This window comes from Methylobacterium sp. WSM2598 (assembly GCF_000379105.1).
Lineage (GTDB): Bacteria > Pseudomonadota > Alphaproteobacteria > Rhizobiales > Beijerinckiaceae > Methylobacterium.
The window spans coordinates 6,378,955-6,431,518 of record NZ_KB900609.1 but is presented as its reverse complement, the minus strand read 5'-3'; the positions used below and the strand labels follow the sequence as shown (position 1 = coordinate 6,431,518).

Here is a 52,564-nt window from a genome sequence, read left to right as displayed (position 1 = left end):
GGCTACCGAGTGGCCGGCTTCATCTCGGAACGCTGGCCGACATCAAATCGGAACGCTGGCCGGCTTCGCCTCGGAACCGGTGGCCGACTTCAATCGGAATCCGCACGCCAAGCTATGCCAACCGCCAGCACCCGGGCGAGAAGCGCGTTACGCTGCCGGTCGACATGGATGCTGTGACCGAAGCGGCGGACGTCTACCTCGCCGACCCGACCACGCGCACGCACCAGATCGGCCTCTTCAGCCTGGATCTGGCGGTCACCGTTGCAGCCGATGACAATGCCTGCCGCTTATTGGCAGACCCGCAGATCGATCGAGAGGAGAGGCGAAGGATCGTTCGCACGGTCTTGCTGCGGGCCCTCCTGCAGCGGCGCCCGCTCTACCCGTAGCGGGCGCATGCCATCGCCGTCGGGGAAGACGAACGCGACGGTAAGCGCGCCAATCAGGCGCCTTAAACTTTGGTTAAAACACAGATACGCCGCGGCTGTGCTTAGTGCAGCAGAAGCATGATTATAGCAAGGCTTACGCTTGCCGTGCTGAGAAGGCCGATACTTGCTACCGTTTCTGCGATCATCGCCGCCTCCCTATGCTTGTTGAGACTGGCCATACCGGGCATCAGGTGATTTGGCAACTCGGAGAGGCGGCCTAATTCATGCTCAGGTCACACACATCTCTAGCTAGTAATCAGCTTGCACACGGTCCAATCAACGGCCTTAAGTGCCTCGGATTGTTAACTGCCAATGACACGCGACCGGATGCCGAGGGAACTGGCCGGGCAGTACGCTGCCGCCCGGCTGAGCGACGCCGAGTACGAGAGATTGGACCGGGAGATCCGCGCGAACGTGCCGGTGCAGAGCCGGCGCTTCTGGGCCAAGCGGGTGAGGCCAAACCTCGGGAGACGTGCCGCCTCCCACCACCGCAGGATCGCCTATAGCGGCCCGCTGCCGCCCACGCTCGCCGCCCGCTACACGCCCCACCAGCTCGCCGTCCTTGGCGTCATGGGGGACGCGCTGCGGTCCGAGATGTCGGTAGCCGAGATTGCCGCTAGAGCAGGTGTCTGCATCCGAACGGCCCAGTCTGCGTTGAGACTCGCGGAGAGGGACGGCCTGCTCACCATCACAGAGCGGCCGAGGAAGGGCGCCAAGTCGATGACCAACGTGATCGACGTGACAAGTCGCGAGTGGCATCAGTGGTTGAGCCATTCCCGGCGGCGGAGAGGAATAGGGTGCAAGCCGCTGCACCCCTCAGATATGCAGAGTTCTCCTAATACGCCGGAACGGGTCGGAGACGTCGTTCGGCTCTCGGTGAAGCGGGCGGCGGCACCCTCGGTGCGCATCCCAGCGATGGTGTTGCCCGCCCCGGAGGAGCCCAAGGGAGGGCTAAAGGCCGCCCTGGCGCGCTTTCAGCGGGCCTTCGTCAGGAACAGCGACGATGTCTGAGTTCTCTCGGATCAAAGAGACTGTCGATCGCGTCCTGGTTTCGAGTCAGTCAGACGAGGTGACGCGCATGCTCGCGACAGCTTTGCGCCAGATGGCGGACATCGTAGAGCACCAAAGCTGGCGTATCGCGACACTGGAAGAAGCGAACCGCGAGACGGAACGTCGTCTCTCTCCGCGGGATGATGGAGAGCCGCCCGTCCCGTGAAAGAGGGTACCGGCCGCGCCTCTCACCATGTCGATGACCGCCGGCTCTCGGTGTTGTTGCGGTCACTGCCGAGTGGGCCGTGCCAAGTTATCGTCCAGACCTGGCAGACGGGCGAGACTACTTGGACGCGACCGGCGCGCAACTCGTTGGAAGCGGAGAGAAAAGCCCGCCGCAGCAGGGCCGGGCGGGCTGAAGTACAGCTCAAGACGCTCACACCAAAGCACGATGTTCCCGGCAACGAAACTATCATCATGCTGCGCTGTGCTGGATTGTGTGGTTTCAGACAATTTGAACGGTGCGATTACAGCCAAGCAAGTCCATATTTCGACGTAAGTTAATGGATTGCCCGCTGCACGTTCCTAAGGTCAGGGCCGTCTGCACATTGCGCAGGTTGAGCGCCGTCATGTCGAAGAAGCCGGCCGTTCGCATAAGCGTCATTCTGGTGCGCGTTATGGGGCCTCCGGACAGTGTTCCGAAGGTCTCGCGCGGACCTCGAGCGGGCCGACCGCGCCCGGCCGCCGCACTCCGATACAGGCGGTGCACCACGGCCTCAGCGCACCGCGCAATGACGCCCCTCCCAATCTGCGGCAGACTACGCAGGCAGAGATGGGAGGACGGCGGTGCGCGCTCTCTTCGACATCGTCGCCGTATCGCTCGCTGTCACCCTCCTGGCCGGGCAGGTGTGGCATCACCAGCGCCCAAGGGCCCGGGTCGGCCCGCCGGCGCAGCAGACGGCGCCTCAGCTCGCCACGGTCCGGTGACGCCCGCTTCGTCGGCGACGAACACGATGCCCGCGTCGCGTCCTCGGCCGCGTTCTCCTGGCGAAGGTACGTTCTTGGCCGCGCATGCCGGTTCGCCGGGGCGCCGTGCCCGGCCTCGCGGTGCGGCTTGACCCGCCGTTCCGAACGCCAGACAAGGTTCATTATCTTGCGTTCGCCCCGGAGCCGCGCATGACCGACCTCGCCCCGGTTCTCAAAGCCTTCAAGCGCTTCGCGGCGGACGCGGCCGATGACGGGGAGCGGGTCAGGGCGTCGCCGCTGAGCGACCCGACCCTGCGCGTGGAGCGGATCTCGCAGGAGGGCGAGCACGTGCTCCTGTCCGGCGTCGACGAGGAGGGGCAGGACGTCCTGCTGGTCATGCCGGCGGCCCAGCTCGCGCTGCGCATGGTGGCGGAGCCGGGCGACCCGGGGCGGGGGTCCTTCGGGTTCATCGAGAAGGATGAGCCGTGAGCACTGCCCTCGTCCCGCGGCCCTCCGCTCCCGTCGCGGACGGGCCCACCCCGCAGGCCGACAGCGACGCCCACCTGATCCGCCTCTGGCTCGCCCGCTCCGCCAGCCCGAACACCCGCCGGACCTACGCGCGCCAGGCGGCCCGCTTCCGCGCCCAGGTCGGCAAGCCCCTCGGGTCCGTGCGCGTCGGCGACCTGCAGGACTACCTCGCGGGCCTGCCGGGCTCCTCGGCGACGGTCGCGCTCGCGGCCTCGGTGCTCAAGAGCCTGCTCACCTTCGCGCACGAGCTCGGCTACCTGCCCTTCAACGTCGGCGCCGTCCTCAAGGCCCCGCCGGTCAAGACCACGCTCGCCGAGCGCATCCTCGACGAGGCGGCCGTGCACCGAATGCTCGCCCTCGAACCCGCGCCCCGCAACCGCGCGCTCCTCACCCTGCTCTACGGCGGCGGCCTGCGCATCTCCGAGATCGCCGGCCTGCGCGGGCGCGATCTCGCCCCGCGCGACGAGGCCGGGCAGGTCACGGTCTACGGCAAGGGCGGCAAGACCCGCGTCGTGCTGCTCTCGACCGGCACGTGGCGCCTGCTCGCCGATCTACGTGGCGCGGCCGGCCCGGACGACCCAGTGTTCCGCTCGCGCAAGGGCGGCGGCCCGCTCGACGCCAGCGCGGTGCACCGGGTGGTCAAGGCGGCCGCTGTCCGCGCCGGCCTCTCGGCCGAAGTGTCCGCGCACTGGCTCCGGCACGCCCACGCCAGTCACGCGCTCGATCGCGGCGCCCCCGTCCACCTCGTCCAGGCCACCCTCGGCCATGCCTCGGTGGCCACTACCGGGCGCTACCTGCACGCCCGTCCATCAGACAGCTCGGCTCGGTATCTCAGCGTCTAGACTTCCAGGGCTCCAGGAAGCTCCTCGGCAGTCAGCTTACGGGTGAAGCTCTGAACTGTGGACAGGCGCAGACTGGCGGCTCCGTACACTTCAAGACGGGCGCGAAATACGACGTAAAAGTTCCACTGCGTGAGATCGAACGCGTCCCACCGCGCCGGGTCTCTCTCCGTCTGGACGCAGAACACGTACAGGTCGGCGTTGTAGGTGCGCTCTGGCGAAGTCCGCCGCTGGGTCTCATCAATCCAGCGGTGCCCCTTCAGACCGCTGAACTGGATGATGGAGGGTGGTGCGTCAGCCGTGTGCCACACCTGGAGGTAAGCGCTCGCCTTCACCTCAACGGTGCGACCGTCCGGCAAGAGGATGTCCCAATCGTCCCAGGATCCGCGCGGCTCCGGCTGAAGCCCGAGGATTTGAGCGACCATCCATTCCGCGAAAACGCTCTTTGCCTTGGAACGGATCGCGACCCGTTCGTCGGGCGAGTTTCGATCCGCGCCCACCTGATACTGATCGCAGTCGCCTGCCACGAGCGTCATCCTCGATCGAGGACCACAGGGAGGGGCGGTAGTGCCGCTGCTGGCTTGCCAGGACAGGCTGCTACGGTACATTCGCCTTTGCGACCTATGACGTGCCGCCATATCGGCACTGAGGTCGGCAGGCCCCGGTTCTCTGCCGAAAGAAGCCCCGGGTTCCCCTGTTCGCGGCGCGGCAACGCTCTCGGCAGTCCACGATCTTCGTGCGTCTCCTGTTGAGAGGTTGTCGACATGCGAACCCAATCCGTTCTGAAACACTCGTCCTACACACCCGCTCGCGGCGGCCACGCGCCGGGCGACATCCGCGATGCTTTCCTTGAGGCCATCGAGGCTTTCGAGGCGTGGGAGGACGATGAGCCTGAGCCCACCGTTGAGGTGCGCGAGCGCCAGATGACCATTCGCGAGGTCTGCGGCCTGCTCTGGAACTGCTCGGATACCATGCCGGGTCTGGAGCGGCGCCAACTGGAGGCGCTGGTACCGTATTCCTACCGGGGCCGCGATCCGGCCGGGTCCTGTGGCAGCTACGCCCGTGCCGCACGAACCCTGAGGTGGATGGTGAACCGCGTCAACTCGCCCGAGGCTCAGGCGGCGTAATCAACATCGCGAAGGGGTGATTGTTTAATACCATCCCCTTCGTCCTCTCACACTGTGAGAGCTCGGCGCGCCCGTCCACCTCGTCCAGGCGACGCCCGGGCACGCTCTAGCACTACTCTGCCAGATTGAGGCCTCCCATCTCTTGTCTGCTGAGGCGGGCGGGAGAACCGCGATGGATGAGTTTGGGTCGAAGGCGTGGCTGGACCACTTGGAGGCATGGCTGGCTCCCTTTCTGGCCGCCTTGCCCCGCGCCGAACAGCGACGCTGGGCGCCGCTCTACCTGCGAGGTCTGCTCCTGCCCGGCGAGCGCAAGAGCGTGGAACCGATGGCAGCGCGCGTTGCGCCCGGCAACCTGCAGCAACTGCATCACTTCGTATCCGCCTCGCCCTGGTCGCATGCACGGCTCGAGCGCGTGCTGGCCGAGCAGGCCGACCGGCTCGTGGGTGGCCCACAGGCCGTGCTGGTGGTCGACGACACCGCGCTGGCCAAGCAGGGGCGCCACTCCGTCGGCGTGCAGCGTCAGTACTCCGGTCAGCTCGGCAAGAAGGCGAACTGCCAAGCGCTGGTGTCGCTGACGCTGGCCCGGGGCGAGGTTCCGGTCCCGGGGCCGAACACCCCGACCTGTTGAAAGAAATGGCGATGCGGCCACGGGCACCACGACCAGACTCGCTGCAGAGCGTCACGGTTCTCGAGATCCTCGAAGCCCTTGATTCCCAGCACGGCGACGCCGGCGTTCCGTTCAAGGATTTGGAGGCTGCTGCGCGTTCTCGATTGCCGTTCCGTGCTCTGGCGGACGCGCTGAACGCCCTGGTCACAGGCGGGGCGGTGGCGCGAGTATGTGAGAAGCCGGCGCGCGTCCGAATCACACCGGTCGGCCGCGCCCAGCTCGATGAATATAGATCGTAGGAGTCAGGCCCTCAGAGGCGGGCAGTCGATCAGGCCCGGATGCCGGTGTGAGGTGGACGGTGAGTTGAGATGGCTGCGCTACCAAGGAGGACGTTCGGACGATGGCTGCAGCCCCGTTCCTCCTAAGGCAGTCCGAGACGGTTCAGAACCAGCCAGCCGCCGCCGCCAACAACACTGCGAACCCTGAAAGACACTCATCGCAGACGCAACGTATAATGAGCTCTTTCGTAGAAGAATAATGCCATCTTCAGAGCACATGCGCAAAGTAGTAATCCACAAAGCTGGAGGCTACGAGCGGCTTGGGATCGAAACTCATCCTGTGCCTGATCCTGGCGATGGACAGGTCTTAGTCCGGACCCACGCAGTGGGAGTGAATTATGCGGACATATGTGTCCGCTGGGGGATTTATGAGTCCGCCCGCCAACTCGTTGGCTGGCCGATCACGCCGGGCTTCGAGTACTCAGGCTACGTGGAAGCAACCGGCCGCAATGTTGAGCACCTGAAGATTGGAGATCCGGTATTTGGTGTTACGTTATTTGGTGGATATTCTACGCATGTTTGCGCGAGCGCAGATCTTGTTTGGCGCAAACCTGACGCTCTGGGCTTCGAAGCAGCCGCGGGCTTTCTGGCCGTGCACCTCACGGCATATCATGGCCTGTTGCAAAATGTGGTCATTCGGCCCGGCATGAGGGTTCTCGCACACTCGGCAGGCGGCGGCGTAGGCTCAGCATTGGTGCAGCTATGCAAGTTGCACGACCTCCACGTGACAGGTGTGGTCGGAGCGACGCATAAAGTCGGATACGTGTACCAGCTTGGCGGAGACGCCGTAATCGATAAGTCCAGTCAGCCGCTCTGGGACGAGGCTGAGCGCCTGTGTCCGCAGGGCTACGACATGATTTTTGATGCGAACGGCCCCGAGACGCTCGCACAGAGCTACGCGCATCTGAGGCCAACTGGGAAGTTGATGGTCTATGGGTTTCACGCGCTATTGCCCAAACAGGGCGGGCGCATCAAATACTTCAAGGCTGCGGCTGGCATGTTAATGATGCCGCGCTTCAATCCGTTCCATATGACTGCAGATAACAAAAGCGTGGTGGCTTTCAATCTATCTTTTCTGTTCAGCCGTACTGATCTACTTCGCCCGGCCGTGAACGACCTTGTTGGGTGGTTGGAAGAAGGCAAAATTCAATCTTTAAAAACACAGTCTTTCGCCTTTGAGGACGTAGCCCGGGCGCATTTAGCTCTAGAGTCGAGCAAGACTACAGGAAAACTGGTATTAAGAACGGCACCATTGCTATGAATAAATGTCGATGTTTCTGCATGGTCAAACATAGAGGCTGGCCTGTCGGCACTCCCGTGATACCGCCGGCGGGCGCTCGCCTCCGTGTCGACCCTGGTCGGGGCTCTCGTCCTAGCCCGGGCCGTGGACGACGAGCGGCTCGCCGGAGACTTGCTGGAGGCGGCGCGAGCCAGCTTACGGCCGCGGTGGCGAAGACAATCGGAGGATCACAGCGATGCCGGACATCCCCTACGCCAGCGCCCTGATCGTCGGGGCCGGAGCGGGCATCAGCGCCTCGCTCGCCCGGAAGCTCGCGGGCGCCGGGCTGAGGGTCGCGCTCGCGGCCCGCAGCACGGACAAGCTCGCCGCCCTCGCGGCGGAGACAGGCGCCCTGACGGTCGCGGCCGACGCCGCCGACCCGGACGCGATCCGTCGCCTGTTCGAGACGGTCGATGCACAACTCGGAGCGCCGGAGGTCGTGATCTACAACGCGAGTGGGCGCCTGCGTGGATCGCTGGCCGATGTCGACCCGGAGGGCGTCCGCAAGGCCGTCGAGGTCACGGCCTTCGGGGCGTTCCTGACCGTGCAACAGGCCGCCCGCCGCATGCTTCCGGGGAGCCGGGGCGCGATCCTGCTGACCGGCGCGACCGCGGGGCTGAAGGGCTACGCCGGCTCGGCCGCCTTCGCGATGGGCAAGTTCGCTCTGCGCGGCCTCGCCCAGAGCGCGGCCCGGGAACTCGGGCCGAAGGGCATCCACGTCGCGCACGTCGTGGTGGACGGCGGCGTGCGCAGCGCCGCCCGTCCGGACCCGGCCGAGCGACCGGATTCCACCCTGTCGCCCGACGGCGTGGCGCAGGCCTACCTCGACCTGCTGCGCCAGCCCGGCGACGCCTGGACCTTCGAACTCGACCTCAGACCCTGGGTCGAAACCTTCTGACAGAAGCCCGCATGTCCCTCTCCCTGTACGACGCCTCCGTGCCGGTCTTCACGCGCGGGCTGACCGTCTCGACCCTGCTCGACAAGGCCGAGGCGCACGCGGCCGGGAGCGGCGCCGCGCTCTCGACCTCCGTCGAGGCGCGGTTAGCCCCTGACATGCTGACGCTGGCCGGACAGGTGCAGCGGGCCTCCGACACCGCCAAGTTCGGGGCGGCCCGGCTCACCGGCACGCAGGCGCCGTCCTTCGCCGACGACGAGACCACGTTCGACCAACTCCGGGAGCGCTGTGCGAAGACGATCGCTTATCTGGGCACGGTTGCACCCGAAACCTTCGCCGGCAGCGAGACTCGGATCGTGACCTTCGGGGGCTGGGCGAACGCATCGACGCTGCGGGGCGACCGCTACCTGTTCCAGTTCGCGCTGCCGACCTTCTTCGACGTCACGACGGCCTACGACATTTTGCAGCATGAAGGCGTGCCGGTCGGCAAGTGCGACTACCTCGGGCGGTACGAGGGAGCCGACGCATGAGCACCGCCGGCATCGTCGTCCACCAATCCCGTGCGCAAGACGACCGGCGCGCGATAGCGGCCGATTCGAGGGTAGGGCCGTTCACAAGCTCCTTCACCAACCCGCTATTGCCGGATCCGATGTTTAGCGGCCCTCAACGCGGTAGCAGTGTGAGGGCGATCCTGATCGTGGCGCGACTGCCTCACTAGCGTCTGCTGTTCACCTCTAAGCAGACCTACGAGGTGCACCAGCTCAATGTCGGCAAGGGGTCACTTTAATCCGTTCGATCGTTGTTCCACCAGTCGCTCAGATCTATCGACGGCGTCGGCCTGCTGGTGGACATCAGTAGTTCAGCCGCATGTCCGTGCACCGGGTCCTCAGCCCGAAAACGGCCTGACCGCGTCCGCCAAGGGCCCGAGCATCGCACGCGTGGGCCGCACGGTATGGCTATCCTTTTTCAACTTGCCAAGTTGGCGACTCTACTGAACACCGAACCCGTGTACCTTAGCGAACAGCGCCTGTTCGGTGGGTGACATCCCCTCCATAGCAGCAGCCCACGGGGCACTCCGCCTTCTCGCCCAAGCGCATGATCTCTTTCATGCCGATATCGTCGATCATCTGCGCGAAGAGAGCCGAGGCGGAGGTGTCGCAGGCAGCGAAGGCGTCGTCGATCGCCATCATGGGGTCCTCGATGATGCTGCCGGCCGGCGGCACCACGGTCTCAGCGCAGGGGCACGAGCCAGGCACCATGGTGACCTGTTCCAGTGCCAGCCGCTCGGCTTCGCCACGGTCGAGGCCGCCCTCAAACTCCAAGATTCCGGCCCGCTCATCGTAGGCGGCGAGCCAGTCCTCAACGCCGAGCTGCGGGCCGGAACGGATGCGGTCCGCACCCTCCATAGCTCCCTCGCAACTTGTGCGTGACCGCGTGACTGCGTGACCCGCGCGAGTAAGCTCCTGATTGGGGTCATCTTTGCCGGTCACGCAGTTCTGCGCGTCGGTCACGAGGAGCGCGGGACCGCGTGACGGCTTCTCCCGCTCGGTCACGCGGGTCACGCAGTCGGCACCGCCCGCGTGACCGGCTAAGTCGTTGTTTCCGTTCGTGGTCACGCAGGTCACGCGCGTCACGCACGATTTCGGGCTGAGCCAGCTCGAAATCAGCGCGTCCAGCGCCGCGATGTTGGCCGACATCAGGCCGCCTCCGTGTCCAGCACGGCGCTCGCCCGGACCGCGTAGGTGCCGATCGGCTGGCCGTGGAACTTCACGAAGTGGCGGTGCGTCCGGTCCCTGCCGGCGAATAGGACGCCGCGCTCGAACAGCATCTTCACGATGCTCTTGGGATCGGCGGTGCCCGCCAGCGTCTCGGCCCAGCCCGTCGCCGTGAAGGCGTAAATCACGTCCCCATCACGCGACTGCCGGTATCCCAGCAGCTCGCGAATCGGGGCGGCCCCGCCGTCATGCTGGTCGAGGTTGCGGAAGCGCGCTTCGCCGTGCCGCTCGATCGCGCTGCGGATCGCCTCCAGCGCCGCGACCAGCTCGCCGGGACCGTCACCGCCCCGGGTTGCCCGCCAGGCATCGAAGCAGGTCTTGATCGCGCCGTCGACCTCGCCCTCGGCCCAGGGGAGATTGAGGACGGCGCGCGCCATCTCCCCCGCGACCGCGATCAGGGCGAACCGGTGCGCGGCGCGGGTGGCCTGACCGTCAGCCTCCGGCAGCCCGACCAGCAGGTTCCTGCTCACCTCGGCGATGCGCCGCCGCGCCGCGGCGGCGTACCGGTCGGGGTCGTTGGCGAGCCCCGACACGAAGCCCACGCCGGCCGTGCCGTACACCTTGAGCGCCGCCGACTTGATCATGTTGGAGAACGGGGCCGGCTCCATGCCCTTCGTGTCATCAAAGATGCCGAGGCCGCGACCCGCGTCGGCGGTGACATCGACGAGGCGCACGAGCTGTCCGGCCCGGGCGCGCTTGCCGCCCTCCGTGATCTTGTCGGCCAACCCGACCTCTCCGGCGGAGAGTAGCATGACCCGCCACTCGTGCCGCGCCCGTAGCTCCGCATCGCGAGTCGCCCGCGCCTTGCCCAGGCCGTTGACCAGGAGGTAGGCCGTCGAGCCCGCCTCGCGGGCTTCCAGCTCGCCAAGCTCGTCGAGGATCAGCACCGTGCCGGAGTGCGCCTTCGCCACGCCCTCCAGGCCGTTGCCGGTGGCCCGCCAGGTCTGCGTGAAGCCCGCGCGGGCGCCCCCGCCCCACACGCTGCCGGCGGCGACGAGGAGCGTTGACTTGCCGACCGAGGACGCACCCTTGAGGTTGACCCCGCCACCCTCGTCCTCCAGCAAGTCGGCGACCGGACCGGCGAAGGCGACCGCCAGCGCCAGGAGCAGGCGGGAGTTGCCGGCGGCCGGCGCCGCGACGGCGTCCACCCACTGCTCCAGGGTGCCCGCGGAGGCGTACCGGGCAGCGTCGAGCCGTCCCTCGAAGACCGCCTCCTCGCCGGGCGCGGAGCCGATCGTTCTCTCGGGGAGCACGAAGGCTCCCCTGTACCAGCCCGACCGGCGGATGAGCCGAACGCGTGCGGTGCACTCCAGCTCGTAGAGCGCACGCTTTAGGAGGCGCAGAGCCTTGGTGCCGATCGTGACGGGCAGACCGGCGGCGGCCAGCGGGCGCAGCCAGTCGACACCATCACCGACGAGGTCGGCGTAGGACACGAACCCGCGGTGCGGGCGGTCATCCCTGTCCTTCCACTCGATCGTGACGGCCCAGCCCGAGCCGGCGGGGTCGCGGGCCAGTCCCGGCACACGGAACGGTCCGGAGACGCGCATCGCTTCCTCGTCGCCCTCGGGCTCGTACCACAGGCCATCGGCCCGCATCCGAAAACCCTTCGGCCACCTGATGCCGCCGTGCCGCTCCTGATTGGCCCGGACCTCGGACGGCTCCTCAACGCCGGCTTCGTCGAGGCGCTGCATCTCGGTAGCGAACAGTGCTTCAGACATTCGCGCCCTCCGCCGTCCGGGGGCCACGCCGCTCGGTTTCCCGTGTGGCGACGCGAGCCTTGTGTTCCCTGAGGTCGGCCAGGAGGCTGACGGCGGCGCGCACGTCGGCCACGAGGCAGCGGATCGCGTATCCGAGGCCGACATCGTCGCAGATCTCGGCGTAGGTGGTCGCCAGATCGGCGTGGATGGCGGCGCCCGCCACCGTCTCGCCGATGCAGGCGCGCAGCATCTCGGTCGAGCCGTGTGAGATGCCGCTGCTGGAGTGGACGGGCTCGGTCATGCGGCCCCCCGGATGCAGGCCGTGAAGCCGGAGTTCCGATGCCTGACACCGACCGCGACGTCGTAGCGGGTGATGCCGAACAGGCCGGGCTCTGCCCTGGAGTTGAAGTACCGGCCCTCGATCCACATCCCGAGTGTCGAGGCGTCGATGGTGTCGACGGGCGCATCGGCCGGGAGCGCGATCCACCTCTTGTCCGCGTACGCCTTGGTCTCGACTCCGAGCCAGGCGGAACTGGGCAGGGGAGTGGACCGGCAGCGCCAGGTTCTCGGTGAGCTGCGACCGGCGGCCAAGCGCTCCAGGTGCGCGACGTGCTCGACCGTCGACTCGGGGTGCTGCCCGACGATCTCCGGCCAGGCCAGGAAGTCGTCGGCGCGCAGGCCGAAGCGGACGGCCCGGGTCCGCCCGGCACGGAGCGCGTCGCGCGATGCCGAGGCGGTAGCGTCACCCGCGGCTGCCGTGGTCGCCCACAGGAAGTCCTGACGGGGGAGCCCGGGGATCTGGTTGCTCCCAGGGCGGAGTTGTCCGGACCTCAGGATCCAGGCGAGGCGCGCCGTGTCGGTGTGGTGGTAGAGAGCGCTGCTCATCGCCGCGCCTCCTTGGGACCGAGACGAGCGAGGTCGGCGATAACCGCGGCTACTTCGGCGGACGTGCCGAAGCGCCGGGCAATCTGGTTGAGGACGGCGCTCATTGCGCTATAATCCGTGTTGTTGACGGGAATGGTTTTCGAAGCCTGCCGGGTGTGCAGACCCGTGCGGGCTTCACTCTTCTCAGTGTTCAAGCTGCGCGCGCCTCCGGGAGCGAGTTGACGAAGTTCCTCAGTGACTCGTCGGTGAAGAGCAGGCGAGCACCGACCTTCACAGCCTTGATCTGACCGCGCGCCAGCAACTCGAACAGTTTGGTTTTGCCGATGCCGAGAGCCGCGCAGGCTTCCGGGGTGGTGTAGCTGATCTTCGGGTTCTGCCTCAGCTTCCGAGAGAGCGTCATCTGCATTGCCTTACTCCGCTTCAATTCGCCCGGGTTGATGCGAACGGCCGGAATAAAGCCTCTGATCCGCCAGCTTGCTAGCTATCCAACCGACACTCTGTGAGAGTGTCGGTCAGACTGTCAGAGTCTTTTTGGAAACTCACGGATGGGCGGTCCTTCGCAGGGGGATGGCGCCCATGGCGAAGAGTACATGGCCTCGGAGACGTCGAGGCGTTGCTCGTAATCGCGCACGAGGCGGCGCAGCGTGTCATGCAGCCGAAGCTGCGCTCCACGGCTCGGCGGCGGGGCGGGACCTGGATGCCGGCGGCCTTGTCCATGAGCTGGAGCTGGTCGTAGGCGCCGTCGGCGAAGAGGTGCCTCACCCACGGCCAGTGCTTGCGGATGGCGTCCAGTATGATTTGCTTGCCGGCCGAGTCTGAGATGTCCGCCCGGGTCAGGTTCACCATCAGGAGCCGTCCGGCCGTGTCGACGGCGATGGGGCGCTTGCGGCGCATCACCTTTTTAACGCCGTAGTAGCCTCGCACGGCCCCAGGCGCCGGCGCCTTGACCGACTGGCTGTCCACGACGGTCGCGGAAGGGCTCGCCTCGCGGCCTGTCCGCTCCCGATCGCACATCAGGGCGAGGTCGTGGATGGTTTGGAACAGGAAGCGCCGCATCAGACCCCGGAACCACCCGTAGACCGTCTGCCACGGACCGAACTCAGTTGGCAGCATCTCCCACCCGCAGCCCGAGCGCACGAGGTAGCGCAACCGTTCACGACCTCGCGCAAGTCGACGCGACGCGGCCGCCCGCGCCGGCTCGGGCTGGGCATCAGGGGCGCGATCCCCGCCCATTCCTCGTTCGACAGGTCAGATGAGTACCGCTTGGTCTTCCTGGCGATCTCGGCCATCTGGCCACGGCTCTGCTCGGTCCACATTCTGAGCTTGAATTGCGCCTTTCGCCCCACCGAAACTCGCCACCTCAGTTTCCAAAAGGGCCCTCAGTCATTTTTGTGTTGAGCAGGGCCCATGATTTTTGCCTTCCATCTCTCGATGGTTCGCGGAGAGGGATCGCGATCTATTTTTATTTTTCTTTTCTTGCATAACTCGATATATGCGTTCTTGATATCGTATATAGAAGCACCAGTCGGAGCTAAATCTAGTATTACTTCCTCGGCCGCCTTAAATTTTTTTGCATTGCTCTTCTTCTTCTCTTCTCTGGCTAATTTAGCTTTCTCTGCAGATATGTAACGTCGAGTACTGTCGTAAAGAAAACAAGTGCTACCTATGTGGAAAGATGCAAAGATTATCTCTTAAGGCATTTAAGAAGATCATTCACCTGCGGCCTTGGCGTGCGTTCGGAGTCACCATCGGACTCTGCATATTCGCGAAGATGCAAAGCAAGAAACGTGCCCTTTCTCCAAATCGTATCTCCATATGACATTATCTTCATTTTTTCGTCGTCAGTAAGGTGACTTGCCGATTCTGAGCTTGAAGCAATATTGTATAATTCGCTTAAGATTGAATATATACGCTCACGAGGATCATTCGACATCGCAATCTTTCCGTTCCACATCAGACGGGCCTATGAATGCTATTTGCACCACTCCGCCCATTCATCCATCAGCTCGCGCCGCTTCTCGAAAAGGTCGCCGCGCCGGTACGCCGCCTCAACTTTGTTCTCCAGCGTGTGCGCCAGCACCGCCTCGGCCACTTCCCTTGGAAAGTTGGTGCGCTCGGCCGCCCAGTCCCGGAATGTGGAGCGGAAGCCGTGCACGGTCAGGTCCTCGCGCTTGATGCGCTTCAGCAACTCCAGCATGGCCATGTTGCTCAGCGGCTTGCCGCGCCGACTGCCAGGAAAGACGTAGTCGCCGCCAGCGGCCCGCAACGGCTCAAGCACGGCGAGAGCGGCATCGGAAAGCGGTGCGCGGTGCTCCCGTCCTGCTTTCATGCGCTCGGCCGGAATGGTCCAGATCCGCTCGTTGAGGTTGATCTCGATCCATCGCGCGCCGATCACCTCACCGGTCCGGCAGGCGGTCAGGATCACGAACTCCAGAGCGCGGGGAGCGACACCGCCGAGCCCTCGAACCTGCGATAGAAATGGGCCGATCTCGTCGTAGGGTAGGGCAGGGAAGTGCTGTACCTTCTGTACCTTGGAGCGCTTTGGAAGTAGATTCTGGAGATGGCCCCGCCAGCGGGCCGGGTTCTCGCCCTCCCTGTGGTTCCGCGTCTTAGCCCAATCGAGAACGGACTCGATGCGCCCGCGCACCCGGCTTGCCGTCTCCGTCTTCGTCGTCCAGATCGGCTCCAGGACGCGCATGACGAGCGCTGTATCGACAGCAGCCACCGGCAGCTCGCCGAAGACCGGGTAGGCATAGTTGGCGAGCGTCGCTGTCCACTGCGCAGCGTGCTTCGGGTTCCGCCAGCCGGCCGCGTGTGCCCGGATGTACGCCTCGGCACACTCCTTGAAAGTGATCGACTTCGCGCTGTCGAGCGCCGTATCACGCCTCTTCTCGCGCCGGGCCTCGATCGGATCGATCCCCTCATTCACGAGCTTGCGACACGCGACGGCCCGCTCCCGAGCCTCCGCCAAGCTGTAGATGGCACTCGAACCAAGCCCCATCTCGCGGGCTCGCCCGTGGAGGGTGAAGCGGAAAATCCATGATTTGCCGCCGGGGGTTATCTGCAACCAGAGCCCGTTGCCGTCCCCGTACATACCAGGGGACTTGAGCTTCGCGACACCCATCGCGGTGAGTTTGCTCCGCCCAACCACGCGTCCTACGTCCCTACCCACGTTTCGATCGCGGATTGTAGCACATCCAGGTGAACCCGTGCGAACTACGCCCGCTCGGATTTCAGTTTGTTTGACGTGAGATGCGATCTGATACGAACTGTGGTGGACTGGTCTTGATAGGACACCTCTCCGCCAATAGTCATTCACAGTCCTGCCCGCAGGGCATAGACCACACCAAATCCCTTGCGGATCAGCGGCATGGCGGCGCATGCCGTGCACCCACATGCACCGCGCAGCACCACGATGGTAGGGTCCGGTGGGGCGAGAGATCAACCGGCTCTCGGCGCGGCGAGTCCAGACGCTGACCGAGCCAGGCCGCCACACCGATGGCGGCGGCCTCTCCCTCGTCGTGGACGAGGGCGGCGGCAAGCGCTGGGTCTACCTCGACCGCACCGTGTCGTCAGAGAGTACATCTCCGATTACTGGCAGGCTACGAACCCGCTCATCGCCTTGGCGGAATCCGCAAGGTCTGCGGGATCAAGCTTGGCTCCTGTCGTCGTGCCCGGTTGGATTGCGATCTGGTTCGACTCTAGGAACGTCGCGAGCATCGTGCTCTTGATCGCGAAGTTGATATTCTGTGGGAAATCGCCAGAGGCAAGCGCCACCTTGAGCACGTTCAGCTTCGCCGCAACGACCCCCACAGCGTTGCCATAACTGTCTAGGAGTGGGCCACCAGAGTTACCCTGCTGAACAGGAGTAGAGATTTGGTAGTATCGGCTATCATCACCTAAGCCAGATAGGGCGGTTATGTTTCCCAGTGTGAAATTTCCAGAGCTCGCCAGGATGTCCGCATGAGGATACCCAAAAGCAGCGACAGACTCTCCTAGCCTAGTGCCCGTTCTAATCGGCGCAAACCTGCCTCCCTTGGCATCTTCGATTGCGAGGAGAGCAAGATCATTGCTGCTGTCTGTCGCAGCAACTCGCGCATTGTGCGGAGATTTGCTATCGTTCAGTTTCACCACGACGAACTTGCAATCCTTGATCACATGGGCATTCGTGATGAAGTTGCCATTGGTGTCTACGAAAAAGCCTGAACCCGTCGAGATGCCGTTCTCCTCAGCCTTCGGTGCCGCGGGAGGTGCAGGTGCGGGAGGCGCGGTAGCGACGGGAGGCAACGCCGAGGGAACGGGCGCATTCTCGCGTGCCACGGGCTGTGCGGGAACCGGAACCTGCAAGGGAGGTGTCGTGGCGACTCGTGCGGCCGCCTGCGACGCCCCTGGCGGCTCGACCATAGGACGCCCGTTCATCACGGAGCCAAGCGAAGCTGACATCAAGATTGCGATGCGTTCACCGCCGACATTACCCTTTGCATTGTCCCAGAACAGTGAAAAGCCGAGGACCCCATCTCCGTCTTGGTGGTAGCGAAGATATTCGTCTTTACCGCTTGAGGAAGTGGCTGATATAACGAACCATTCGTCTTTAATGACGCTGTAATTGATTGCGTACCGATTGCGCCGTTTGCGTTCTAACGTGTCTGAATAAACGAGAGCGACGTTGATCGATGGGAAGTAGTTGTATCTGACGATTAGGCGGGCAAGTGAGTCTTCAAACGCAAGGCCACTCTTATTTGTGAGCGGGCGCAAAGACAAGCCCTGAGGCACCCAGATGGGGCGGCCTCGCGACGGATGCTCAAGCAACTTGAAGTCCCACATTGTCATCATCGGTGCCGCGGTTGCGAACAGCCGGTCGTGAGTGGACTTGTTGAGGACTCCGTCCGGCCAGATACCGTTCTGTTCTTGAAACCGCTTGATCGCCTCAAAAGTGCGCAGACCGAGGTTTTCCGTTGGAACGGACGTTTGATGGCCGGTGGCTATTAACAGAACCTGGGCAATAACACGGGATCGAAGGTTGTGCTCTTCGTTGAATACGAATTCTGCCCTGGTGAACTCTGGAGTTCGTACCTGGGCGGTTGCAGCTTGAGCGGCCAACCCGGCAACAAGAGCAAACGCGATGCGACGCATGAAGGGCTGCCCCGAGACACTTGAACGAATGGTTACGGTCAATTCGCAAGCTGTCAAATGAGAAAGCGCCTATCCGGAGGCTTCGTCAATGGCTGTTCACAGTCCAAGGTCATTAGCCGTACTCTCTCGCTGGCATCATGTGGCACGCTGTGCGACCAGGCCCATCAGCATCCTTGTCTCTCTCCGACAGGCAGGAAGCGGTGTTCATCGCGAATGTTACGACAGTGCATCCCTTCGCATGCTCAAGTTTAGCCCCGGCATCAAGGGACTCGCGAAACCCTGCAGCCTCCGGGCGGTGGCAACAGAGGGATGCCTCTGGTTCGTCGAGCGGAACGTCCGCGATGCTGCCGGCTGGCACCAGGGCACCATCAGGTACCACCGCACGAAGGCTCTCACACGCCGCGTGTCGGGTTCGAGGCGCCCGAAGACGGGGCTGGCGGAGAGCAGGCGCCCGAACTGGACCGGATCGGCGATCGCGGTTGCTCCGCTTGGAGCCGCGGACCGCGAACGGACCATGAGGCCGGACGGCGGTCGAAGAACACCCGCGTCGCCGCGACCCCGCCATCCGCCCGAACCGGGCGGCGCGCTGCCGGAGCGGGAGCCGGCTGCCCCGGGGACGGCCGCGGCGGCTGGCGTCCGACCCTGAAGGCCGCGGCGCGCATCAGATCAGATCGGATCGGGAGGCCGAGATCCGCGAGGTCGCGGTCGTTGAACAGGGCGAGTTCGCGCCGCGTGCGACTGCAATCGAGCCATCGCCTGAAGACTGAGAACGCTCCAGCCACGTGATCCTCCTCGGCTGAGGGGATCGACATGCCTCGGATGCCCGCCCGCGTCTGTGACGGCGATCACGGACGCGGGCGGGCGATCGGCCGGATGAAGGGGCGGGCCGCGAGGTACCGGGCCGGGACCGGGCCTCGGAGCACGGCCGATCACGCTCCCGTCGCCGGAGATCTCCCATGTCGCACGCTGCCCGCATGATCTACGCCCTGGTCTGCTACGCCATCTTCCTCGTGTCCTTCCTCTACGCGGTCGGGTTCCTCGGAGGGGGCTTCGTTCCGAAGACCGTCGACGATGGGCCGGTCGTCGCGCCGTGGCTCGCGGTGGTCGTGGACGTCGCCCTGCTCACCGCCTTCGCGCTCCAGCACAGCGTGATGGCACGCCCGCGCTTCAAGGTGTGGTGGACGCGCATCGTCCCGAAGCCCGTCGAGCGCAGCACCTTCGTCCTCCTGGCGAGCCTCGCCCTGCTCTTGCTGTTCTGGCAGTGGCGTCCGCTCCCGGCGACCGCATGGTCGGTCTCGGATCCGGTCGCGGCGTCCGTCCTCAAGGGACTCTTCTGGCTCGGCTGGTTCGTCGTCCTCGCCAGCACCTTCATGATCAGCCACCTCGACCTCTTCGGGCTCAAGCAGGCCATCCAGGGCTGGCGCCCGACCGCGCCGGGTGAGGCCGCGTTCGCGACGCCCTTCCTCTACAGGCACGTCCGGCACCCGATCTACCTCGGCTTCGTCGTCGCGTTCTGGGCGACGCCGACGATGACGGTCGGCCACCTGCTGTTCGCGGCGGTCGCGACCGCCTACATCCTCGTCGGCATCCAGCTGGAGGAGCGCGACCTCGTCGCCTTCTTCGGCGATCGCTACATTCGCTACCGGCGCGAGGCGGGCATGCTCCTGCCGCGCTTTCGCGGCGCGCGCTGATCGGACGGGCGCCGACGACCCCGCGGAGGTCGGATCCCTACTCGATCACCACGTCGGCGCTGCTCAGGATCGAGGGCGGCAAGGTCACGCCGAGGCGCGCGGCCGCCCTCACGTTGGCGAACAGCTCAAGCTTCGTGACGAGCTGCACCGGCAGGTCACGGGGCTTCTCGCCTCGGAGCAGGCGCCCCGCATAGGCGCCGGCCTGGCGGTGCGTTTGCGTGAAGTCGCCCCCGTAGCTCATCAGCCCGCCGGCCATGGGGAAGTCGCGGGACTGGGTGATCGCGGGAAGGCCGTGGCGGTTGGCGAGCATCGCCAGGCGCGCGCTGCGATAGGCGAAGAAGGGGTCGGAGGTGAAGACGAGACCGGCCGCCCCGAGCCGGCGCGGCGCCGTAAACAGGTCCTCGAACCCGTCCTCGCGGCTGGCCTCCAGCATATGGAGCTGCAGGCCGAGGCTGCCGGCCGCAGCCCGCAGGCCGGCCAGCTGCGAGCCGGCCGTCGGACTGGTCGGGTTGAATGCGATGGCGAGGGCGGCGGCCGTCGGAAACAGCTCCTTCATGAGCTCGAGCCGCTTGTTCGAGACCTCGACGCTCAGGCTCGACACGCCCGTGAGATTGCCGCGGGGCCGCGCGAGATCGTCCACCACGCCGAGGACGACCGGATCGCCGCCCATCTCGAAGACGATCGGGATCGTCCCCGTCGCCGCGCGCGCCGCGAGCACCACGGGCGCACCCCCGGGGGCGACCAGGACCGCGATCCCGCTGCCCGCCAGCTCCTTGGCGAGCGCGGGCAGCTGCTCGTAGCGCCCGTCCGCCCAGCGGTAGGCGATCGCGACGTCGCGGCCCTCGACGAACCCGGCATCGGCGAGCCCCGTGCGAAAGGCCTCGAGCCGGCTGGCAACGCGCTCGGGCGTCTCGGCGCCGAGATACCCGAGCACCGGCAGCGCCGGCGCCTGCGCCCGCACCGCGCGGGCCGTCGCGCCGCCGAGCAGGGCGCCGACCGGCCCGATGAGAAGGTCGCGTCGTCTCATCCGCTCGCTCCTCGCCGAGCGCCGGGCATCACGCCGCGTCCGGCGCTGGCTCGGCCTTGGCGTCCCGTCCGGCCGCCACGGCGAAGATGGCGACCGGCTCGTCGAAGCCCTTCAGGCGCCGCGTCCCGAGCGACACGAGGGGGACGCCGCTCCCGATCGCCTCGGCCGCCGCGCGGTCGACCAGGATCTGGCCATCCTGCGCCGAGGCGCACAGGCGCGAGGCGAGGTTCGTCACCGTGCCGATGGCCGTGTAGTCCAGCCGGCTGTCGGAGCCGATCCGCCCGACCGTGGCGGGTCCCATCGCCAGGCCGATCCCGAAGCCGAGCGCGTGGCCGCCCGCCCGCCAGGCCGCGGTCAGGGCCTGCACCGTCGCCTGCATCTCGATCACCATGCGGGCGGCCCGCAGCGCCGGCTCGGGGCAGGCCACGGGCGCGTTCACCAGGATCATGACGCCGTCGCCGGCGAGGCTCACGAGCGTCGCGCCGTGCCGGTTCACGGTCGCACCAACCGCCGCGTGGTACTCGCCCAGTACGCCCATGATCACGCCGGGCTCGGATCGCGCGGAGAACGGGGTGAAGCCGCGCAGGTCCCCGAAGACCACGACGACCTCGACGCGCTGTCCGTCGAGGACGCCGTCGTCGCCGGCCCGGTCCACGAGCTCGGCGACCTGCGGCGCGAGGAAGCGCTTGAGGCGGCTGATGCGCTCCGAGCGCTCCTGCGAGAGCGCGACCTCGCGCGCCATCTGGTTGAAGCGGGCCGCGAGCCGCCCCAGCTCGTCCCCCCTCGCGATCTCGATGCGGTGGCCGAACTGGCCCGCCCCGATCCGGGCGGCGCCTTCCTCCAGGAGGCGGATCGGCCCGGTCATGCGGCCGGCGAGCCAGTAGGCGAGCGCGGCGGCGAAGCCGGTGCCGGCCAGGAGCAGGCCGAGAAGGCGCCAGAAGGCGGCGTGGATCGGCCCGAACGCCTCGGCGACCGGCTGCTGGACGATCACGCTCCAGTCCGGTCCCTGAACCGGCGCCATGGCGGCCAACACCACGCGCCCCGCCGGGTCCGGCCCGGCGACCGCGCGCCCGTCCTGCGCGAGGATGGCCGCCCGCAGCGCCCGGAGGCTCTCGGCCGTCCGATCCTCGGCGCCGCGCAGGACGAGGCTGATGTCGGGATGCGCGATGAGCCGGCCCGGCCGGTCGAGCACGATGGCTTGTCCCGTCTCGCCGATCCGGATTCCCGCGACGACGTCCAGGATCAGCTTCAGATTGATCTCCGCGACCGCGACGCCCGCCGCGAGGCGATTCCCCGCCACGGCCACGGTCATGTACGGTTCGGAATTGCGGTGATAGGTGACGGGGCCGAACCAAGCCCGCCCGGTCCGGGCCCCCAGGACTGCTGGATCCGCCGACGCGTCGGCGCCGCTCTCGACGCGGTTGAGGCCGATCCGCGACACGGAGAGCCGCTCCTTCGCGGCGCCGTCGATCAGTCTGAAGCTCGTCACGGCGGGGGCGTGGCGCAGGAGACGCATGGCGTCGACGCGCCGCCGCTCGTCGGCGGCCTCCGTCCAGGGCAATTGCACCATCCAGGCGAGCTGGTTTTCGATCCCATCGATGAAGTGCGCGATCCGCGCGGCCGCGGTCCGGGCCTCGGCGCCGAGCAGGTCGTTCAGGCGCGCCCGCTGGTCCCTATAGCCGAACCACGCCTGGCTGCCGCCGGCGGCGAGCAGCGGCACGGCCACGGCCGCGAACAGGACGAGGAAATACTGCCGGAACAGCGAGCCCCGCGGCGGGATCGGGAAGCGGGCCATCGCCGCATCCTTTCCAAGGCATATCGATCCGCTGCACGACTTTAAGTGCAGACACGGCATCTTCTCAAGTCTGCATCGGCCGTGAAGGCGGGCACTCAGAGGGGAGTATCCGGGGTGGATTCAAGTGGTCGTCGCAACGGCTTGGCGGAGGGCGGTTGTGATGGCAGGTCGGCGGCGTTCGGATCGGGCACTTCGCGAGAAGCTGCGGTCACCGGGTCGTCCCGGGGTCGGTCTGCGCGAGACGCGGCGGGGGTTCTGGGCGTTCCTCGCGCAGGGTCTCTCCAGCGAGGTCGCAGCGATGAAGCTCGGGATCTCGCCACCGGTCGGCTCGCGGTGGTTCCGGACAGCAGGCGGAATGGCACCTTCCCACCTGTCACCATCATCCAAGTCGCCTTCTGCGCGCTACCTGTCGTTGGCTGAGCGGGAGGAGATCGCGATCCTACAAGCGCAAGGTCACGGGGTCCGGGACGTCGCTCGGCGTCTGGGACGGGCGGCGTCGACCATCTCGCGGGAATTGCGCCGCAATGCGGCGACCCGCAGTGGCGGCCTGGACTATCGCGCCACGACCGCGCAGTGGCACGCTGAACGCGCGGCACGCCGGCCCAAGCCAGCAAAACTGGCGGGGAACGCAGCGCTGCGGACGTACGTGCAGGAGCGGCTCGCCGGAACTGTCGCGACACCGGGCGGGAGCGCTCTGCCTGGCCCTAGCGTTGCCTGGAAGGGACGGCGGCACGGGCGACGCCAGAGCCGGCGATGGGGTCGATCCTGGAGTCCGCAGCAGATCGCCGAGCGCCTACGGCTCGACTTTCCGGGCGATACGACGATGCGCATCAGTCACGAGGCGATCTATCAGGCGCTCTACATCCAGGGCCGGGGCGGGCTGAAGCGTGAGCTGACCGCGTGTCTTCGCACAGGACGGGCTTTGCGTGTGCCGCGGGCCCGCAGCCTGGGCCGAGGCAGGTCGTTCGTCACCCCCGAGGTGCTCATCAGCGAGCGTCCGCCCGAGGTGGAGGACCGCGCGGTGCCGGGGCACTGGGAAGGAGATCTGATCCTGGGTCTGAAGAGTTCGGCGATCGGGACCCTGGTCGAGCGCACGACGCGCTTTACGATGCTGCTGCATCTTCCGCCGATGGACGGCCATGGGGNGACACCGCGTGCGAAGAACGGCCCGGCGCTGGCGGGGCACGGGGCCCAGGCGGTGCGCGAGGCGATCGCCGGCACGATCGCGCGCTTGCCCGAGCAGCTGCGGCGCTCGTTGACCTGGGACCAGGGTACCGAGATGGCCGAGCACGCGCGCTTGCGGATCGACGCGGGTCTGCAGGTCTACTTCTGCGATCCACGCTCACCCTGGCAGCGGGGGACGAACGAGAATACGAACGGGTTACTGCGACCGTACTTCCCGAAAGGAACGGATCTGAGCGCCCACAGCGCGAACGATCTTGCTGCTGTGGCCGCAGCCCTCAACAGCAGACCGCGCAAGACGCTGAACTGGAAGACGCCGGCAGAGGCGCTCGACGCTGTGCTGGCTGCCGTGCAAGATGGTGTTGCGACGACCGCTTGAACCCAAGCGGTGCAACTCCGGCGAATTCCGAGCTCATGACCGTCAGCACGCCGTGGTCACGCAGCGAGCCGTCCAGGATCCCGACGGCCCGGATCTCCTCTCCGCGACCTTCGCTCCGCGGAGGACGGGCACGCCGCGGAGGACGGGCACGCCGCGGAGAACGGGGATCGCGGCATCACGAGCACCTCGCGAGACGGCCTGACGGGCTCGACGAGAGCGGCTCGACAGTGGAGACCGGCCTACTTCGATTTCGGCGTGCGAAGGAGAGATACCTGCCACGTCAGCATCATGCTCGATACCATCAAGGCGGCGTGAAGCAGGGAGAGGAGAAGCGGTCCATCTTGCATCGACGCGATCCTGCGACGTGGCGGTGCCGGGAAGGTCCGAGTCCTGGCAACAACCGGGCCAACGCCCACGCTCGCGCCGCGTGACCCTCCGTCCTCCGCCGAGCGGTCCTCCGCCGAGCGGTCGCGCCGCACGTCCGCGCCGCCGGGTGGGCCGATGAGATCGGGCCGCGGCGACCGCCTAGAGCATTTTCCGACGAAGTGGATGCCGGTTCGTCGCGGACAATGCGGCAGGATCAAAGATCGAGAGCGGCACCCGATTGCAACGTGATCGGGTGCCGCCCTAGGCCGGGACCGCTTCGGGAAGCCTGAACGCCTTGGCCGAGAGCAGGCGCGTCAAGGTCGCGAGCAGGTCGGTCTGGGTGATGATCCCCACGACGCGCTGTCCCTCGTCCACGACGACCACCGCATGGGTGCGCCCATCGGACAGCGAGGAGGCCAGCGCGACGATCGGCTCGTCCGGCCGGGCCGTCCTGGCCTCGGACATCACCTGCGCGATACCCGCGTCGCGGTGGAGCGTCAGCTCGCGCAGCCCCACCGTGCCCGTCAGCCGTCCATCCTCGTCGACCACAGGCAGCGTCCGGATGTTGTGCGTGAGGAGAAGCTCCCGTGCTCGCTCGGCGCTGCTGCCCGCGTGCAGGGTCACCACGTCGCGCGACATGACCTCGGCGCAGGTGAGGTCGCCCTGCGTGCGCACGAGCGCGTGAAGCTCGACCTGCCGGAGGAGGCGGTCGAGGTCGGCGCGGTCGATGTCCAGCGTCTCGTTGAGCGCGACCAGGGCCGCGTCCACATCCTCCGGCTTGAAGCCGACGCGCAGGGGCGCGGGCAGATCCGCCGTCCCGTGCGTGTTGGCCGGCGCCACGACCGGCACGTGCGGGTAGTTGCGGCCTGAGATCTTGTGGAACGCGATCCCGAGCGCGACCAGGATCACCGAGTTCACGCAGACCGGGAACAGCGGGAACAGGAAGCCCGCCGAGGTGACGGCCGGGCCGCCGATCAGCGCCGTCAGGGCGGCCGCACCCCCGGGTGGGTGAAGGGACCGGGTCACCGACATCGCGGCGATCGCCAGCGAGACGCCGACGCCGATCGCCACCACGGGATCCGGAATGAGGTGGGCGGCCAGCACGCCGACGAAGGCCGAGATCGTGTTGCCCCCGATGACCGGCCAGGGCTGGGCGAGCGGGCTCGCCGGCACGGCGAACAGCAGCACCGCCGAGGCGCCCATGGGCGCGACAATGAGCGGGATGTGCGGCCCTTCCCCGAAGAACCAGCCGCAGATCAGGCCGGTGAGCGTGATGCCCGCGAGCGCCCCCAGGCAGGCGACCAGGCGCTCCCGCAGGGTCGCACCCGCCAGAATCGGCCTGAACAACCGAAATCCGGATGACTTGCCACCCTGTCGTTCCGGACTGACGGTGTCGAACATCCTCGTGCGTCCCTCGCTGGCCCGAACCGCCGCCGAAGGCGCCCGCTCAGCAGGCAGGTGCTCCGATTGGCGGCGCAGGGCTCTGGTATACCAGACCCCCGTTTACGGATCGCCGCCGAAATTGCAACGTGCGTGGGCACGATGCCTGCGAACAAGGCATTCAGGGTTGGGGCGCTGGGCCGGAGGACCATGAAGGACGTCGCCGCCACCGCGCTTCTCACGGTCGCCGCGGTGCCGCCGCTCGGCCCGGCAGCCTCTCGGTCGCGGTTGCGACAGGCCTCGATCGCTCAACGGACTCGACCCCGGCACCGTGACGTTACCCAACAGCCAGGGCTAGGCCTCCAATTCGTAGCTCAGAAAGCCGCCGATCCAGCTGCGATTAACAACTCTGAACTGACCATGAAGCCAGTGAACAAGCTCACGCTCTACGATTCTCTGATGATCGGACTGGAGGGGCCATGGCTGGCCCGAGAGTTTGCGCCAGATCACGTCCTTGGCTGATCCCCAGTTGAGCGGGTTGCGGACGGGGCGACCGAGCTTTCTCATTAATGCTTGGCCTACTAACTGCAGGATATCGATCCAACCGGGTTCCATGTCCTCCAGCACGAGGAGAGCCCTGCCGCAGGGCTTCAGGATGCGGTGTATTTCTGCGATGCATTGCCCTGGGTTGGATGCATGATTGAGGCTCCAAAACGCCAAGGCCGCATCGAAACTCTGAGACGGAAAGGGTAAGTTTTCGCCGGTACCGAGCACGAAATTGAATTCTGTCCTATGAGGGGAGAGCCGCCTGCGGATCGCTGCCCAGCGCTCTGTCGTCCAACTCAGACTTGGATCGATGACAATGTACTCAGTATCCGGATCCATATATGCTCCGGCGAGACCAGCTCCTCCCCCTATATCAAGAACTAGTCCTTTTATATTGGTGAGTATGTGGGCGTAGGGCTGATAATCGCGACTCAGCGCCTCGACAGCTGTATCCTGATCTATGGCGAGAGTGGCGTACCATCCCTCCATCTCGACCTGACGCGTTTGCCATGACCCTGGCATGAGCGGTTCCTCTCCAGTAGGCTTGCGCGACGTACATCCCTGACTGTGAGTGGGAGCGCCCCGTTTTCGTGACGGTCAGGAGACTTGGCTGACCAGGGCGTCGGTTGGGGTCTCTGGGCCGTGCTCCTGTTCGTAGACGATGGGAGAGCGGTCGCCCAGGGCGCAGGAGCAGGCACCGACCGCGTCGAGCCGCGCTGAGCACGTGGTCGATCCGCGGGCTGCGGAGGACTTGCTGTCCGCCCCACGGGATCGATCGCGTGCGCACGATCGTCCCGTCCATCACCGCTGGGGTTCCCGCAAGCGCGGAAGGAACCAGGCGAGCAGGCCGATGGCCGGCAGGAAGGAGCAGATCTGGTAGACGGTCGCGATGCCGTACCGGTCCGCGAGCGCACCCAGGATGGCGGCGGCGAGCCCGCCCAGCCCGAAGGTCAAGCCGTAGAAGAAGCCGCCGACCAGCCCGATCCGGCCCGGCATGAGTTCCATGGCATAGATCAAGATGGCCGCGAACGCGCTCGACATGATCAGGTTGATGACGATCGTCAGGGCGCCCGTCCAGAAGAGACTTGCGTAGGGAAGCACCAGCGTGAACGGCAGTGCACCGAGGATCGAGAACCAGAGGATGCGATTGCGGCCGATCCGGTCACCCAGGATGCCGCCCGCGAGCGCACCGACGGCCGACGATGCGAGGAACAGGAACAGCATCACCTGCGATTGCTGGATCGAGATGCCGAACTTGCCCATCAGGTAGAACGTGTAGAACGACGAGAAGCTCTGGGCGTAGGCGTTCTTCGAGAACAGGAGAATGATGAGGATCATGAATGGCACGACGACCGCGGCGAGGGGGCGGTCCGCGACCTGATCGGCTGTCCCGTGTGCGGCCTGCGCCGCCCGCGGGAGCGAGGGGGCAATCCGGGCGGAGCGTCCGGCGATCCAGAGCATCAGTCCCATGGCCAACAGGGCGGCGATCGCGAACCAACCGAGGCTGTGCTGGCCGAGCGGCACGATGATGAACGCCGCGAGCAGGGGGCCGAGGGCGCCGCCGGTCTGACCGCCGACCTGGAAGATGCCCTGCGCCAAGCCTTGTCGTCCGCCCGACGCGTTGCGCGCCATGCGCGTCGCCTCGGGATGGAAGATCGAGGAGCCGAGACCCACGCACGCGGAAGCGAGCAGCAGGAGGCCGTAGCTGCCCGCGAAGGCCAAGCCGAGCAGGCCCACCAGGCTGAACCCCATGCCGACGATCATCGAGTGCGGCATCGGGTGCTTGTCGGTGTAGAAGCCAACGGCCGGCTGGAGAAGCGAGGCTGCGGTCTGGAACGTGAGGGTGATGAGCCCGATCTGGATGTAATCGAGCTGATATGAATCCTTGATAATGGGATAGATCGCTGGAATCAGCGACTGGATCATATCGTTGAGCAGGTGGGTCACGCTGAGAGCAATCAGGACGGAGAGAGTGGCCTGTCGGGGCAGGCTGACTGTCGCGACCGCGCTCATCGGGCGTTTGCTCCACGCGCTGCGCCTCTGCGCGGGTCCCGCTCCGCGGGGAGCGCGGGGTGAACGACGACGACCTGCCGCATGCCGAAATTCTTCCCTGGTTCCGCTCGATCGGCGATTCCGGCCCCGGACTTACGTCCGCGCGCGCCTGTTGCGAACGTCGAGAGGCGCCGCACCCGCGACCTTTGCCGTCTTTCCAAGGACATGATCCTGCCGCGGCGGGCAAGAGGGGGCAATCGCTGGCTGCGGAAGTGCGCTGTCGAGCGGCGAGCCGGCGTTCCGGCGGCCTTGGTCGAAGGTCGGCGCCGAGCGGACGCCGGACACCCCACCGGTACGTTGAATGCGCCGTCTCATCCCCATCCGCTCGATCCCTTCGGGACGGCGGATGGGGGCTTCGCTCACGCGCCGCGCGGGCGCGTGATCCGGAGGTCCGCTTTGATCAACAATCCGCTTTGATCAACCGCATTCCGGATCACACATGAGAGGATGCCGTCGGAATCGAACGCCGCGGCGGCAGCGATCCGTGGCCGTGGATCCTTCGCGAGCGAAAGCAGGCCATGGAAGTGAAGTGGATCGAGGATTTCCTGAGCCTCGCCGAAACGCGGAGCTTCTCGCGCTCCGCGGAGGAGCGGCACGTGACCCAATCGGCCTTCAGCCGACGCATCCGCTCCCTCGAAGTCTGGCTCGGCACGGTGCTCCTCGACCGCTCGACCTACCCGATCACGCTCACCGCCGACGGGCGCCAGTTCCTGGAGACGGCCGAGGAGGTGGTGCGCCTCCTGACTCTGAGCCGGGCCGAGTTCCGCACCCGCAGCGAGCGCTCCAGCCTCCCGGTGGTCACGATCACCGCGCTGCACTCGCTCTGCCTGTCCTTCCTGCCGGGCTGGCTCGGCGCGATCCGGGCCGCGGTCGGGCCGGTGGGCAGCCGGGTCCTGCCGGAGAACTTCAACATCTGCGTCCAGGCGCTGGTCGAGGGCGGCTACGACCTCCTGCTGACCTACCACCATCCGGGCATCCCGATCCCGCTCGACCCCACGCGCTATCCCTACCGGACGGTGGGACACGACAGCCTCGCGGCCGTCGCCGCGCCGGACGCTCTGATGCCCGACGGGGAAGGGCGGCTGCCCCTGCTGCAATATTCCCGCGGCTCCTTCCTCGGGCGCCTCGCCACGATCGCGCAGGCGCGGGAAGGCGCACCCCCGACCTATCCGGTCCACACCAACGAGAACTCCATGGCCGAGGCCCTGCGCTCGATGGCGCTCGCGGGCCACGGCGTCGCATGGCTGCCCCGCAGCCTCGTCGCCGCGGAGATCGCGTCCGGGGCGCTCGGGCTGGTCAGCCCCGAGATGCCGATGGAGATCCGGCTCTACCGCAGCGGCGAGCGCGCCCGGCCCTTCCTCGATGCCGTCTGGGAGGCGGCGGGGATGCTCGCGACAAACTATTCCGAACCGGAATAACCCTGGTCCTCCTTAGCATTGGCGCCGGCGCGCGTCCGGGATTATCCCGCCGCTCACGGTGAATGCAGTCGTCGCGGCGATCTTCCGCCCACGCGACGCGGGCTTCCACCGCCATCCCCCGAAGACCCGCGCGCTGCTCCGCCCAGGGGCCGCCGCGGCGTCCTGCCCGTCCGCTTGCAACGGCGCGCTGGAAACGCTTCCGCGCGCGAGGAGAGAGCTGTGTCCAGAGCCACGACCCGCACCGAGCACGACCTTCTCGGCGACCGCGAGGTGCCGGAGGCGGCCTATTACGGCATCCACACGCTCCGCGCCGTCGAGAACTTCGCGATCACCGGCACGACGCTGGCGAGTTGCCCGGACCTGATCCGCGCGCTGGCCGCGATCAAGCAGGCAGCGGCGCTCGCCAACCAGGAGCTCGGCCTTCTCGACCGCGCGCGCTGCGAGGCGATCGTCACGGCCTGCGAGGAGATCCGCGGCGGGGCGCTCCACGACCAGTTCGTGGTCGACCTGATCCAGGGTGGCGCCGGCACCTCGACCAACATGAACGCCAACGAGGTGATCGCCAACCGGGCGCTGGAACTCCTCGGCCACGCGCGCGGCGCCTATGGGCAGTTGCACCCGAACGAGCACGTCAACATGGGCCAGAGCACCAACGACGTGTACCCGACCGCCCTGAAGATCGCCGCGGCCGGGTCGATCCGGCGCCTCGTGGCCGCCATGGCGTCCCTGCGCGGCAGCTTCGAGGCGAAGGCGACGGAGTTCGCCGACATCCTCAAGATGGGCCGCACGCAGCTCCAGGACGCGGTGCCGATGACGCTCGGCCAGGAATTCGGCACCTACGCGCGGATGCTCGGCGAGGACGAGGCGCGGCTCGGCGAGGCCGAACTCCTGATCCACGAGATCAACATGGGCGCGACCGCCATCGGCACCGGCATCACCGCGCATCCGGCCTACGCGGCTTTGGTGCGCGACCGCCTCGCGGAGATCACCGGCATCCCGCTCGTCACGGCCGAGGATCTCGTCGAGGCGACCCAGGATTGCGGCGCCTTCGTGCAGCTCTCGGGCGTGCTGAAGCGGGTCGCCGTCAAGCTCTCGAAGACCTGCAACGACCTGCGCCTGCTCTCCTCGGGGCCGCGGGCGGGCTTCAACGAGATCAACCTGCCGGCGCGCCAAGCCGGCTCCTCGATCATGCCGGGCAAGGTCAACCCGGTGATCCCGGAGGTGGTCAACCAAGTCGCCTTCGAGGTGATCGGCAACGACGTCACGATCTCCTTCGCGGCCGAGGCCGGCCAGCTCCAGCTCAACGCCTTCGAGCCGGTGATCGCCTACAGCCTGTTCCGCAGCCTCGCGCATCTCGAAGCGGCCTGCCGGGCCCTCGACGCGAACTGCGTGCGCGGCATCACGGCCAACCGCGAGCGCTTGCGGCTGAGCGTCGAGCACTCGATCGGCATCGTCACCGCGCTCAACCCCTATATCGGCTACCGCAACGCCACCGCGGTGGCCATGGAGGCGCACGCCACCGGCCGCGGCGTCTACGAACTGGTCCTGGAGAAGGGCCTGATGGCGAAGGACCAGCTCGACGCGGTGCTCCAGCCCGGGCGGCTGACCCGCCCGCAGGCCGCGATCGCTTCCTGATCCAGGGTTCGCCCCATCCGAGGTCCGGGATCCCGCGCCACCGCGCCAGTGGAGGGATCCCGCACGCCGATGCGCGGGCCGATGCCCGCGCGTCCTCCACGCACCATCCAAGGCAATACCCAAGCCAATACCCAAGGGAGGATACCCCGATGACTCAGGTCGATGCGGCTCCGAGATCCGGCCGCCTCACGCTCTATACCGGCATCGGGCTCGTGCTCGGCATCGCGGTCGGCGCGGTGCTGCACGGGCACGCGACGTCGCCGGACGAGGCCAAGGCGCTCGCCGCGCACTTCACCCTCGTGACCGACATCTTCCTGCGCCTGATCAAGATGATCATCGCGCCGCTCGTCTTCGCCACGATCGTCGCCGGCATCGCGAGCTTCGGCGACACCCGCTCAGTCGGCCGCGTCGCCGGCCTCGCCATGGGCTGGTTCCTGACCGCCTCGCTGGTCTCGCTCACGCTCGGTCTGATCGCCGCCAACCTGTTCCAGCCGGGCGCGGGCCTCGCCCTTCCGCTGCCGGATGCGGGGGCACAGACCGGCCTGAAGGCCGCCTCGCTCAACCTGCGCGACTTTCTCACCCACGTTTTCCCGACGAGCATCGTCTCGGCGATGGCGGGCAACGAGGTGCTGCAGATCCTGGTCTTCTCGATCTTCTTCGGCTTCGGCCTCAGCGCCATCGACCGGCGCTACGCGGACCCGATGGTGCATCTCCTCGAAGGGCTCGCGCGGGTGATGTTCAAGGTCACCGACGCGGTGATGCGGCTCGCGCCGCTGGCGGTGTTCGCGGCGATGGCGGCGGTGGTCACCGTCCAGGGTCTCGGCGTGCTCCTGGATTACGGCAAGTTCATCGTGAGCTTCTACGTCGGGCTCGCGGTCCTCTGGGCGCTCCTGATCGGGGCCGGCTGGCTGGTGCTCGGCCGCGCCACGCTGCACCTGCTGCGCCTGCTGCGCGCGCCGATGATCGTCGCGTTCTCGACGGCGAGCAGCGAGGCCGCCTTCCCGCGCACCATCGAGGTCCTGGCCCGGTTCGGCGTGCGTCCCCGCGTCACCGGCTTCGTGCTGCCGCTCGGCTACTCGTTCAACCTCGACGGCTCGATGATGTATCAGGCGCTCGCCGCTCTGTTCATCGCCCAGGCCTTCGGCATCCCGCTGGGCTTCACCGAGCAGGTCATGATGCTCCTCGTCATGATGGTGACGAGCAAGGGCATCGCCGGGGTGCCGCGCGCCTCGCTGGTGGTGGTGGCCGCCACCGTGCCGATGTTCGGCCTGCCGTCCGCCGGCATCCTGCTGATCATGGGCATCGACCAGATCCTCGACATGGGGCGCACTGTCACGAACGTCCTCGGCAACGGGCTTGCCACCGCCGCGGTCGCCAAGTGGCAAGGCGAGCTCGAGGAGACCGCGTCCCCGGAGGGACGGGGTCGGACGTCGGATCGCGCCGTGGCCGAAGCGCTCGTGACCGAGGCAGCCTGACCCTGAGCTCGAACCGGCGAGGCCGGACAGGCTGACCCGGCTCGGTCGTCGGCCCGCCATGCGGGAGCATGACCGAGCCTGACCCCGGGCGGGCCCGACCCCGAGCGGGCCTTCCCGGATCGAGCCGCCGGCGTCCGCTCTCCGATGTGAAGCGGTCGCCGGCGAGCAGCCTCGCGACGGCGACGCGCGTGGCGCGTGGGACGGCGCTCAGGACGCGCAGCCTGGCGCCCTGCGCAGCCCGGACGGAACTCACTCTCAGGGCAGGCCGTTTGCACTGATCACCCTCATGCCTTCGGTCGAGTGCAGATGGCTCGCTCTGCAAGAACGCTTTATGGGGCTGGGGCTGCGTTTGCTGCCGGAGTGATCGCAACCCTCGCCGTGGTCAACCTCTCAGGGGGCGGGCAACCGAGCGCGTCGCAGCGTGTGCAGCCCGCTGCTCGGCCGGGCCCGCGGGGCGTGGAAGGCCGTGCCTGGTCCGATCCCGTTCGGTCTCACGGCCCCGCTGCCTCAGCACCTCGCGAAACCCGTCCGCCCCTGACTTTCACGCTCGAGGATTCCGGTCACCAGAGCGGACCCGGGCCGTCGCGGGCGGCCGGTGCCGACGCGCAGGAAGAGACGCCGCCAGCCGTTGCGCAGGCCGGCGGGCCAGAGGGTAGGGCGGCCCCTCACAGCAACACCGCGCGGCTGAGAGCGCCTGAGCCGCGCTCCGAGGCTGCGAGCAGCAACGCGCCGCGGGTCCAGCAAGCCCATGCCGAGAAATCCCGGGGCAAGCCCGTCATCGCACCTCAGGCGGCGAGGGAACGGCCCGCGACAGCGAGCGGAGCTGCGCCTGCGGATCCGAGACCGCGGATCCCGGCCGAGCAGCCCGAGACCGGGGCGAGGCGGCTCGTTGCGACGGACCGGGAACCGCGCCACCGAGAGGCTCGGCTGCCTCTGAACACGACGGGGGACAGGCACAGCCTTGCCGCAGTCAGAGAGGCGCGCCGCATCGTCCCGGTTCGCGTCACCAAGCATGCCGATGCGCAGCTGGATGACGATCCAACCCCGTCGCAGCGACCTCGGCGTCGAGCTCAGAACGAGGCTCCCGAACCGAAGCGGCACTACTCGGCGGCGGAGACGGGTGGCGTGATGGGGTGGCTCATGGGACCGGCCGAGCGCTTCTGACGCGTGAGCGCAGCGCGCGAGCTGATCTCCGTGGTCAAGGAAGCCTCGGCGGCGAGCTCAGTGCCGGTGAGACGCCCCGGAACCCGCCGGATCAGGGCTCGAAGCTCCCAGCCGGAGGACATCGATGCTGAAGGGGATCAAGCGCGTGTGGCCCGCCGCGGCCATCATCAGCGTGCTCTCGATCGAGGCGCATGCATTGAGTCCCTCCGAGATGAGGGAGCGCACCGCCTTCATCGCTGAGCGGTACCTTCAAATCTGGTCGTCGAACCAAGCCGGCCCGGTCGCAGGGGTGCCCTACATGTACGGTCCGACCGTCATGTTTTACGGGCAGCGTTACACGCAGTCTCAGCTCATGGCAGAGAAGCGGCGCGCGATCCAGCAGTGGCCTGTTCGCCAGTACGTGCATCGTCCCGGGACGATGCGGGTGATCTGCAATGCGCCGGCACGCAAGTGCGCAGCGCGCTCGACGATCGATTTCGAAATCAGCAATCCGAGCCGCGGCACGCGCAAGGCAGGTTCGGCCAGGTTCGACCTCGGCGTCAGTTTCGCCGAGCCCCATCCTCGCATCCTGTACGAGGGCGGCAGCCTGAACAAACGGCGGCCCGGCGGAAGCTCATGATCCGATCTCGGTCGGAGCGTCCGAGTGCGCGCGATGGATCACGCATCCTTGCGCTCCGTCCGCGCCACCGAGGCAGGTTGGATGCCATGGCCGCCTCCGAACCGGCAGTCGGATCGGTGCACGCGAACCCGTGACCCGAAGCGGCCCCCGGCAGCGGGTGGAGGGAACGTCCGGTTGCAAGGGCCGTCCGGACGTTCGGTGTCGACGCGGTCCCCCGACATCCGCCGCCGCGCCGTGCTCGCGCGTCAGCGGACGCAGCTGCCCTGGCCGCGAGGAATCAGTCGTGTCCTGGACGTGCGGGGCGAGCGGCGAACCCGACCCCGGCGTATGAATCGCTGGCACGGGAACGTTTCGGCTTGGGCGACATCGAATGTCGGCTTGGGCGACATCGAATGCCCACCCGCGGAAGCTGGCAGTCACGCCATGATCGAGCCTCCCCTTCAGCTCTCGGCCGACGAGGCAACGCTCCTCGAACGCGCGCGCCGACACGACCCCGCCGCTATCCGGCTGATCATCCAGCAGCAGAACCGGCGCCTGTACCGGATGGCGCGCAGCATCGTCCGCGACGACAGCGAGGCCGAGGACGTCCTGCAGGAGGCGTATGCGCGCGCCTTCACCCACCTGAGCAGCTTCCGCGGCGACGCGCGCCTCGGCACTTGGCTGGCCCGCATCGTCATCAACGAGGCGCTCGGCCGGTTGCGGCACCGCCGCCCGACGCTGGATCTGAGTGCCGTCGCGGCGCCCACGACGAGCGCCCAGATCATTCCGTTCCCGGACGTCGGCGGTCAACTCGACCCGGAAGCTCTCATGGCGCAGCGGCAGATCCGCACCCTGCTTGAGCTCGCCATCGACCGGCTTCCCGACGCGTTCCGCACGGTGCTGATCGCACGCTTGGTGGAAGGCCTGAGCACCGAGGACACCGCGGAGTTGCTCGGCCTCAGACCGGAGACGGTCAGGACCCGCCTGCACCGCGCACGGCTGCTGCTGAAACGCGATCTGGAGGAGCAGATAGGGCCCGTCCTGGCGGACGCGTTTCCGTTCGCGGGCGTCCGCTGCGCGCGTTTGACCGACGCGGTGCTGGAGCGGCTCGGCCTCACGTGAAGTGCGGGAACCTTTCCACGCGCTCCGCATCCAAGTGCGCTCAGGACGGCAATTCCTGAGCCCAGCCATGGAGGGACGCGATGCTCATCAGAGGAAGTGCAGCTCTGGCTGCCCTGGCCCTCGGCACGGTCGTGGTTGCTGCGCAAGGCACGCCGCCGAACGACGCCCAGATCGCCCACATCGCCTACACGGCAGGACAGATCGACATCAAGGCTGCCGAACTCGCCCTGCAGAAGTCCAAGAACAAGGAGGTGCGCGCCTTTGCGGAGGACATGGTGCGTGACCACAAAGCCGTGAACGAGAAGGCGCTCGGGCTGGTCAAGAAGCTCAACGTTACACCGCAGGACAATGACACCAGCCGGGCCCTGATGAAGCAGGCCGATGAAAAAGAGGCCTCGCTGAAGAAGCTCGCCGGCACCGAGTTTGACAAGGCGTATGCAGAAAACGAGGTGGCTTACCACAAAACTGTCAATGGCGCGCTTGAGGGCACACTCATACCTGCCGCGAGCAATCCCGACTTGAAAGATCTGCTGCGTACAGGGCTGAAGATCTTTCAAGGGCACGAGCAGCATGCCGAGCATGTCGTTCAGGCGCTGAAATGAACTGGTGGGCCATGAGGCTTAAGATTCGGCTCGCGTGGCTTGTGGGTTTGGCGACCTGCCCGTTGTCCTCGGCCGTAGCGGAGACGATCAGGATCCGCGTTGAGGACCTTGCTTTCGTGCCGGCGCAGGTTTCTGCCCGCGTGGGCGACACCGTCGAGTGGGTCAGCCGCGACTTCGTTGCGCACACGGCAACGGCACGCGACGAGACATGGGATGTGGCCATTCCGCCCGAGGGAACTGGCCACATCGTTCTCATCCGAGCTGGAGAGATCGAGTACTATTGTCGCTACCATCCGGCCATGCGCGGGCGGATGTCCATCCACTCGGCACCCTGAGCAAAATTCGACGCTGCGGCATCGGAATCAGCGAGTCATGTCTTCACGCGAGATGTCCTCGCTCCGGCAAGATGGTCGAACCGTCATGAACGATTTCACGAGCGCTCGGACCCGGATCCGTCCGGGTCCGGATGTCGGATGCGTTCCAATCAAACCGCCGGCGGCGATCACCGGCATCGGCTGCTGAGCGCGCTCGCCGGCGAATGTACGCCTGCGTGCCATCCGCGCCCGGCACAGGTGCGGAAATTCGGAACCCGCTCAGGAGCAGCAGGTTTTGTGCCATCGGGCTGGCTAAGCGGTTGTGCGCGCCACTTCTGCCGCGCTCGTCGGGAGCTCCCGGCCAGAATCGGGGTGATGAGCGCGTGATCAGCCGCCGTCGCGTGGGGGGGACGATGCCAGCAGAGCGTGGGCGAGACTTGGAGGACCTGAACGATCAGGCCCCGACCGGACGGCGCACCCGCGACAGTGCTGCTGACATCTGGGGGGAGCGCACCCCCTTCCACGGGCAGCACGCGTGGCCCGTGCGCGTCGACGAACACCTCGTCGCTGAACCCGGCAAGTGGGTGCAATCTGCCTGTGTTCTCTGCTCCAACGGGTGCGGCCTCGACATCGCCGTCAAGGATGGACGCATCGTCGGTGTGCGCGGGCGTGCCGCCGACGAGGTCAACCGCGGTCGGCTCGGTCCCAAGGGCCTGAACGCCTGGCGCGCCAATGCAAGTGCGGACCGGCTGACGACGCCGCTGATCCGCCGAGGCAGCCGCCTCGTCGAGGCGAGCTGGGACGAGGCGATGGGCCTCGTGGTCGAGCGCTCCAAGGAGATCATCGCGCGCTACACCGGCAGCGCGATCGGATTCTACACCTCGGGCCAGCTCATGCTCGAGGAGTACTACACGCTGGGGGTGATCGGCAAAGCCGGACTCGGCACGCCGCACATGGACGGCAACACCCGCCTGTGCACCGCCACCGCGGCCGCCTCACTGAAGGAGACTTTCGGCTCGGACGGACAGCCCGGCTCCTACTTCGACATCGACGAGACCGCCTGCATCCTGCACGTCGGCCACAACATGGCCGAGACCGACACTGTGCTCTGGATGCGGATCCTGGACCGCCGACGCGGACCCGAGCCGCCCCGGCTCGTCGCGATCGACCCGCGGGACACCCCCACGACGCGCGAGGCCGACCTCCATCTCAAGCCGAAGCCGGGCAGCAACGTGCCCGTGCTCAACGGCCTGCTTCACCTCATCATCGCCAACGGCCACATCGACGGCGCGTACATCGCACGGCACACGGTCGGCTTCGAACAGCTTCGGCACACCGTCGAGGCCTACACACCCGAGCGGGTCCAACAGCTCTCGGGCGTACCGGCAGGCGACCTCGTCGCGGCTGCGCGCATCCTCGGCGAAGCCGAGACGCTGGTCTCGACCGTGCTGCAGGGCGTCTACCAGTCCATGCAGGCCACCGCCGCGGCCTGTCAGGTCAACAACCTCAACCTGATCCGCGGCCTGGTCGGCAAGCCCGGCTGCGGCATCCTGCAGATGAACGGTCAGCCCACCGCTCAGAACACGCGCGAGACCGGTGCTGACGGCGACCTGCCGGGCTTCCGCAACTGGGACAATCCCGAGCATATCGCGGAGCTCGCCCGCCTCTGGAACGTCGATCCCGGAATCATCCCGCACTGGGCACCGCCCACGCACGCGCTGCAGATCTTCCGCTACGCCGAGCAGCTCTCGATCCGGATGCTCTGGATCCAGGCCACGAATCCGGCGGTGACGCTGCCGGACCTGGCGCGCATCCGGTCCATCCTGTCCAACCCGGACCTGTTCGTGGTCGTCAACGAGATATTCCCCACGGAGACCACCGCACTCGCCGACGTGGTTCTGCCCGCGGCCGCCTGGGGCGAGAAGACCGGGACCTTCACCAACGTGGACCGCACGGTGCACATCGCCCACAAGGCCATCGACCCGCCGGGCGAGGCGCGGTCCGACCTCGACATCTTCCTCGATTACGCCCGGCGCATGCGGCTGCGCGACAAGGATGGTGCGCCGCTGATCAAGTGGAGCGACCCTGAGGGCGCGTTCGAGGCGTGGAAGGCCTGCTCCCGAGGTCGTCCGTGCGACTACACGGGCCTCTCCTACGCCAAGCTGACCGGTGGTTCCGGAATACCCTGGCCGTGCAACGAGCGGTTCCCGGACGGGAAACACCGGATCTACGAGGACGGGGTGTTCCCCACCTCGCCCGAGGTCTGCGAGAGCTTCGGGCACGACCTCATCACCGGAGCGGTCGTCACGCCGGAGGAGTACAAGGCGCGCAACCCGGGCGGGCGCGCCCTCCTCAAACCGGCCGAGTACCAGCCGCCGCACGAGGAGCCGGACGAGGCCTATCCGTACTGGCTGAGCACGGGTCGTCTCGTCCACCACTTCCATACCCGCACCAAGACGGGTCGCGCACCAGAGCTCGCGACCGCGGCCCCGGACGCCTTCGTGCAGGTGAGCTCACGCGACGCGGCCGCTCTCGGGATCGGCGAGGGCGACTGGGTTCGGATCACGTCGCGTCGCGGCCAGATCGAGGTGACCGCCCGGGTCGGCGGGATAGAGCCGGGACGCGTCTTCGTGCCGTTCCACTACGGCTACTGGGACGAGCCGGGCCGAGCGCGGGCCGCCAACGAGCTCACGATCTTCGAGTGGGACACGGTCTCCAAGCAGCCGCACTACAAGTATGCGGCCGTGGCACTCACGCGGGTGGCACAGCCCAGCAGCGAGCAGCCGGACACGGAGGTCTCGAAGGCTCCCGGACTGCTCGCGCGCGCCAAGCACGCCGTCCAGGCTGTGGGCGCCGTCGTGGCGCCTGAGCGGCAGCACGTGCAGGAATACCTGGGCCTGCTGGAGGGCAGCGAGCGGGCGCTGGCGCGGGCCCTGGCGCAGGTTGCCGAAGCCCATCAGGCAGAACCCGACATCTTCAACGAGTGCCACATGCTGGCGGACTGGTCACGGCGGGAGCTCGAGGCCCTGCGCGGGCTGATCGCCCGCTACGGCGAGGCGCGCGAGACGGAGCCGGACCGGCTGGGCGACGCTGTCCAGCCGCCGCTCAAGCGAACCGGTCTCGGGCTGGTTCGCGACCTGCACGATTGCTGGCTGTTGGCGAATGAGACGCACGCATCCCTGGTGGTGCTCGATCAGGCGGCGAAGGGGCTGCGGGATGAGGAGATGCGGCGCCTCGTGGAGCGGGTGGATGGACAGAACAATCGGCAGCGCTCGTGGCTGCTGACCCGCATCAAGCAGGCGGCGCCTCAGGCCCTGGTTGTGCCCTCGTGAGCGACGCGCGGTTGCACGGGGCAGGAACTCCCTAGTCCGGCAGACCAGCCTTGCGGAGCCCGTCCGCGAGGTAATCGCCTTGTGCACGGCCTCCGGACGCGCCGACCGGCTCTCCTCGCGCCAGCGACCGATCGTATAGCCCGGTCGGAGGGCCAGGAGCTGCGCAATCGACCTTCGCGCCTCGTCGGTCCGGCCAGTCTCCGCGTAGGCGGAGGCGAGATGGAGGTAGATGAGGACCGGCTGGGGCGAGGGCGCCACCAACGACCGCGAACACCAGGTGATCGCCGCCGCGTGCATCGTCCGACGCTCGGCCGCCTCGCAGAGCGTCGCCGCCCAGAGGCTCAGCAGAGGGTCGTGCGGGCTCAGCCGGACCGCGCGTTCCGCGAGCGCGTAGGCCTTGTCCGCTTGGCCGAGCTGGAGCACGGCATTCGCCATCGATCCGTAGGCCGGGGCCAGGTTGGCGTTGCGGGCGATCGCCGCCTGATGGGCCGCGATGGCCTCCTCGTACTGCCGGCGTCCCCTCAGGATCTCGCCCTTCACGCAATAGGCCATCGCCTCGTTCGGCCGCGCGGCGAGCGCCCCGTCGATCAGGCGCTCGGCCCGCGCAAGGTCGTCGGACGCCGCGGAGGACCAGCCGAAATTCGCCGCGAGCGCGAGGGTGCGGGCCAGTCCGACGCGCGCCCGCACGCTCTCGCCGTCGCGCGCGAGCGCCTGCTCGAAGGCCTCCCGGGCCCGCAGCAGGCTCTCCCGCGACTGGACTTGCTTCGGTTTAGTAGAGAGCGGTTGAACAGGTGCCCCGCCTCTCGAACCGGACAGGGCTGACGAAGCCGAGCGCGGAATGGCGCCGGCAGGGATTGTAGAAGCCATCGATGTAGCGGGCCAGGGCTTCGGTCGCCTCGGCACGCGTGTAGAAGACGGTGCGCCAGACCATCTCGCTTTTCAGCGTCTTGAAGAACGTCTCGACCATCGCATTGTCATAACAGTTGCCCTTGCCAGACATCGAAATGGTGATCCCGCGGCTTCGTAGTTCAGCCTGGTACTCGTTCGAGCAATACTGACTACCTCGATCCGAATGATGCACCAGACCAGCTGCCGGCCGTCGCACAACCAAAGCGCGACGCAAGGCAGTCAGGGCCAATTCCTTGTGCAGCCGGTCGCCAGCTGCCCAGCCGACGACCCGCCGGGCATAAAGATCGATCACCACCGCCAGATAAAGCCAGCCCTCCCGTGTCCAGATGTAGGAGATGTCAGCCCCCCACTTCTCGTCGGGCTCTGCGGCGGTGAAATCCTGGTCGAGCCGGTTGGGCGCGACCGGGAAGGCATGCTGGCTGTCGGTGGTGCGCCGAAAGCGGCGCGGCTGGCGAGCCTTGAGCCCGCTCTCCCGCATCAGCCGCGCCGTGCGGCGCCGGCCCACGCCAAGCCCTTGCTCGCGCAGCTCGTGCGTCATGCGCGGGCTNCCATAGGTCTCGTGTGAGAGCGCGAAGGCCGAGCGGACGTGGGCGAGCAGCACGAGGTCCTCGCGCTGACGGCGCGACGCGGGCCGGTTCTTCCAGGCGAAGTAGCCGCTCGGGCTGACATCCAGGAGCTTGCACAGACGCGCGACCGGGAAGTCCTTCTTCGCCGCATCGATGAGCTGGAACCTCATCGACTTCCCTCCTTGGCGAAAAAAGCCGTGGCCCGCTTCAGGATCTCGCGTTCCTGGCGCAACACCTCGTTCTCCCGCCGCAGCCGCTTCAGCTCGGCGGCCATGTCCTCCTGGCGGTCGGAGGGCGGCGCCTCCATCTCGCGATCGCGCTGTCCGTCGATCCAGTGGCGCAACGTCGAGAGGCCGATGCCGAGATCCTCGGCGACCTCTCGGCGGCTGCGCCCGCTCGTGTGAGCAAGGCGCACGGCTTCGGCGCGAAACTCAGGGGTGAAGCGCTTCTTCGGTTCTCGCATCGGGAACCTCCTCCCTCACGGAAAGAGCTCTCCACTTTCCCGAAGCAAGTCCAGACAGCGGCCGGTTGAGAACCGACCAGCCTTGGGCCGCCAGGTCGGCGGCGTCGGGAGCGCTCGGCCGCTCCCGCTCGAACTGGCGCAGCTCGGCCTCGGTCAGCTCGATGCTCAGGGCCCGCGCGAGCTGAGCGACGATCTCCTCCTCGGTCTCGGCGATCGAGGACGCCTCGCTCACGAACCGGTCCGCCCAGACCTCCGCGCCCGTCTCGGTGTCGGTCAGGCGCGCGTTGATCCGGACGCGGGCGCCGGCGTGGTGGAGGCTGCCGTGCAGCACGTAGCGCACGCGCAGATTCCGTCCGAGGTCGCGCCGGTCGGCGTGCCTGTCCCGCCACGCCAGGGCGGTGCTGGGCGCGATGACGAAGCTGCCATCGATGCGGGACAGGTCCGAGGTGAGGTCCGACGCGATGCTCTCGGCGAGCAGGTCGAACGCCTCTCCCCCGTCGCGGTTCGTGAAGGGGAGGACCACGATCGAGAGCCGAGGGGCCGGGCCGCGGCGCCGCGCGGGGGCGGGCTCCTCGAGCGCCGCGAGGGTCGCGTCCGCTCCGATCGGCGCAACGGTCTCGGGGACCGGCGCGACCGGGCGCGCAGGCGCGAGGAGGCGGGCGACCGCGACGCATCCCACCGCGGCCAGCAGCGCGCCGGCCAGCCAGAGGGCCCTGCCGCGCGGGAGGACCGCGCGCGGTTCGGCCGGCTCGGCCTGGCTCGGGAGCTGCGTGATCGCTTCGGGCCGGATCACGAACACGAAGACGGGCCGGTCGATGTTCTTCAGCGACTGGTCGCCCCATTCCTCGACGGGGTAGGACAGCCGCCCGCGCACCTGCTCGTACGCGGCCCGCGACAGGGCGATCCCGCCCGCCGGTGCGATCGCCTCCAGCCGGGCGGCGATGTTCACGCTGTCGCCGTAGATGTCGCCGTCGCGCTCGACGACGAGCTCCCCGACGTTGATGCCGATGCGCAGGGCGATCCGGCGCGTCTCCGGCACGTCCCCGTTCCAGGTCCCGATGCCGTGCTGGATCTCGACGGCGCAACGGACGGCCTCCACCACGCTGGTGAACTCGGTCAGAATGCCGTCGCCGGTGGATTTCACCACCCGGCCGCCGTGGCGCTTGATCTCCGGATCGATGAGGTCGCGGCGGAGGGACCGCAGGCGGGCGAGCGTCCACTCCTCGTTGGCGCCCATGAACCGGCTGTAATCGACCATGTCCGCGGACAGGACGGCTGCCAAGCGTCGCTCCGCATGGGAGGCCCCATACCGCTGAGCCTTGAGCATGCCCGCCTCCGTTGCTGCGCAACGTCGTCCGAGAAAGCCATATAGTCCTCAACCAAGCAATTCGCTTCTCATTTCTCGCATCGTGAGCGGAGTCTATTCGAAAGACTGCCTTGCGCACTCTGATTGCGTTCGGTTCGATTGCCCTCTGAGGGGTGACGCGGGGGTGGGCGCCGCAATAGGCCGTGTTCTCCGGCGCTCGTGAGAGGACCGGCTCCGGACCGGGGCACGCCGCCGCGGCCGGAAGGGGCTGTCGCGGGACGAGGCCGCCGCGGGCGGGCTCGGTGAGCATCGGCGTCCCGGCCGCGGCCGGCGCAACGACGGCGATGCCTCGCGGCACGCCCCGGAACCGCCGCGGGCGTCGTCACGCCCCGCGGTGAAGCGTCATCCGCCGCGAGGCCACCGCGACGGGCCTGCCGACCGCCTCCTGTCCGCGAGGAGCGGCGGGGTCCCGGCCACCTCGGTCGTCGGGCGAGGCGAGGGGCGCCGCCGCGACGTGCCCCGTGCGTCCCGAGCCCGATTCTGCGACACGCCTCTCCCGACCAGGGCGGGCTTCGCGGAACATCGGAAGCTCCCCCCCATCGGTCAGTTTGAGGATCCCGATGCGACATCTCCTCGCCGCGCTCCTTGCGCTCGCGCCTGCCCTCGTCCAGGCGGCGGACCAACCCACTTCGCACTTCAAGGCGCTGACCGTCGAGGACGCGGTTGCCTGCGTGTCCGGGAAAGCCTGCGACGTGTCGGGCCTCAAGGTCACGCCGAACCCGAACGCGACCGTCGGCTCGCTCGCGCGCTCGCTCGCGCCCCACGTGGCGAGCAACGCCGAACTCGCGACGCTGTTCGCCGGCACCGCCCCGGTCATCCGCCAGGGCTACGCCGCGGCCGGGGATGGCGGGCGGGGCGTCTACACCTATTCCTCGTCCCCGTGCTCCATCTCCGGCGGCGACGGCGGCTCGCAGGTCCAGTCGGCCGTGCTGCCGGGCTGCTGGACGCTCGACAAGGGCCAGCCCTTGACGTTCTCCCTGTTCGGGGCGGATTGCACGAACGCGGCCGACAGCACGGGCGCGGTGCAGAGAGCGATCACGGCGGCCATCGCCCTCCGGCGCACGCTGACGCAGCCCGGCGACTGCGTGCTGAGGCTGACGAGCACGATCACGGGCAGCGGCGTCCTGAACCTGCGCGGCCCCGGCGTCGAGATGACCGACGGCGCCAATACCGGCGCGGCGGATCCTCAGGCGCCCGGCAAGGGGCTCTGGTTCCACCTCGCGCACGCCGGGAAGGGCTTCATCCTGCAGCCGGCCGGCGGGATCTCGCCGCAGCATTTCTCGAACGGCAACCACATCGAGGGCGTCGGTACCTTTCGCGACCAGCCGCGGCCGGGCGCGGGCGCCTATGCCCCGTGCGCGTGCGACTACGACTTCGCGATCTACAACGCGGAAGTCGAGTTCGATGTCGCGATCCTCAACTCGACCAGGGGCATCTACTTCTCGAAGGGGGACCGATCGCGCATCAAGAGCCTGAAAGGCCAGCCGCTTCAGATCGGCGTCAACATTGAGAGCGCCTACGACACGCCGGTCATCGACGACATGCATCTTTGGCCCTACTGGTCAAACAACACCAATGTTCTCCTATATACGAATAACAACATGGTCGCGCTGCAGGTTGGTCGCGCCGACAATCTCGTCATCAAGAAAGTTTTCGTTTATGGCGGCGCAAAGTGCCTGGATGTTCAACATTTCTCCGGCGGCCCTGACGGATCCTATCCGCCTGGAACTCTCTATAATGCGCAGATCAGTGCACTGGATTGCGACAACTCGTTCGCGTCGATCGTCGTTGAGCCCGCTGCGACCGGTGCCAACTTGTCGGTCGCTTCCCTGGTCGGGTTCTCCAGCGGACTCAACTACGCGGGATCGAAGTCGAATACGATCTCCGTTCTCAGCAACAACGCAGTCGTGTCGATCGGCGACGCCAGCTTGTCCTATTCAGGTCAGAGTCACGTCTACGTCGGCGGCCAGAACGCGCGGGTCCAGATCGGAACGCTGTTGGCCGGCCAGTGGAACACGGGCACGACCATCGCTGCCCCGACGCATTTCGAGGGCCTCCGGGCGCCGGGGACCGGCTCGCAGATCCTCGTCGGCGCCTGGAACTACGACGCCAAGCAGGCGGCGACGACCCTGCCCCTGTTCGGTACGAACGCGTTCCTGAACACGATCTCCCTGCGTCCGATCAGTGCCGCGCCGAACATCGACACCAGCGCGTCCGCCCAGACCGTCGCGAACGGCGGCACGCTCGCCCTGCCGACCGGGTCGGGCGAGTTGGTCGTGCGGGACAGCGCCTACGGAAACGTCTGCAAGTGGCTCTACTCCACGACGAGGACGTTCTTGATCGGCGGGTCGGCGAACTGCGCCGCGTCGGTGGCGGCCGGCAAGCTCTCGCTGACCTGGAGCGGATCGGCTTACGTTCTGACGAACAATCTCGGCGGGTCGACGGCCATCTACGCGAACAACAGCCGCGTGGCGCCGTTCAACTGATGGGCCGCCGCTCCGCCGGCGGGAGGCGAGGGCGCGCCGGGCGACGCGCCCGTGGCGCGCGCCTCGTGAGCGCTGGACGTGGGGGCGAGGCGAAGGGTGGGCCGGAGCGCGCACCGCGCCGTTCGCGACCGCGCGCCGCGGCGTCCGGCCCGATCACTCTGCGCCGATCGAATGGCTCCGTTGAGGGATCGAAAACCTCATGCGTCCGGCGCATGGATCGCCCGCGCGAGCAATAATCCAACGCAGAACCCGCGCCGCGTGGCCAAGCTGGTCTTCTGAACCCTCCGGGTTTTGGCTAGGCCAGCCACATTTCCGACGCAACCGGCATTCTAGGAGGTGGCCTCACCGAGGCCCGCACTTGTCGCTCTGGCTGCGGGCTGCCCGATCAAGTAGGCAACGGTTCACACCCGGTCCTGTATCAGCTCGCGATGCAGGCCGCCGGCCCGCCTGTTCCCCGCCTCCAGGCCGAAGCCGCCCCGCGCGGTCGGCGCCATCGCAGTGCAAAGGTGCGTTCGAATGACGGCAGCGACCGCCCAGCTCGAGCCGAAGCTTCTCCTGAAGACCCTGCGCGCCTTCCGAAAGGGCGACTTCTCGGTGCGGCTGCCCCTCGATCTCACGGGGATCGACGGCGAGATCGCCGAGGCGCTCAACGACGTCGTGGAGCTGAACCAGGGCCTCGCCCGCGAGCTGGACCGCGTGGCGCGCAAGGTCGGCAAGGACGGACGCATCGCGGAGCGCGGCAAGCTGCCGACGGCCACCGGCGGATGGGTCGAGTGCATCGACTCGGTCAACGCGATGATCGGCGACCTCGTCCAGCCCACCACCGAGGTGGCGCGGGTCATCGGCGCCGTCGCGAAGGGCGACCTCGGCCAGACGATGCAGCTCGAGATCGAGGGGAGGCCGCTCCAGGGCGAGTTCCTGCGGATCGGCAAGGTCGTCAACACGATGGTGGACCAGCTGAATTCCTTCGCCTCGGAGGTGACGCGCGTCGCCCGCGAGGTCGGCTCGGAGGGCAAGCTCGGCGGCCAGGCCCAGGTGAAGGGCGTCGGCGGGACCTGGAAGGACCTCACCGAGAACGTGAACCTGATGGCCGCCAACCTGACCGGTCAGGTGCGCAACATCGCCGAGGTCACGACCGCGGTCGCCAATGGCGACCTCTCGAAGAAGATCACCGTCGACGTCAAGGGCGAGATCCTCGACCTCAAGTCGACGTTCAACACGATGGTGGACCAGCTGAACTCCTTCGCCTCGGAGGTGACCCGCGTCGCCAAGGAGGTGGGCTCGGAGGGCAAGCTCGGCGGTCAGGCCCAGGTGAGGGGCGTCGGCGGCGTCTGGAAGGACCTCACCGACAACGTCAACATGATGGCCGCCAACCTGACCGGTCAGGTGCGCAACATCGCCGAGGTCACCACGGCCGTGGCCCGCGGCGACCTCTCGAAGAAGATCACGGTCGACGTCAAGGGCGAGATCCTGGAGCTGAAATCGACCATCAACACGATGGTGGACCAGCTGAACTCCTTCGCCTCGGAAGTGACCCGGGTCGCCCGCGAGGTCGGCACCGAGGGCAAGCTCGGCGGCCAGGCGCAGGTCGAGGGTGTCGGCGGGACCTGGAAGGACCTCACCGACAACGTCAACATGATGGCCGCCAACCTGACCGGTCAGGTGCGCAACATCGCCGACGTGACCACGGCGGTGGCGAACGGCGACCTCTCGAAGAAGATCACCGTCGACGTCAAGGGCGAGATCCTGGAGCTGAAGAACACCATCAACACGATGGTGGACCAGCTGAACTCCTTTGCCTCGGAGGTGACCCGGGTCGCCCGCGAGGTCGGCTCGGAGGGCAAGCTCGGCGGCCAGGCCCAGGTGCGCGGCGTGGCGGGCACCTGGGCCGACCTGACCGACAACGTGAACCTGATGGCGGCCAACCTGACCGGTCAGGTGCGCAACATCGCCGAGGTCACGACCGCGGTCGCCAACGGCGACCTCTCGAAGAAGATCACGGTCGACGTCAAGGGCGAGATCCTGGAGCTGAAATCGACCATCAACACGATGGTGGACCAGCTGAACTCCTTCGCCTCGGAGGTGACCCGGGTCGCCCGCGAGGTCGGCACCGAGGGCAAGCTCGGCGGCCAGGCCCAGGTGAAGGGCGTCGGCGGCGTCTGGAAGGGGCTGACCGACAACGTCAACATGATGGCGGCCAACCTGACCGGTCAGGTGCGCAACATCGCCGAGGTCACGACCGCGGTCGCCAACGGCGACCTCTCGAAGAAGATCACCGTCGCCGTCGAGGGCGAGATCCTGGAGCTGAAATCGACCATCAACACGATGGTGGACCAGCTGAACTCCTTCGCCTCGGAGGTGACCCGGGTCGCCCGCGAGGTCGGCATCGAGGGCAAGCTCGGCGGGCAGGCGCAGGTGCGCGGCGTCGGCGGGACCTGGAAGGACCTCACCGACAACGTCAACATGATGGCGGCGAACCTGACCGGTCAGGTGCGCAACATCGCCGACGTGACCACGGCGGTGGCGAACGGCGACCTCTCCAAGAAGATCACCGTCGACGTGCGCGGCGAGATCCTGGAGCTGAAATCGACCATCAACACGATGGTGGACCAGCTGAACTCCTTCGCCTCGGAGGTGACGCGGGTCGCCCGCGAGGTCGGCTCGGAGGGCAAGCTCGGCGGCCAGGCCCAGGTGAAGGGCGTCGGCGGGACCTGGAAGGATCTCACCGACAACGTCAACATGATGGCCGCCAACCTGACCGGGCAGGTGCGGGGCATCGCCAGCGTGGTGACCGCGGTCGCGCAGGGCGATCTCAAGCGCAAGCTCACGGTCGACGCCAAGGGCGAGATCGCGGCCCTGGCCGACACCGTCAACGAGATGATCGAGACGCTCGCCACCTTCGCCGATCAGGTGACGAACGTCGCGCGCGAGGTGGGCGTCGAGGGCAAGCTCGGCGGCCAGGCGCGGGTGCCGGGGGCGGCCGGCCTGTGGCGCGACCTCACCGACAACGTGAATCAGCTCGCCGCCAACCTGACCACCCAGGTGCGCGCCATCGCCGACGTGGCCACGGCGGTGACCAAGGGCGACCTCGCCCGCTCGATCTCGGTCGAGGCCTCCGGCGAGGTCGCCTCGCTGAAGGACACGATCAACGAGATGATCCGCAACCTGCGCGACACGACGCTCAAGAATGCGGAGCAGGATTGGCTGAAGACCAACCTCGCCAAGTTCACCCGCATGCTGCAGGGCGAGCGCGACCTCGCCACGGTCTCGAACCTGATCCTGTCCGAGATCGCGCCGCTGGTGAACGCTCAGCGCGGGGTGTTCTACATGATGGAGAGCGACGGCGCGGAGCCCGTGCTGGACCTCGTGGCGAGCTACGCCTTCACCGAGCGCAAGAACCTGTCGAACCGCTACCGCCTGCGCCAGGGGCTGGTCGGGCAATGCGCCTACGAGAAGAAGCGCATCCTGCTCACCAACGTGCCGGGCGACTACATCACGATCGGCTCCGCCCTCGGCGAGGCGGCCCCGATCAACATCATCGTGCTGCCGGTCCTGTTCGAGCAGGAGGTCCGGGCCGTGATCGAGCTCGCCTCCTTCAGCCGCTTCAGCGAGACGCATCAATCCTTCCTGGACCAGCTCACCGAGTCGATCGGCATCGTGCTGAACACGATCGCGGCGAACATGCGGACCGAGGGCCTGCTGGCGCAGTCGCAATTGCTGACCAGCGAGCTGCAGAGCCAGCAGGAGGAGCTGAAGAAGACCAACGACCGCCTCGAGACCCAGGCCGCTTCGCTGCAGCAATCCGAGGACCTGCTCAAGAGCCAGCGCGAGCGCCTGCAGCAGACCAACGAGGAGCTCGAGGAGAAGGCGCGCCTCCTGGAGATCCAGAAGAAGGAGGTCGAGGGCAAGAACCGCGAGGTCTCGATCGCCAAGATCTCCCTCGAGGAGAAGGCCGAGCAGCTCTCGCTGACCTCCCGCTACAAGTCCCAGTTCCTGGCGAACATGAGCCATGAGCTGCGCACGCCGCTGAACAGCCTGCTCATTCTCTCGAAGCTGCTGAGCGAGAACAGGGAAGGGAACCTGAGCGACAAGCAGCGGGAATTCGCCAGGACCATCAACGCGGCCGGTTCCGACCTGCTGTCCCTGATCAACGACATCCTCGACCTGTCCAAGATCGAGTCCGGGACGGTCTCCCTCGAACTCGGCGACGTCGACCTCCAGGATCTCGCCGGCCACCTCGACCGCAGCTTCCGCCCGCTCGCCGAGGAGCGCCAGCTCGCCTTCACGATCGACGTCGCCCCCGCCCTGCCGCGGCTCGTGCGGACGGACTCGAAGCGGCTGCAGCAGGTGCTGCGCAACCTCCTGTCCAACGCCTTCAAGTTCACCGAGAAGGGCAGCGTCGCGCTCAAGCTCGGCTCGGCCGAGGGCTCGCCGCTGCGCGCGGGCAGCCAGTGGATGGCCTTCACGGTGACCGATACCGGCATCGGCATCCCCGAGGACAAGCAGCGCATCATCTTCGAGGCGTTCCAGCAGGCGGACGGCACCACCAGCCGCAAGTACGGCGGCACCGGCCTCGGCCTCGCCATCAGCCGCGAGATCGCCCGGCTGCTCGGGGGCGAGATCGTCCTGTCGAGCCGGCTCGGGCAGGGCAGCACCTTCACGCTCTTCCTGCCGCTCGAGCCGCCGCTGGCCGCGGCCGCGGGCCGCCCGGCCGAGGCCAAGGAGGGCAACGGGGCGTCGCAGCCGGCGATCCGGCCGGCCTCCGCCGCCATGGCGCTGTCCTCCTCCGCGGACGACCGCCACGCGATCGCGGCGGGCGACCACATCGTGCTCATCGTCGAGGACGACGCGATGTTCGCGTCGGTCCTGCTCGAACTGGCCCGCGAGCGGGGCTTCAAGGGGCTGATCGCCCAGGACGGGGCGGCGGCGCTCGCGCTCGCCCATCGCTACAAGCCGCACGCGATCACCCTGGACATCGGCCTGCCGGACATGGACGGCTGGGCGCTCCTCGACCACCTGAAGAACGACGTCCGCACCCGTCACATCCCGATCCACGTCATCTCGGTCAACGACGAGAAGAAGCGCGGGCTGCGGGCCGGGGCCTTCGGCTTCCTGGAGAAGCCCGTCGACCGCGAGGGCCTGCTCAGGGCGCTGGAACGGTCGAAGGAGTTCATCACCCGGCCGGTGCGCAGCCTGCTCCTGGTCGAGGACGACGACAATCAGCGCGCGAGCATCACCGCCCTGCTGAGCGAGGAGGACGTCAAGGTGTTCAGCGTCAGCACGGCCGCCGCCGCGCTGGAGGCGGTGGCGGGCGGGCGCTTCGACTGCGCGATCGTCGATCTCGGGCTGCCCGATCTCGGCGGCTCCGAGCTGATCGAGCAGATCCGCGCCACCCCGGACGGCGAGGAGCTCCCGATCATCATCTATACCGGCCGTGAGTTGACCGAGGCCGAGGAGCAGCAGCTCAAGCAGACCGCCTCGACCATCATCCTGAAGGACAGCCACTCCTCCGAGAGGCTGCTCGACGAGACCGCCCTGTTCCTGCACCGGGCGATCGACGGCGGTTCCGGCGAGCGCCAGGTCGGGAGCGAGCGACGGGATCCGGTGTCGCTGCAGGGCTGCCGCATCCTCCTGGTCGACGACGATGTGCGCAACATCTTCTCCCTCACGAGCGCGCTGGAGCTGCACGGCCTCGACGTCCTCTTCGCGGAGAACGGGCGCGACGGGATCGCGCTGCTCAAGGCCAATCCGAGCATCGACGCCATGCTGGTCGACATCATGATGCCGGAGATGGACGGGTACGAGACCATGCGGGAGATCCGCCGGGACGAGCGCTTCCGCGCCCTGCCGCTGATCGCCGTGACCGCCAAGGCCATGAAGGGCGACCGCGAGAAGTGCATGGAGGCCGGCGCCTCCGACTACGTCTCGAAGCCCGTCGACCTGGATCAGCTGCTCGCGGTCCTGCGCGTGCAGCTCGAGCAGCGCCGCCACGCCGCGGGCGGCGCTCCGCACCGGGGCAACGGCCGCGCGGACACCTCCGGGATCGCCCCATGAGCGGAGACCCCATGAGCGAGGACCGCGCGCCGGCCCTCCCGGGCCCGGATCCCGCCGGCGGCCCGGCCGCGGACCTCCCGCCGATCAGGGTGAAGATCCTGATCGTGGACGACGACCGGCGGAACCTGCTCGCCGTGTCGGAGATCCTCGACGAGCCAGGCCTCGACCTCGTCCTGGCCGAATCCGGGGAGGACGCCCTGCGGCACACGTTGCGGGACGATTTCGCCCTGATCCTCCTCGACGTTCAGATGCCGCGCATGGACGGCTACGAGGTGGCGTCCCTCATCCGCAGCCGCTCGCGCTCGTCGCGCGTGCCGATCCTGTTCCTGACGGCTTACAACCGGGAGGAGATGCACGTCTTCCGCGGCTACTCGGCCGGCGCCGTGGACTACGTCTTCAAGCCGATCCAGCCGCTCGTCCTCAAGTCGAAGGTCAGCGTCTTCGTCGACCTTCACCGCAAGACCGAGGAGATCAAGCTGAAGGCCTCGGCCGAGAAGAAGCTCCTGCTGGAGAACCTGCGGGTTCGGGGCGAGAAGCTGGAGGCCGAGCGGGCCCTGCGGCGGCGCGACGCGCATCAGGCCGCCGTGCTGCGCGGGCTCCCGATCGCCCTCTACACGGCCTCGCACGAGGGGGATCACCGCCGCCTGCGCTTCACCAACGAGAGCGTCGAGCGGGTCAGCGGCTTCGGCGCGGAGGCGTTCGCGGATCCGGGCCTCTGGCTGTCGCGGCTCAACCCCGAGGACCGCGACCGGGTGCTCGACGCGCTGCGGGCGGTCGGGCGCACGGGCGCGGCGACGCTGGAATACCGCTGGCGCCACGCGGACGGGAGCGAGCGGCACATCCTCGATCAGGTCGTGGCCAATCGGGGCGAGGAGGCCGCGCCCGGCGAGGTCTTCGGGATGTGGTTCGACATCACCGAGCGCAAGGAGATGGAGCTGAGCCTGGTGCACGCCTCCAAGCTCGAGGCGGTCGGCCGGCTCACCGGCGGCGTCGCCCACGACTTCAACAACATGCTGAGCATCGTGATCGGCAACCTCGACCTGCTGCAGAAGTCGCTCGTCGCCGACGAGAAGGCGCATCAGCGCGTTCAGAACGCCATCGACGGGGCGCAGCGCTGCGCGGAGCTGACGAGCCGGCTCCTCGCCGTCTCGCGGCGCT

General features: G+C 67.4%; 39 protein-coding genes and 3 pseudogenes (1 of these 42 cut by a window edge). 23 read left to right on the top strand and 19 right to left on the bottom strand.

The annotated features are described in order from the left end of the window. The 5 genes from MET2598_RS42415 to MET2598_RS0129925 form a co-directional block, all read left to right on the top strand. Positions 1-386, top strand: a 386-nt coding sequence (locus MET2598_RS42415) for a hypothetical protein (protein WP_198293037.1), incomplete at its 5' end; no start/stop codon positions are given. A gap of 366 nt (positions 387-752) precedes the next feature. Beyond that, entirely contained in the window at positions 753-1,436 is a 684-nt protein-coding gene (locus MET2598_RS0129945) for a hypothetical protein (RefSeq protein ID WP_236728841.1), read from the top strand. After that, the gene (locus MET2598_RS0129940) at positions 1,429-1,641 is read left to right on the top strand and encodes a hypothetical protein (protein ID WP_018263355.1); all 213 of its coding nucleotides are present in this window, start codon (positions 1,429-1,431) and stop codon (positions 1,639-1,641) included. Before MET2598_RS0129945 ends, MET2598_RS0129940 begins: the two co-directional genes overlap by 8 nt. 950 nt (positions 1,642-2,591) lie before the next feature. Continuing rightward, positions 2,592-2,870 carry a hypothetical protein gene (locus MET2598_RS0129930; protein WP_018263353.1) on the top strand — a complete coding sequence of 93 codons (279 nt, stop codon included), beginning with the start codon at positions 2,592-2,594 and terminating at the stop codon, positions 2,868-2,870. Further along, entirely contained in the window at positions 2,867-3,751 is an 885-nt protein-coding gene (locus MET2598_RS0129925; protein ID WP_018263352.1) for a tyrosine-type recombinase/integrase, read from the top strand. The genes MET2598_RS0129930 and MET2598_RS0129925 overlap by 4 nt, the downstream gene beginning before the upstream one ends. On the opposite strand, the gene MET2598_RS38285 is transcribed toward MET2598_RS0129925, so the two are convergent. Then, complete coding sequence (locus tag MET2598_RS38285) at positions 3,748-4,284, bottom strand: hypothetical protein (protein ID WP_018263351.1); 537 nt, start codon at positions 4,282-4,284, stop codon at positions 3,748-3,750. The two genes, MET2598_RS0129925 and MET2598_RS38285, sit on opposite strands and share 4 nt — an antisense overlap. A 228-nt stretch (positions 4,285-4,512) precedes the next feature. Here MET2598_RS38285 and MET2598_RS37575 point away from each other — a divergent pair, with 228 nt between their 5' ends. The 5 genes and pseudogenes from MET2598_RS37575 (at position 4,513) to MET2598_RS0129900 (ending at position 8,524) form a co-directional block, all read left to right on the top strand. Then, a complete protein-coding gene (locus MET2598_RS37575; protein ID WP_018263350.1) occupies positions 4,513-4,875 on the top strand; it encodes a hypothetical protein in 363 nt (120 codons plus the stop codon). 172 nt (positions 4,876-5,047) lie between these two features. Beyond that, a pseudogene (locus tag MET2598_RS0129910) lies at positions 5,048-5,476 on the top strand (IS701 family transposase); the annotation flags it as partial. A 543-nt stretch (positions 5,477-6,019) separates the two neighbouring features. After that, positions 6,020-7,081, top strand: coding sequence for a synaptic vesicle VAT-1 family membrane protein (locus MET2598_RS40010; RefSeq protein ID WP_084673951.1), 1,062 nt, complete (start codon positions 6,020-6,022; stop codon positions 7,079-7,081). 214 nt (positions 7,082-7,295) lie between these two features. Further along, complete coding sequence (locus MET2598_RS0129905) at positions 7,296-7,997, top strand: SDR family NAD(P)-dependent oxidoreductase (protein ID WP_018263348.1); 702 nt, start codon at positions 7,296-7,298, stop codon at positions 7,995-7,997. 11 nt (positions 7,998-8,008) lie between these two features. Then, positions 8,009-8,524 (top strand): DUF1993 domain-containing protein, encoded by a 516-nt coding sequence (locus MET2598_RS0129900; RefSeq protein WP_018263347.1) that lies wholly within the window; start codon positions 8,009-8,011, stop codon positions 8,522-8,524. Positions 8,525-9,007: 483 nt separating this feature from the next. Here the strand turns inward: MET2598_RS0129900 and MET2598_RS0129895 are convergent, their stop codons facing one another. The 10 genes and pseudogenes from MET2598_RS0129895 to MET2598_RS43130 form a co-directional block, all read right to left on the bottom strand. Next, positions 9,008-9,691, bottom strand: coding sequence for a hypothetical protein (locus tag MET2598_RS0129895; RefSeq protein WP_018263346.1), 684 nt, complete (start codon positions 9,689-9,691; stop codon positions 9,008-9,010). Further along, positions 9,691-11,487, bottom strand: coding sequence for a DUF927 domain-containing protein (locus MET2598_RS37570; protein ID WP_157182282.1), 1,797 nt, complete (start codon positions 11,485-11,487; stop codon positions 9,691-9,693). Before MET2598_RS37570 ends, MET2598_RS0129895 begins: the two co-directional genes overlap by 1 nt. Beyond that, positions 11,480-11,767: a hypothetical protein gene (locus tag MET2598_RS41640; protein ID WP_018263344.1), complete on the bottom strand. Its 288-nt coding sequence runs from the start codon at positions 11,765-11,767 to the stop codon at positions 11,480-11,482. The genes MET2598_RS37570 and MET2598_RS41640 overlap by 8 nt, the downstream gene beginning before the upstream one ends. Further along, positions 11,764-12,351 carry a hypothetical protein gene (locus MET2598_RS0129880; RefSeq protein WP_018263343.1) on the bottom strand — a complete coding sequence of 196 codons (588 nt, stop codon included), beginning with the start codon at positions 12,349-12,351 and terminating at the stop codon, positions 11,764-11,766. The genes MET2598_RS41640 and MET2598_RS0129880 overlap by 4 nt, the downstream gene beginning before the upstream one ends. After that, positions 12,348-12,545, bottom strand: a complete 198-nt coding sequence (locus MET2598_RS41635) for a hypothetical protein (protein ID WP_157182281.1) — start codon at positions 12,543-12,545, stop codon at positions 12,348-12,350. The genes MET2598_RS0129880 and MET2598_RS41635 overlap by 4 nt, the downstream gene beginning before the upstream one ends. Continuing rightward, complete coding sequence (locus tag MET2598_RS37565; RefSeq protein WP_018263342.1) at positions 12,542-12,757, bottom strand: helix-turn-helix domain-containing protein; 216 nt, start codon at positions 12,755-12,757, stop codon at positions 12,542-12,544. The genes MET2598_RS41635 and MET2598_RS37565 overlap by 4 nt, the downstream gene beginning before the upstream one ends. A 133-nt stretch (positions 12,758-12,890) precedes the next feature. Then, positions 12,891-13,667 (bottom strand): annotated as a pseudogene (locus MET2598_RS37560) (IS5 family transposase). 656 nt (positions 13,668-14,323) lie between these two features. Then, the gene (locus MET2598_RS0129865) at positions 14,324-15,475 is read right to left on the bottom strand and encodes a tyrosine-type recombinase/integrase (RefSeq protein WP_018263341.1); all 1,152 of its coding nucleotides are present in this window, start codon (positions 15,473-15,475) and stop codon (positions 14,324-14,326) included. A 467-nt stretch (positions 15,476-15,942) separates the two neighbouring features. Further along, positions 15,943-17,484, bottom strand: coding sequence for a serine protease (locus MET2598_RS37555; RefSeq protein WP_036271051.1), 1,542 nt, complete (start codon positions 17,482-17,484; stop codon positions 15,943-15,945). A gap of 392 nt (positions 17,485-17,876) precedes the next feature. Beyond that, positions 17,877-18,296: a DUF1127 domain-containing protein gene (locus tag MET2598_RS43130; protein WP_236728839.1), complete on the bottom strand. Its 420-nt coding sequence runs from the start codon at positions 18,294-18,296 to the stop codon at positions 17,877-17,879. A 144-nt stretch (positions 18,297-18,440) separates the two neighbouring features. Here MET2598_RS43130 and mddA point away from each other — a divergent pair, with 144 nt between their 5' ends. Beyond that, a complete protein-coding gene (mddA, locus tag MET2598_RS0129855; protein WP_018263339.1) occupies positions 18,441-19,175 on the top strand; it encodes a methanethiol S-methyltransferase in 735 nt (244 codons plus the stop codon). A 37-nt stretch (positions 19,176-19,212) separates the two neighbouring features. Here the strand turns inward: mddA and MET2598_RS0129850 are convergent, their stop codons facing one another. After that, positions 19,213-20,202, bottom strand: coding sequence for an ABC transporter substrate-binding protein (locus MET2598_RS0129850; protein ID WP_012336060.1), 990 nt, complete (start codon positions 20,200-20,202; stop codon positions 19,213-19,215). A 28-nt stretch (positions 20,203-20,230) separates the two neighbouring features. Then, positions 20,231-21,997, bottom strand: coding sequence for a HAMP domain-containing protein (locus tag MET2598_RS0129845; protein WP_018263338.1), 1,767 nt, complete (start codon positions 21,995-21,997; stop codon positions 20,231-20,233). 160 nt (positions 21,998-22,157) lie between these two features. On the opposite strand from MET2598_RS0129845, the gene MET2598_RS0129840 reads away from it, so the two are divergent. Continuing rightward, the gene (locus MET2598_RS0129840; RefSeq protein ID WP_026190483.1) at positions 22,158-23,558 is read left to right on the top strand and encodes an IS30-like element ISMtsp4 family transposase; all 1,401 of its coding nucleotides are present in this window, start codon (positions 22,158-22,160) and stop codon (positions 23,556-23,558) included. A 627-nt stretch (positions 23,559-24,185) separates the two neighbouring features. Here MET2598_RS0129840 and MET2598_RS0129835 read toward each other — a convergent pair. The 3 genes from MET2598_RS0129835 to MET2598_RS0129830 form a co-directional block, all read right to left on the bottom strand. Next, complete coding sequence (locus tag MET2598_RS0129835) at positions 24,186-25,325, bottom strand: HPP family protein (protein WP_026191009.1); 1,140 nt, start codon at positions 25,323-25,325, stop codon at positions 24,186-24,188. 333 nt (positions 25,326-25,658) lie between these two features. Next, positions 25,659-26,372 carry a class I SAM-dependent methyltransferase gene (locus MET2598_RS40000; RefSeq protein WP_084673949.1) on the bottom strand — a complete coding sequence of 238 codons (714 nt, stop codon included), beginning with the start codon at positions 26,370-26,372 and terminating at the stop codon, positions 25,659-25,661. A 279-nt stretch (positions 26,373-26,651) separates the two neighbouring features. Next, a complete protein-coding gene (locus tag MET2598_RS0129830) occupies positions 26,652-27,863 on the bottom strand; it encodes an MFS transporter (protein WP_026191008.1) in 1,212 nt (403 codons plus the stop codon). Positions 27,864-28,420: 557 nt separating this feature from the next. Here MET2598_RS0129830 and MET2598_RS0129825 point away from each other — a divergent pair. The 8 genes from MET2598_RS0129825 to MET2598_RS0129785 all read left to right on the top strand — a co-directional run bounded on the left by MET2598_RS0129825 (position 28,421) and on the right by MET2598_RS0129785 (position 39,562). Then, on the top strand, positions 28,421-29,320 hold the full coding sequence (locus MET2598_RS0129825) for a LysR family transcriptional regulator (protein WP_018263335.1): 900 nt from the start codon (positions 28,421-28,423) through the stop codon (positions 29,318-29,320). 219 nt (positions 29,321-29,539) lie between these two features. Continuing rightward, entirely contained in the window at positions 29,540-30,955 is a 1,416-nt protein-coding gene (gene aspA / locus MET2598_RS0129820) for an aspartate ammonia-lyase (protein ID WP_012336067.1), read from the top strand. A gap of 149 nt (positions 30,956-31,104) precedes the next feature. After that, positions 31,105-32,430: a dicarboxylate/amino acid:cation symporter gene (locus MET2598_RS0129815; protein WP_012336068.1), complete on the top strand. Its 1,326-nt coding sequence runs from the start codon at positions 31,105-31,107 to the stop codon at positions 32,428-32,430. Positions 32,431-33,718: 1,288 nt separating this feature from the next. After that, on the top strand, positions 33,719-34,213 hold the full coding sequence (locus MET2598_RS0129805) for a hypothetical protein (RefSeq protein ID WP_012336069.1): 495 nt from the start codon (positions 33,719-33,721) through the stop codon (positions 34,211-34,213). A gap of 423 nt (positions 34,214-34,636) precedes the next feature. Next, positions 34,637-35,314: an RNA polymerase sigma factor gene (locus MET2598_RS0129800; RefSeq protein ID WP_018263333.1), complete on the top strand. Its 678-nt coding sequence runs from the start codon at positions 34,637-34,639 to the stop codon at positions 35,312-35,314. Between the two features lie 80 nt (positions 35,315-35,394). Continuing rightward, positions 35,395-35,916, top strand: coding sequence for a DUF4142 domain-containing protein (locus tag MET2598_RS0129795; RefSeq protein WP_012336071.1), 522 nt, complete (start codon positions 35,395-35,397; stop codon positions 35,914-35,916). After that, complete coding sequence (locus MET2598_RS0129790; RefSeq protein WP_018263332.1) at positions 35,913-36,251, top strand: cupredoxin domain-containing protein; 339 nt, start codon at positions 35,913-35,915, stop codon at positions 36,249-36,251. Before MET2598_RS0129795 ends, MET2598_RS0129790 begins: the two co-directional genes overlap by 4 nt. Before the next feature lie 362 nt (positions 36,252-36,613). Continuing rightward, positions 36,614-39,562, top strand: coding sequence for a molybdopterin oxidoreductase family protein (locus MET2598_RS0129785; protein ID WP_236728838.1), 2,949 nt, complete (start codon positions 36,614-36,616; stop codon positions 39,560-39,562). Positions 39,563-39,745: 183 nt separating this feature from the next. On the opposite strand, the pseudogene MET2598_RS43615 reads toward MET2598_RS0129785, so the two are convergent. The 3 genes and pseudogenes from MET2598_RS43615 to MET2598_RS37550 all read right to left on the bottom strand — a co-directional run. Then, positions 39,746-40,429, bottom strand: a pseudogene (locus MET2598_RS43615) (tetratricopeptide repeat protein); the annotation flags it as partial. Beyond that, a protein-coding gene (locus MET2598_RS0129775) for an IS3 family transposase (protein ID WP_085984595.1) occupies positions 40,332-41,500 on the bottom strand; the annotation gives its coding sequence in 2 pieces (ribosomal slippage) (positions 40,332-41,233 and positions 41,233-41,500; 1,170 coding nt in all). The pseudogene MET2598_RS43615 and the gene MET2598_RS0129775, both read right to left, overlap by 98 nt. Beyond that, on the bottom strand, positions 41,469-42,782 hold the full coding sequence (locus MET2598_RS37550; protein ID WP_236728837.1) for an adenylate/guanylate cyclase domain-containing protein: 1,314 nt from the start codon (positions 42,780-42,782) through the stop codon (positions 41,469-41,471). Before MET2598_RS37550 ends, MET2598_RS0129775 begins: the two co-directional genes overlap by 32 nt. 644 nt (positions 42,783-43,426) lie before the next feature. Here MET2598_RS37550 and MET2598_RS0129760 point away from each other — a divergent pair. From MET2598_RS0129760 to MET2598_RS0129745, 3 genes are all read left to right on the top strand, one after another. Beyond that, positions 43,427-45,352, top strand: a complete 1,926-nt coding sequence (locus tag MET2598_RS0129760) for a hypothetical protein (RefSeq protein WP_012336075.1) — start codon at positions 43,427-43,429, stop codon at positions 45,350-45,352. 516 nt (positions 45,353-45,868) lie between these two features. Then, on the top strand, positions 45,869-51,406 hold the full coding sequence (locus tag MET2598_RS0129750) for a HAMP domain-containing protein (RefSeq protein ID WP_018263327.1): 5,538 nt from the start codon (positions 45,869-45,871) through the stop codon (positions 51,404-51,406). 11 nt (positions 51,407-51,417) lie between these two features. Then, positions 51,418-52,564 carry the 5' portion of a response regulator gene (locus MET2598_RS0129745; protein WP_018263326.1) on the top strand. It continues 920 nt past the right edge of the window, so the window shows 1,147 of its 2,067 coding nt (coding positions 1-1,147); its start codon is at positions 51,418-51,420; the stop codon falls past the right edge of the window.

What these genes read in the sequence shown, in the direction of transcription:
- MET2598_RS0129825 (WP_018263335.1), top strand. Translation starts at nt 28,421, where the DNA reads ATGGAAGTGAAGTGGATCGAGGATTTCCTGAGCCTCGCCGAAACGCGG.
- MET2598_RS0129790 (WP_018263332.1), top strand. Translation starts at nt 35,913, where the DNA reads ATGAACTGGTGGGCCATGAGGCTTAAGATTCGGCTCGCGTGGCTTGTG.
- MET2598_RS37555 (WP_036271051.1), bottom strand. Translation starts at nt 17,484, where the DNA reads ATGCGTCGCATCGCGTTTGCTCTTGTTGCCGGGTTGGCCGCTCAAGCT.
- MET2598_RS0129760 (WP_012336075.1), top strand. Translation starts at nt 43,427, where the DNA reads ATGCGACATCTCCTCGCCGCGCTCCTTGCGCTCGCGCCTGCCCTCGTC.
- mddA (WP_018263339.1), top strand. Translation starts at nt 18,441, where the DNA reads ATGTCGCACGCTGCCCGCATGATCTACGCCCTGGTCTGCTACGCCATC.
- MET2598_RS0129945 (WP_236728841.1), top strand. Translation starts at nt 753, where the DNA reads ATGCCGAGGGAACTGGCCGGGCAGTACGCTGCCGCCCGGCTGAGCGAC.
- MET2598_RS0129850 (WP_012336060.1), bottom strand. Translation starts at nt 20,202, where the DNA reads ATGAGACGACGCGACCTTCTCATCGGGCCGGTCGGCGCCCTGCTCGGC.
- MET2598_RS0129845 (WP_018263338.1), bottom strand. Translation starts at nt 21,997, where the DNA reads ATGGCCCGCTTCCCGATCCCGCCGCGGGGCTCGCTGTTCCGGCAGTAT.
- MET2598_RS0129795 (WP_012336071.1), top strand. Translation starts at nt 35,395, where the DNA reads ATGCTCATCAGAGGAAGTGCAGCTCTGGCTGCCCTGGCCCTCGGCACG.
- MET2598_RS37570 (WP_157182282.1), bottom strand. Translation starts at nt 11,487, where the DNA reads ATGTCTGAAGCACTGTTCGCTACCGAGATGCAGCGCCTCGACGAAGCC.
- MET2598_RS40000 (WP_084673949.1), bottom strand. Translation starts at nt 26,372, where the DNA reads ATGCCAGGGTCATGGCAAACGCGTCAGGTCGAGATGGAGGGATGGTAC.
- MET2598_RS0129930 (WP_018263353.1), top strand. Translation starts at nt 2,592, where the DNA reads ATGACCGACCTCGCCCCGGTTCTCAAAGCCTTCAAGCGCTTCGCGGCG.
- MET2598_RS0129900 (WP_018263347.1), top strand. Translation starts at nt 8,009, where the DNA reads ATGTCCCTCTCCCTGTACGACGCCTCCGTGCCGGTCTTCACGCGCGGG.
- MET2598_RS0129830 (WP_026191008.1), bottom strand. Translation starts at nt 27,863, where the DNA reads ATGAGCGCGGTCGCGACAGTCAGCCTGCCCCGACAGGCCACTCTCTCC.
- MET2598_RS40010 (WP_084673951.1), top strand. Translation starts at nt 6,020, where the DNA reads ATGCCATCTTCAGAGCACATGCGCAAAGTAGTAATCCACAAAGCTGGA.
- MET2598_RS0129895 (WP_018263346.1), bottom strand. Translation starts at nt 9,691, where the DNA reads ATGTCGGCCAACATCGCGGCGCTGGACGCGCTGATTTCGAGCTGGCTC.
- MET2598_RS0129905 (WP_018263348.1), top strand. Translation starts at nt 7,296, where the DNA reads ATGCCGGACATCCCCTACGCCAGCGCCCTGATCGTCGGGGCCGGAGCG.
- MET2598_RS0129750 (WP_018263327.1), top strand. Translation starts at nt 45,869, where the DNA reads ATGACGGCAGCGACCGCCCAGCTCGAGCCGAAGCTTCTCCTGAAGACC.
- MET2598_RS0129880 (WP_018263343.1), bottom strand. Translation starts at nt 12,351, where the DNA reads ATGAGCAGCGCTCTCTACCACCACACCGACACGGCGCGCCTCGCCTGG.
- MET2598_RS43130 (WP_236728839.1), bottom strand. Translation starts at nt 18,296, where the DNA reads ATGTCGATCCCCTCAGCCGAGGAGGATCACGTGGCTGGAGCGTTCTCA.
- MET2598_RS0129800 (WP_018263333.1), top strand. Translation starts at nt 34,637, where the DNA reads ATGATCGAGCCTCCCCTTCAGCTCTCGGCCGACGAGGCAACGCTCCTC.
- MET2598_RS37575 (WP_018263350.1), top strand. Translation starts at nt 4,513, where the DNA reads ATGCGAACCCAATCCGTTCTGAAACACTCGTCCTACACACCCGCTCGC.
- MET2598_RS37565 (WP_018263342.1), bottom strand. Translation starts at nt 12,757, where the DNA reads ATGCAGATGACGCTCTCTCGGAAGCTGAGGCAGAACCCGAAGATCAGC.
- MET2598_RS0129865 (WP_018263341.1), bottom strand. Translation starts at nt 15,475, where the DNA reads ATGGGTGTCGCGAAGCTCAAGTCCCCTGGTATGTACGGGGACGGCAAC.
- MET2598_RS0129835 (WP_026191009.1), bottom strand. Translation starts at nt 25,325, where the DNA reads ATGTTCGACACCGTCAGTCCGGAACGACAGGGTGGCAAGTCATCCGGA.
- MET2598_RS0129940 (WP_018263355.1), top strand. Translation starts at nt 1,429, where the DNA reads ATGTCTGAGTTCTCTCGGATCAAAGAGACTGTCGATCGCGTCCTGGTT.
- MET2598_RS0129805 (WP_012336069.1), top strand. Translation starts at nt 33,719, where the DNA reads ATGCTGAAGGGGATCAAGCGCGTGTGGCCCGCCGCGGCCATCATCAGC.
- MET2598_RS0129815 (WP_012336068.1), top strand. Translation starts at nt 31,105, where the DNA reads ATGACTCAGGTCGATGCGGCTCCGAGATCCGGCCGCCTCACGCTCTAT.
- MET2598_RS41640 (WP_018263344.1), bottom strand. Translation starts at nt 11,767, where the DNA reads ATGACCGAGCCCGTCCACTCCAGCAGCGGCATCTCACACGGCTCGACC.
- MET2598_RS38285 (WP_018263351.1), bottom strand. Translation starts at nt 4,284, where the DNA reads ATGACGCTCGTGGCAGGCGACTGCGATCAGTATCAGGTGGGCGCGGAT.